The organism is uncultured Pigmentiphaga sp. (assembly GCF_937950555.1).
Lineage (GTDB): Bacteria > Pseudomonadota > Gammaproteobacteria > Burkholderiales > Burkholderiaceae_B > Pigmentiphaga.
The window spans coordinates 55437-111795 of the sequence record NZ_CALFCW010000046.1 but is presented as its reverse complement, the minus strand read 5'-3'; the positions used below and the strand labels follow the sequence as shown (position 1 = coordinate 111795).

54 protein-coding genes and 1 riboswitch (2 of these 55 only partly in view) are annotated in these 56359 nt (G+C 64.7%); of the genes, 26 read left to right on the top strand and 28 right to left on the bottom strand.

Annotation, left to right across the window (positions count from 1 at the left end; genetic code table 11):
• On the top strand, nt 1-387 hold the 3' portion of the coding sequence (locus Q0319_RS12500) for an isochorismatase family cysteine hydrolase (protein ID WP_296469665.1). Its footprint begins 330 nt before the window's first position; the window shows 387 of its 717 coding nt (coding positions 331-717); its start codon lies beyond the left edge, outside the window; its stop codon occupies nt 385-387.
• Complete coding sequence (locus tag Q0319_RS12495; protein WP_296469667.1) at nt 384-731, top strand: cupin domain-containing protein; 348 nt, start codon at nt 384-386, stop codon at nt 729-731. The genes Q0319_RS12500 and Q0319_RS12495 overlap by 4 nt, the downstream gene beginning before the upstream one ends.
• 12 nt (nt 732-743) lie before the next feature.
• Here Q0319_RS12495 and Q0319_RS12490 read toward each other — a convergent pair whose 3' ends face one another.
• The 3 genes from Q0319_RS12490 to Q0319_RS12480 form a co-directional block, all read right to left on the bottom strand.
• Entirely contained in the window at nt 744-2084 is a 1341-nt protein-coding gene (locus tag Q0319_RS12490) for a phospholipase A (protein WP_296469670.1), read from the bottom strand.
• A 79-nt stretch (nt 2085-2163) separates the two neighbouring features.
• Nucleotides 2164-3855 carry a long-chain-fatty-acid--CoA ligase gene (locus Q0319_RS12485; RefSeq protein ID WP_299452947.1) on the bottom strand — a complete coding sequence of 564 codons (1692 nt, stop codon included), beginning with the start codon at nt 3853-3855 and terminating at the stop codon, nt 2164-2166.
• Nucleotides 3856-3896: 41 nt separating this feature from the next.
• Complete coding sequence (locus Q0319_RS12480; protein WP_296469673.1) at nt 3897-5072, bottom strand: aminopeptidase; 1176 nt, start codon at nt 5070-5072, stop codon at nt 3897-3899.
• A 253-nt stretch (nt 5073-5325) separates the two neighbouring features.
• On the opposite strand from Q0319_RS12480, the gene Q0319_RS12475 reads away from it, so the two are divergent.
• On the top strand, nt 5326-6534 hold the full coding sequence (locus Q0319_RS12475) for a M20 aminoacylase family protein (RefSeq protein WP_296469292.1): 1209 nt from the start codon (nt 5326-5328) through the stop codon (nt 6532-6534).
• On the opposite strand, the gene Q0319_RS12470 is transcribed toward Q0319_RS12475, so the two are convergent.
• Entirely contained in the window at nt 6500-7783 is a 1284-nt protein-coding gene (locus tag Q0319_RS12470; RefSeq protein WP_296469294.1) for a glycerate kinase, read from the bottom strand. The genes Q0319_RS12475 and Q0319_RS12470 overlap by 35 nt on opposite strands.
• Before the next feature lie 127 nt (nt 7784-7910).
• Nucleotides 7911-8621, bottom strand: coding sequence for a glutathione binding-like protein (locus tag Q0319_RS12465; protein WP_296469296.1), 711 nt, complete (start codon nt 8619-8621; stop codon nt 7911-7913).
• A 110-nt stretch (nt 8622-8731) separates the two neighbouring features.
• Between Q0319_RS12465 and Q0319_RS12460 the strand changes: the two genes are divergently transcribed.
• Nucleotides 8732-10015 carry a citrate synthase family protein gene (locus Q0319_RS12460; RefSeq protein ID WP_296469298.1) on the top strand — a complete coding sequence of 428 codons (1284 nt, stop codon included), beginning with the start codon at nt 8732-8734 and terminating at the stop codon, nt 10013-10015.
• Between the two features lie 3 nt (nt 10016-10018).
• On the opposite strand, the gene Q0319_RS12455 is transcribed toward Q0319_RS12460, so the two are convergent.
• Complete coding sequence (locus Q0319_RS12455; RefSeq protein ID WP_296469300.1) at nt 10019-10915, bottom strand: alpha/beta hydrolase; 897 nt, start codon at nt 10913-10915, stop codon at nt 10019-10021.
• A gap of 18 nt (nt 10916-10933) precedes the next feature.
• Nucleotides 10934-12001: a tartrate dehydrogenase gene (locus Q0319_RS12450; protein WP_296469302.1), complete on the bottom strand. Its 1068-nt coding sequence runs from the start codon at nt 11999-12001 to the stop codon at nt 10934-10936.
• A 129-nt stretch (nt 12002-12130) separates the two neighbouring features.
• Between Q0319_RS12450 and Q0319_RS12445 the strand changes: the two genes are divergently transcribed.
• Nucleotides 12131-13051 (top strand): LysR family transcriptional regulator, encoded by a 921-nt coding sequence (locus Q0319_RS12445; protein WP_296469305.1) that lies wholly within the window; start codon nt 12131-12133, stop codon nt 13049-13051.
• A 144-nt stretch (nt 13052-13195) separates the two neighbouring features.
• Here Q0319_RS12445 and Q0319_RS12440 read toward each other — a convergent pair whose 3' ends face one another.
• From Q0319_RS12440 to Q0319_RS12415, 6 genes are all read right to left on the bottom strand, one after another.
• A complete protein-coding gene (locus tag Q0319_RS12440; protein ID WP_296469413.1) occupies nt 13196-13930 on the bottom strand; it encodes an amino acid ABC transporter ATP-binding protein in 735 nt (244 codons plus the stop codon).
• A gap of 43 nt (nt 13931-13973) precedes the next feature.
• Nucleotides 13974-14666, bottom strand: a complete 693-nt coding sequence (locus tag Q0319_RS12435) for an ABC transporter permease subunit (RefSeq protein WP_296469410.1) — start codon at nt 14664-14666, stop codon at nt 13974-13976.
• A 12-nt stretch (nt 14667-14678) separates the two neighbouring features.
• Nucleotides 14679-15431: an amino acid ABC transporter permease gene (locus Q0319_RS12430; RefSeq protein ID WP_296469408.1), complete on the bottom strand. Its 753-nt coding sequence runs from the start codon at nt 15429-15431 to the stop codon at nt 14679-14681.
• Nucleotides 15432-15562: 131 nt separating this feature from the next.
• Nucleotides 15563-16468, bottom strand: a complete 906-nt coding sequence (locus Q0319_RS12425; protein WP_296469406.1) for an amino acid ABC transporter substrate-binding protein — start codon at nt 16466-16468, stop codon at nt 15563-15565.
• A 243-nt stretch (nt 16469-16711) separates the two neighbouring features.
• Entirely contained in the window at nt 16712-18151 is a 1440-nt protein-coding gene (gene aspA, locus Q0319_RS12420) for an aspartate ammonia-lyase (protein ID WP_299452935.1), read from the bottom strand.
• A gap of 151 nt (nt 18152-18302) precedes the next feature.
• Nucleotides 18303-19214 carry a LysR family transcriptional regulator gene (locus Q0319_RS12415; protein ID WP_296469402.1) on the bottom strand — a complete coding sequence of 304 codons (912 nt, stop codon included), beginning with the start codon at nt 19212-19214 and terminating at the stop codon, nt 18303-18305.
• Nucleotides 19215-19390: 176 nt separating this feature from the next.
• On the opposite strand from Q0319_RS12415, the gene Q0319_RS12410 reads away from it, so the two are divergent.
• Both Q0319_RS12410 and Q0319_RS12405 read left to right on the top strand, forming a co-directional pair.
• Nucleotides 19391-19762, top strand: a complete 372-nt coding sequence (locus tag Q0319_RS12410; RefSeq protein ID WP_296469414.1) for an acyl-CoA thioesterase — start codon at nt 19391-19393, stop codon at nt 19760-19762.
• A 183-nt stretch (nt 19763-19945) separates the two neighbouring features.
• Nucleotides 19946-20548, top strand: coding sequence for a carbon monoxide dehydrogenase subunit G (locus Q0319_RS12405; RefSeq protein WP_296469400.1), 603 nt, complete (start codon nt 19946-19948; stop codon nt 20546-20548).
• Between the two features lie 13 nt (nt 20549-20561).
• Here Q0319_RS12405 and Q0319_RS12400 read toward each other — a convergent pair whose 3' ends face one another.
• Nucleotides 20562-21902, bottom strand: a complete 1341-nt coding sequence (locus Q0319_RS12400; protein WP_299453053.1) for an MFS transporter — start codon at nt 21900-21902, stop codon at nt 20562-20564.
• Nucleotides 21903-22126: 224 nt separating this feature from the next.
• Here Q0319_RS12400 and Q0319_RS12395 point away from each other — a divergent pair, with 224 nt between their 5' ends.
• From Q0319_RS12395 to Q0319_RS12370, 6 genes are all read left to right on the top strand, one after another.
• On the top strand, nt 22127-22705 hold the full coding sequence (locus Q0319_RS12395; RefSeq protein WP_296465135.1) for a type 1 glutamine amidotransferase domain-containing protein: 579 nt from the start codon (nt 22127-22129) through the stop codon (nt 22703-22705).
• Nucleotides 22706-22797: 92 nt separating this feature from the next.
• Nucleotides 22798-23151, top strand: coding sequence for a YciI family protein (locus tag Q0319_RS12390; RefSeq protein ID WP_296465137.1), 354 nt, complete (start codon nt 22798-22800; stop codon nt 23149-23151).
• 130 nt (nt 23152-23281) lie between these two features.
• On the top strand, nt 23282-23695 hold the full coding sequence (locus Q0319_RS12385; protein WP_299452930.1) for a YciI family protein: 414 nt from the start codon (nt 23282-23284) through the stop codon (nt 23693-23695).
• Between the two features lie 39 nt (nt 23696-23734).
• Nucleotides 23735-24142 carry a VOC family protein gene (locus Q0319_RS12380; RefSeq protein WP_296465141.1) on the top strand — a complete coding sequence of 136 codons (408 nt, stop codon included), beginning with the start codon at nt 23735-23737 and terminating at the stop codon, nt 24140-24142.
• A 2-nt stretch (nt 24143-24144) separates the two neighbouring features.
• Nucleotides 24145-25449 carry an RNA polymerase sigma factor gene (locus tag Q0319_RS12375; protein ID WP_299452927.1) on the top strand — a complete coding sequence of 435 codons (1305 nt, stop codon included), beginning with the start codon at nt 24145-24147 and terminating at the stop codon, nt 25447-25449.
• 44 nt (nt 25450-25493) lie between these two features.
• The gene (locus Q0319_RS12370; protein WP_299452925.1) at nt 25494-27038 is read left to right on the top strand and encodes an MFS transporter; all 1545 of its coding nucleotides are present in this window, start codon (nt 25494-25496) and stop codon (nt 27036-27038) included.
• Between the two features lie 3 nt (nt 27039-27041).
• Here the strand turns inward: Q0319_RS12370 and Q0319_RS12365 are convergent, their stop codons facing one another.
• Nucleotides 27042-28355 carry a DUF445 domain-containing protein gene (locus tag Q0319_RS12365; protein WP_299452923.1) on the bottom strand — a complete coding sequence of 438 codons (1314 nt, stop codon included), beginning with the start codon at nt 28353-28355 and terminating at the stop codon, nt 27042-27044.
• Nucleotides 28356-28519: 164 nt separating this feature from the next.
• Here Q0319_RS12365 and Q0319_RS12360 point away from each other — a divergent pair, with 164 nt between their 5' ends.
• Nucleotides 28520-29209 (top strand): substrate-binding domain-containing protein, encoded by a 690-nt coding sequence (locus Q0319_RS12360; RefSeq protein ID WP_296465152.1) that lies wholly within the window; start codon nt 28520-28522, stop codon nt 29207-29209.
• A gap of 70 nt (nt 29210-29279) precedes the next feature.
• Here the strand turns inward: Q0319_RS12360 and Q0319_RS12355 are convergent, their stop codons facing one another.
• The 3 genes from Q0319_RS12355 to Q0319_RS12345 all read right to left on the bottom strand — a co-directional run bounded on the left by Q0319_RS12355 (nt 29280) and on the right by Q0319_RS12345 (nt 33773).
• Entirely contained in the window at nt 29280-30479 is a 1200-nt protein-coding gene (locus Q0319_RS12355; RefSeq protein ID WP_296465154.1) for an acetyl-CoA C-acyltransferase, read from the bottom strand.
• A 136-nt stretch (nt 30480-30615) separates the two neighbouring features.
• Nucleotides 30616-33021, bottom strand: coding sequence for a 3-hydroxyacyl-CoA dehydrogenase NAD-binding domain-containing protein (locus Q0319_RS12350; protein ID WP_296465159.1), 2406 nt, complete (start codon nt 33019-33021; stop codon nt 30616-30618).
• Nucleotides 33022-33212: 191 nt separating this feature from the next.
• Nucleotides 33213-33773, bottom strand: a complete 561-nt coding sequence (locus Q0319_RS12345) for a TMEM165/GDT1 family protein (RefSeq protein WP_296465162.1) — start codon at nt 33771-33773, stop codon at nt 33213-33215.
• Nucleotides 33774-33819: 46 nt separating this feature from the next.
• Nucleotides 33820-33955, bottom strand: a riboswitch (yybP-ykoY riboswitch).
• A gap of 79 nt (nt 33956-34034) precedes the next feature.
• Here Q0319_RS12345 and Q0319_RS12340 point away from each other — a divergent pair.
• Entirely contained in the window at nt 34035-34826 is a 792-nt protein-coding gene (locus Q0319_RS12340; RefSeq protein WP_296465165.1) for a M15 family metallopeptidase, read from the top strand.
• Between the two features lie 46 nt (nt 34827-34872).
• On the top strand, nt 34873-36225 hold the full coding sequence (locus Q0319_RS12335; protein WP_296465171.1) for an MFS transporter: 1353 nt from the start codon (nt 34873-34875) through the stop codon (nt 36223-36225).
• Here the strand turns inward: Q0319_RS12335 and Q0319_RS12330 are convergent.
• The gene (locus tag Q0319_RS12330; RefSeq protein ID WP_296465174.1) at nt 36217-37089 is read right to left on the bottom strand and encodes an endonuclease/exonuclease/phosphatase family protein; all 873 of its coding nucleotides are present in this window, start codon (nt 37087-37089) and stop codon (nt 36217-36219) included. The two genes, Q0319_RS12335 and Q0319_RS12330, sit on opposite strands and share 9 nt — an antisense overlap.
• A 199-nt stretch (nt 37090-37288) precedes the next feature.
• On the opposite strand from Q0319_RS12330, the gene Q0319_RS12325 reads away from it, so the two are divergent.
• Entirely contained in the window at nt 37289-37852 is a 564-nt protein-coding gene (locus tag Q0319_RS12325) for an NADPH-dependent FMN reductase (RefSeq protein WP_296465177.1), read from the top strand.
• Between the two features lie 67 nt (nt 37853-37919).
• Here the strand turns inward: Q0319_RS12325 and Q0319_RS12320 are convergent, their stop codons facing one another.
• A complete protein-coding gene (locus Q0319_RS12320; protein WP_296465180.1) occupies nt 37920-38288 on the bottom strand; it encodes a DUF423 domain-containing protein in 369 nt (122 codons plus the stop codon).
• 50 nt (nt 38289-38338) lie between these two features.
• Complete coding sequence (locus tag Q0319_RS12315; protein ID WP_296465183.1) at nt 38339-38761, bottom strand: VOC family protein; 423 nt, start codon at nt 38759-38761, stop codon at nt 38339-38341.
• A 235-nt stretch (nt 38762-38996) separates the two neighbouring features.
• On the opposite strand from Q0319_RS12315, the gene Q0319_RS12310 reads away from it, so the two are divergent.
• A complete protein-coding gene (locus Q0319_RS12310; protein WP_296465186.1) occupies nt 38997-39425 on the top strand; it encodes a VOC family protein in 429 nt (142 codons plus the stop codon).
• 86 nt (nt 39426-39511) lie between these two features.
• Here Q0319_RS12310 and Q0319_RS12305 read toward each other — a convergent pair whose 3' ends face one another.
• The gene (locus Q0319_RS12305) at nt 39512-40588 is read right to left on the bottom strand and encodes a LysR family transcriptional regulator (RefSeq protein WP_299452915.1); all 1077 of its coding nucleotides are present in this window, start codon (nt 40586-40588) and stop codon (nt 39512-39514) included.
• A gap of 35 nt (nt 40589-40623) precedes the next feature.
• Here Q0319_RS12305 and Q0319_RS12300 point away from each other — a divergent pair, with 35 nt between their 5' ends.
• From Q0319_RS12300 to Q0319_RS12285, 4 genes are all read left to right on the top strand, one after another.
• Nucleotides 40624-41646: a tripartite tricarboxylate transporter substrate binding protein gene (locus Q0319_RS12300; RefSeq protein ID WP_299452912.1), complete on the top strand. Its 1023-nt coding sequence runs from the start codon at nt 40624-40626 to the stop codon at nt 41644-41646.
• A gap of 33 nt (nt 41647-41679) precedes the next feature.
• Nucleotides 41680-42909 carry an FAD-dependent monooxygenase gene (locus Q0319_RS12295; RefSeq protein ID WP_299452909.1) on the top strand — a complete coding sequence of 410 codons (1230 nt, stop codon included), beginning with the start codon at nt 41680-41682 and terminating at the stop codon, nt 42907-42909.
• 67 nt (nt 42910-42976) lie between these two features.
• A complete protein-coding gene (locus tag Q0319_RS12290) occupies nt 42977-44035 on the top strand; it encodes a 2,5-dihydroxypyridine 5,6-dioxygenase (protein WP_299452906.1) in 1059 nt (352 codons plus the stop codon).
• Nucleotides 44032-45042, top strand: coding sequence for an alpha/beta fold hydrolase (locus Q0319_RS12285; RefSeq protein ID WP_299452903.1), 1011 nt, complete (start codon nt 44032-44034; stop codon nt 45040-45042). The genes Q0319_RS12290 and Q0319_RS12285 overlap by 4 nt, the downstream gene beginning before the upstream one ends.
• A gap of 52 nt (nt 45043-45094) precedes the next feature.
• Here Q0319_RS12285 and aspS read toward each other — a convergent pair whose 3' ends face one another.
• The 4 genes from aspS to Q0319_RS12265 all read right to left on the bottom strand — a co-directional run bounded on the left by aspS (nt 45095) and on the right by Q0319_RS12265 (nt 49386).
• Nucleotides 45095-46891 (bottom strand): aspartate--tRNA ligase, encoded by a 1797-nt coding sequence (aspS, locus tag Q0319_RS12280; protein WP_299452899.1) that lies wholly within the window; start codon nt 46889-46891, stop codon nt 45095-45097.
• Between the two features lie 71 nt (nt 46892-46962).
• Nucleotides 46963-47562, bottom strand: a complete 600-nt coding sequence (locus Q0319_RS12275) for a DUF502 domain-containing protein (protein WP_296465193.1) — start codon at nt 47560-47562, stop codon at nt 46963-46965.
• A 50-nt stretch (nt 47563-47612) separates the two neighbouring features.
• Nucleotides 47613-47903, bottom strand: a complete 291-nt coding sequence (locus Q0319_RS12270; RefSeq protein ID WP_296465198.1) for an FmdB family zinc ribbon protein — start codon at nt 47901-47903, stop codon at nt 47613-47615.
• A gap of 211 nt (nt 47904-48114) precedes the next feature.
• Nucleotides 48115-49386 carry a putative Na+/H+ antiporter gene (locus Q0319_RS12265; protein WP_296465201.1) on the bottom strand — a complete coding sequence of 424 codons (1272 nt, stop codon included), beginning with the start codon at nt 49384-49386 and terminating at the stop codon, nt 48115-48117.
• A gap of 177 nt (nt 49387-49563) precedes the next feature.
• On the opposite strand from Q0319_RS12265, the gene Q0319_RS12260 reads away from it, so the two are divergent.
• Nucleotides 49564-50331: a hypothetical protein gene (locus Q0319_RS12260; protein ID WP_299452894.1), complete on the top strand. Its 768-nt coding sequence runs from the start codon at nt 49564-49566 to the stop codon at nt 50329-50331.
• A gap of 81 nt (nt 50332-50412) precedes the next feature.
• On the opposite strand, the gene Q0319_RS12255 is transcribed toward Q0319_RS12260, so the two are convergent.
• Together Q0319_RS12255 and Q0319_RS12250 are read right to left on the bottom strand one after the other, a co-directional pair.
• Nucleotides 50413-51537: a helix-turn-helix transcriptional regulator gene (locus Q0319_RS12255; protein WP_299452891.1), complete on the bottom strand. Its 1125-nt coding sequence runs from the start codon at nt 51535-51537 to the stop codon at nt 50413-50415.
• A gap of 128 nt (nt 51538-51665) precedes the next feature.
• Nucleotides 51666-53699, bottom strand: a complete 2034-nt coding sequence (locus Q0319_RS12250; RefSeq protein WP_299452888.1) for a methyl-accepting chemotaxis protein — start codon at nt 53697-53699, stop codon at nt 51666-51668.
• A 244-nt stretch (nt 53700-53943) separates the two neighbouring features.
• Between Q0319_RS12250 and Q0319_RS12245 the strand changes: the two genes are divergently transcribed.
• The 3 genes from Q0319_RS12245 to Q0319_RS12235 all read left to right on the top strand — a co-directional run.
• On the top strand, nt 53944-54822 hold the full coding sequence (locus Q0319_RS12245) for a manganese catalase family protein (protein ID WP_299452885.1): 879 nt from the start codon (nt 53944-53946) through the stop codon (nt 54820-54822).
• A 108-nt stretch (nt 54823-54930) separates the two neighbouring features.
• Nucleotides 54931-55968: a glycosyltransferase gene (locus Q0319_RS12240; protein ID WP_363322273.1), complete on the top strand. Its 1038-nt coding sequence runs from the start codon at nt 54931-54933 to the stop codon at nt 55966-55968.
• 18 nt (nt 55969-55986) lie between these two features.
• Nucleotides 55987-56359, top strand: the 5' portion of a protein-coding gene (locus Q0319_RS12235; RefSeq protein ID WP_296467232.1) for an SDR family oxidoreductase. It continues 359 nt past the right edge of the window; the window shows 373 of its 732 coding nt (coding positions 1-373); its start codon is at nt 55987-55989; its stop codon lies beyond the right edge, outside the window.

The following is a 56359-nucleotide window of genomic DNA, read 5'->3' as shown; positions in this document are numbered from 1 at the left end:
ATCCTGGTGCGCGGCGAACCGGGCTGGGAAATCATTCCCGAACTGGCTCCGCTGCCGGGTGAGCCCATCATCGACAAGCCGGGCAAAGGCTCCTTCTGCGCCACGGACCTCGACCTGATCCTACGCACGCGCGGCATCCGCAACCTGGTACTGACGGGCATCACCACCGACGTATGCGTCCACACCACCATGCGCGAGGCCAATGACCGCGGCTACGAATGCCTGCTGCTCGAAGACTGCTGCGGCGCGACGGACCGCGGCAATCACGAGGCCGCCATCAACATGATCAAGATGCAGGGTGGCGTGTTCGGCGCCGTGGCCGACTCCCGCACGTTGCTGGCGGCCCTGGGCGCCAAGCTACCCGAGGCAGCGGAGGCGGCGCAATGAACGAACCGCTGGTCTTCGCAAGCGCGCTCAGCCGCGTACCTGGGCAGCTGGAATGGGGCGTGCTGCGACCGGGCGTCGCGGTGGCCTGGCTTTACCGCGAACCGAACGGCGGCCCGGCGGCCGCCTACCTGCGCTACGAGCCGGGAGCGTCCGTGCCACTGCACCGCCACCCCGGACTCGAGCACATCCTGGTGCTGGAAGGTGAACAGCAGGACGAGCGCGGCGTCTATCCGGCCGGGACGCTGGTGGTCAACCCGCCCGGCACGCAACACAGCGTCCAGAGCTCCAAGGGGTGCCTGGCACTGTTGGTCTGGAACCGGCCCGTGGAGATGCTCGAAGCCTGACGCCCGCCGGGCTCAGCGTACGACCATCAGGCCAATGCGCACCTGCGACTTGGCCCGCACGTTGTAGTCCAGCAGCGTTTCGCCATAGCCGTTGAAGTACTGGACGTGCAGGAAGCCGTTCAGTTTGCCCAGGCCGAGCTTGCGCAGCGGATAGGCCATGTCGACTTGCAGCGAGCCCTTCTCGTGCCCTTTGCGCGCCAGGGCCGACACCATGAGGCCATCGTCCCTGGCCCAGCGGAGCTGGTAATCGACGTGGCCGCGGTAGTCCGCAATGTCGGGGTTGCCCTTGCGCGTGACGTAGTACTTGATCTTGGGGCCGAAACTCAGGGTGCTGCCATCCTCGAAGCGGTAGCGCAGCGTCGGGCGCGCGTACAAGGAGTTGATGGCCCGCGAGTCGTCGTCGCCGCGGCCGTTGGACTCATGCTCGAATCCTCCGTCGAATCCGAGAGACTTGCGGCGGTCCGGCGACTCCCAGACGCGCTCGGACAGCCAAAACACCGACGGGCGATAGCTGCTGTCGCGGAAGGGTGCGGAGTTCTCGCCGATGTCCCAAAGCGAGGTTTGCGTGTAGCCGAGGTAGAGGTTGTTCAAGAAACCGCTCTCCCGCTCGTCGTCGGGTTGGAACAACCGGAACTTCAGGCTGATCTGGAAACGCGCGTTCAGGTGTGGCCGGGCGCCGAGGCTGAAGTAAACAGGCTCGTAGGGCGAAAGCGCGCTGCGGAAGCGATCGAGCACAGAGCGATCGTCGCTCGCGGCGGGCGGCGGCCCTTGCTGCGCCGTGCTGCGCGCCGCACCGTCGTCCACTAGGTCGCCCGTGCCTGCCAGCACGCCCGCATCCGGAACCCGGGCCCCACCGGGCGCGGCCGGATCGACGATGGGACCGACCGCCGGCGCTGCGACGATCTCGCCCCTCTCGGCCGATGTGGCGTCGAGGGCCAGCAGCACAGGCTCGCCTTCGATTGCAATGGCCTGCAATCCGCGGGCCTGTGCGGGAACGGTCACCGACCAGCTGGCCCGCGAGAATTGCCCCACCGGGACCTGGAGCACGGCGCGTCCGCCGTCCAGGCGCGCGGGCGTGCGAACGACGTTGCCCTGGGCGTCCCGCCACTGCAGGATGAGCTCCTGGGGGGCGTCCCAGGTTGCCGTGGCATTGCCTTCGTTGAAGAACATGGCTTCGACGCGCACGGTTTCGCCCGGCCCGGCCTGCAGCCGGTCCAGCCGGAACGTCACGCCCGCCTCTGCGCCCTGCAGGGGCACCAGCGCCGCTGCGACACAAGCGCCGAGGGGCACCAGCGCGCGATGCAAGTGGCCGCGCCCGCTACCGCGGAGGCGGCCTGCTGTCTTACTCAGCATCAACTCTCCCGAACGACGCCCCGCTGGGGCAGATGACGCAATTGTAGGGGCAGCGCCAGCCTTCGCGGACACGCCTGGCCTATGCGCCCTGCCCGCCCGCGCGCAATTCACGGCGCAAAATCTTGCCAACGTTGCTCTTGGGCAATTCCTCGCGGAACTCGACGTGGCGCGGACGCTTGTACCCCGTCAACCGGTCGCGGCAGAAGTCCTTGATGTCTTGTTCGGTCAGTGCCGGGTCGCGCTTGACCACGACGACCTTCACCACCTCTCCCGAATGCTCGTCGGGCACGCCTATGGCTGCACATTCGAGCACGCCGGGATGCTGCGAGACCACGGCTTCGACATCGTTGGGATAGACGTTGAACCCGGACACCAGGATCATGTCCTTCTTGCGGTCCACGATGCGGATGTAGCCGCGTTCGTCCATGATGCCGATGTCGCCCGTCTTGAAGAAACCGTCCGGCGTGAGTACGCGCGCGGTCTCTTCGGGCATGTTCCAGTAGCCCGCCATGACCTGCGGCCCGCGCAGGGCGATCTCCCCCTGCTCCCCATGCGGCACGGGCTTGCCGTCGTCATCGAGGATCGCGGCTTCCGTCGACGGCAGCGGGATGCCGATGGTGCCCGAGTACGCCTTGATGTTGATGGGCGTGCAGCAAGCCACCGGCGAGGTTTCGGACAAGCCATAACCCTCGCACAACGGAGACCCGGTCACGGCCACCCAGCGGTCGGCCACGGCCTTCTGCACGGCCATGCCGCCGCCCACGCTCACGCGTAGCCCCGAGAAATCAAGCGAGGCGAATTCCGCGTTGTGCAGCAGGGCGTTGAATAGCGTGTTGACGCCGGGAAACAGCGTGAAGCGATAACCCGACAGCGTCTTCACCATCTCCGGAATGTTGCGAGGGTTGGTGATCATCACGTTCAACCCGCCTGCGTGCATGCCCAACAGCGCGCATACCGTCAGTCCGAAGATGTGATAGAGCGGCAGCGCGCAGACAAAAATCTCCTGCGCCCGCAATCCGTCCGCGGCCGCAGGCCTGTCGCCGGTCAACAGCCAGGCGTCGGACTGCAAGACGTTGGCGGCCACGTTCCGGTGCAGCAGGATCGCTCCCTTGGCCACGCCGGTGGTGCCGCCCGTGTATTGCAGGAAAGCGATGTCGTCGGGGCCGACCTCCACGGGCTCGAGCGGCAGGCGGGCGCCCCAGGCCAAGGCCTGCCTGAAGGTGACGGCACCCGGCAGGTGAAAAGGCGGCACCAGCTTCTTGACCCGGCGCACGGCGAAATCGACCACCCTGCCCTTGATGGCCCCCAGCAAGTCGCCCATGGCGGCAACGACCACGTGCCGCACGGCGGTGGCCGACATGACCTTCTGCAAAGTGTGGGCAAAGTTCTCCAGGATGATGATGGCCTGGGCGCCACTGTCCTTCAATTGGTGTTCGAGTTCCGGCGCGCTATAGAGCGGATTGACGTTGACGACCGTGTAACCGGCGCGCAGCACGGCCGCGATGGCGACCGGATACTGCAGGATGTTCGGCATCATCAGGGCCACGCGCGCGCCGCGCTCCAGGCCCAGCGACTGCAGCCATGCCGCCAACTGGCGCGACAGGCGGTCGACGTCGCGGAAGGCAAGGGTCTTACCCATGCAGACGAAGGCCGGGCGCGCCGCGAACTTTTCGAACGCCTCCTCCAGCAACTGGACCAGGGATCGATATCTATCCGGATCGATCTCGGCGGGAACGCCTGGCGGGTAATGCGCCAACCACGGTTTGTCCATTGATTGTCTCCTGCATGGGTCCATGCCGCATCGTCGCACGGCTACCGGGCGGATGATAGCGGAGCCGCCTGGAGCCGTTCGGTCTCCCGTTCCAGCACGCGCCGCCGCTCCGCATATGGCATCCGCGCCAGCGTGCGCGCCTGGGCAAGGAAAGGCGCCAGGCTGCCGTCATGGCAGGGCCCACAGCGATCCGCCATGGCACGCAAGGCCGGCACCCACTGCTGGTACGTGCCGATCGCGGCGAAATGCGCGTTGTTGAGCGGCTGCCCCATCCATGCGTCATAGCCGGAAAAGCCGTCCCATTTCTCGCGCTTGATGCGCTCGTAGCGTTCGCGCAGGCCCGCGATGATCTCGGCCTTGCGCGCGCGCAGCCTGGCGGCTTCCTCCGGTTCCAGGCCGGCGGGCCCGGGAGACACGGGCGGCGGGCCGTGGCGCCCGCCCGCCTCGCCATAGGCCTGCGCCAACTGCCGGCGCGTTTCCATCAGCAACTCGATGAAATCGCGCCGGCGCCGGTCGAAAGCCTCGTAGGCCGGCCGCAGGCTCCGGTTCTCCGGCAGGTCCAGCCAACGCTCGACGCCTATCCGCTCCACCACCGTCGCCAGGGATTCGTTGAAGCTCGTATCGTTCTTCGCATAGACGGCCTGGTGCGTCAACTCATGGAAAACCAGGCGCGCCACTTCGCCCGGCGGCAGGCGGATGAAGGTATTGACCAGGGGATCGGCATACCAGCCCAGCGTCGAATAGGCCGGAACGCCGCCCACGTAGACGTCCCACCCCTGCGCGCGGAGGGCATCGGCAGCCTTTTTCGCCTCTGCCTCGCTGTAGTAGCCCCGGTAGTCGAGACAGCCGACGATGAGGAAACACGAGGGCTTGAGGCGCAGCGACAGCTCGGGCGCCGCGAATACGTTCCAGACGACGTAAGGACGCTTGACGTCGGCATAGCGGGTATAGCTGTCGTTGTCCGGCAGCCCGAGCACCTCGCTCGCATAACGCCGGGCAGACTGCGCATAACGCAAACGGGTGCGCAGGTCCTCGGGCGTGGACGGATCGGCCAGGACCTGCTCCAGCGGGCGCGCGGCCTGCAGCAGCGCCGAGTGACCGGCGATGGACTGCATGTAGTACTCCAGGTTGGCGCAACCGGCCAGCGCCACCGCCAGAACCAGCGCGCAAAGCCCCCTCCACCGGGGCGGGCGCGCCCGTCTCGTTACACTCGCCATATACAAGCTCATTGGTGATAATGAGTATGGTAACCGTCGCGCTCGGGCACCCGAAGCCCCACCCCCCGGCGCTCCTTCGCCGCTCCCATTGCCGCCATGGCCCGCCCTGTCGCGGCGCACCCCGGCAGGGCGGCCACTCATTCAGGAGGTACGAAATGGAACGATCCCCCCATTCCCTGCGTTCGCGGATTCGCGCAGAGGCAAGCCGGACCTGCGGGGAAGCGGCCTCCCGACGACCTGGCGGAGCCGGCCTATGACGAATCTCTACGAACCCATCGTTGCATTCCAAGGAGAGCTCAAGGCGATACGCCGCGACCTGCATGCCCATCCGGAACTGTGCTTCGAGGAGCATCGCACTTCGGACACCATTGCCCGCCTGCTCGAAAGCTGGGGCATACCCGTCGTGCGGGGCCTGGGCAAGACAGGGCTGGTAGGCGTGCTGGAGGGCAAGGACACGAACGGCCCCGCCATCGGCCTGCGCGCCGACATGGACGCCCTCCCGCTGCAGGAACTCAATAGTTTCGCCCACGCCAGCGTGCACCCGGGCAAGATGCACGCCTGTGGCCACGACGGCCACTGCGCGATGCTGCTGGGCGCGGCCCGCTACCTTGCTGCCCACCGCGATTTTTCGGGCACGGTCTACCTCATCTTCCAGCCCGCCGAAGAAGGCGAAGGCGGCGGCCGGGCCATGATCGAAGACGGCCTGTTCACGCGATTCCCCATGGAGGCCGTGTTCGGGATGCACAACTGGCCGGGCATCCCGGTCGGGCATTTCGCCGTGACGCCCGGCCCCATGATGGCCTCCAGCAACGACTTCCGCATTACGGTCAAGGGCAAGGGCTCGCACGCCGCCCTGCCTCACTTGGGCACCGATCCGGTCATGATCGCCGTCCAGATCGCCCAGGGCCTGCAAACCATCCTGACTCGCAACAAGAAGCCGATCGACACTGCGGTCCTGAGCATCACCCAGATTCATGCGGGCACGACCACCAACATCGTTCCCGACGAGGCCGTGATGGTGGGCACGGTACGCACGTTCACCATCGAGGTGCTCGACTTGATCGAATCGCGCATGCGGGACATCGCCCAAGGCGCGGCCCTTGCCTACGGCGCCCAGGTCGAGGTCGATTTCCAGCGGAAGTACCCGCCGCTGGTCAATCACCCCGGGCCCACGAAGTTCGTGACGGGCGTGCTGCAATCGCTGGTCGGCGCCGAGCGCGTCGACGCGCAGACCGAGCCGACCATGGGTGCCGAAGACTTTGCCTTCATGCTGCAGGAAAAGCCGGGCTGCTACGTATTCATTGGCAACGGCGACGGCGCGCACCGCGAGGCGGGCCACGGCCTCGGCCCGTGCACGCTGCACAACGGCAGCTACGACTTCAACGACGAGCTGCTGCCCTTGGGCGCCAGCTTCTGGGTAAAGCTGGTCAACGACTGGTTCGCGCAGCCTCGATCAGGATGACGCGATAGTCGTTGACGTTGGTGAGCGTGGGGCCGGTCATCACCAAGGTATCGAGCTCGCGGAAGTATCCCCACGCATCGTTGGCGTCGAGCCAGCGCGCTGGCGCGAGCCCGCGAGCCATCGCCTGCCGCAGGCGTTCGCTGTCCCACCATGCGCCCGCGTTGTCCTCGCTGCCGTCTATGCCGTCGGTATCGCAGGCCAACGCGGAGATCCCGTGCTCGTTGCCGAGCTCCGCCGCGAGCGACAACAGGAACTCCGTGCAGCGCCCGCCACGGCCGCTGCCGCGGACGGTCACGGTGCATTCTCCCCCTGACACCAGGGCCACCGGCGCATCGAACGGTTCGCCGTGGCGCCGTATCTGCCGCGCCAGCGCCGCGTAGACTTTCGCGACTTCGCGGGCTTCTCCCGTCACGGTGTCGCCCAGCACCACCGCCTGGATGCCCGCGCGCCGCAGCACGCGCGCGCCCGCCTGCAGGCTTTGCTGGGCGGTGGCGATGACCCGGTTCTCCACGCGCGCAAAGACCGGGTCGTTCTCCTTGGGCGTTTCGGGGTGGCGCCCGGCCGCGCCGCCTTCCAGCCATTCGCGCACCGGTGGCGGCGCCTGCACGCCATGCCGCCGCAAGACATCGAGGGCATCGGCATAGGTACTGGGATCGGGCACCGTGGGCCCGGAGGCAATGGCCGAGGGATCATCGCCCGCCACATCCGATATGATCAACCCCAAGACCCTGGCGCGGGTCGCTGCGGCCAGCCGTCCGCCCTGCAGCTGCGACAAGTGCTTGCGCACCACGTTCATGGACTCGATCGGCGCGCCGCTGCGCAACAGCGCTTGGGTGACCTCCCTCAATGCCGCCATGGGCACCTGCGGCACTGGCAGCGAAAGCAGGCTGGACCCACCGCCCGAGATGAGCGCGATAAGCAAGTCGTCCTCTCCGAGCCCGGAGGCGAGCCGGAGAATGTCGCTCGCTGCCTGTTCGCCCGCCGCGTCGGGAACCGGATGGCCGGCCTCGACGCACGCGATGCGGCCGAGCGGCAAGCCGTGCCCGTAGCGCGTCACGACCAGGCCCGACAACGGCGCCTCGGCGGGCCACGCCGCTTCGACCGCGCGCGCCATGCTCGCCGCTGCCTTCCCGGCGCCGACCACCACGGTGCGTCCGCGTGGCGGCGAAGGAAGGTGAGGTGCGATGATTTGCAAGGGGTCGGCCGCGGCAACCGCTGCCTGGAATGATTCCAATAAAAGCTGATGCATAACGCTCGAGGCGGGTGAGTCGGGTGTCATGCCATTATGGTGGGCGACGGTGGCTTGGCTAGCTGGATGAAATCCCTATTCCCTTCGTCGAAGCCGGGCACACTCCGCGCCCACCCTTCGACACCCCTCAAGCCGCGGGCGCTGCCGGTATCAGCAAGCCGCGCTGCACGGCAGGCCGCGCCAGGAAAGCGTCGAGCACGCGCGTCACATTGGGGAAATCGGCAATTCCCACCAACTCGCCGGCCCCGTAAAAGCCCACGAGCGTACGCACCCACGGGAAGATGGCGATGTCGGCGATGCCGTATTCATCGCCCATTATCCAAGCCTTGTCCTTCAACTGCCCGTCGAGCACGCCCAGCAAGCGGCGCGATTCGGCAACGTAGCGATCGCGCGGCCGCTTGTCTTCGTAATCCTTGCCGGCGAATTTGTAGAAGAAGCCGACCTGACCGAACATCGGCCCGATGCCGCCCATCTGGAACATGACCCACTGCAGGGCCTGGAAGCGGCCGGCGGGGTCCTCGGGAATGAAACGCCCCGTCTTTTGTGCGAGGTAGTACAGAATCGCGCCTGATTCGAACAAAGGCAGCGGCTTGCCGCCGGGGCCGTCGGGATCGATGATGGCCGGGATCTTGTTGTTCGGATTGAGCGACAAGAACTCGGGCGACAGCTGCTCCTGCTTATCGAAGGCGACCCGATGCGGTTCGTAAGGCAGGCCGGTTTCCTCCAGCATGATCGAGGCCTTGACGCCATTGGGCGTCGGCAGCGAATAAAGCTGGATGCGGTCAGGATGCCGGGCCGGCCATTTGCGGGTAATGGGGAAAGCAGAGAGGTCGGTCATGAAACGCCCTTCCTGAAGTCAAAGCCAACACCGTACACTATTTGCCCCGCGACACGCGATATCTCCATACCTGTTCAATATGCGCGGCCCGGTTGCCGCGCGCCTACCCCATGAACCGCACCCAGGAAGAAGCAGCGCCGCGCAAGGACTACCTCAGCGCCCAGGAGGCGGTCGCATTGCTCGGCATCCGCATGCAGACCTTGTATGCCTACGTCAGCAAGGGCTGGATACGCAGCGTCAAGCAGGCCGACACGAGAAAGCGCCTGTACCTGCACGAAGACATCCTGCGCGTCAAGGCGCGGTCCACTGCCCGCTCCGGGCACGGCGTCGTCGCGGCGTCGGCCATGAACTGGGGCGAACCCATCATTCCGACGTCCATCACGGAAATCCGGCCGGACGGCCCGTATTACCGCGGGCATTCGGCGGTGCGGCTCGCGCGCGCCCACGCCAGCTACGAAGCGGTCAGCGAGTTGTTGTGGACGGGCGTCTGGGACGATACCCCGCGAAGCTGGGAAACGGGCATGACGCCTGCACAGCGCGCCATGCTGCTGGACTCGCTCGCGCCGCCGAAGTCCAACAGCGGCCTGCTCGAAATCATGGCGATCGTGACGCTGCGCCTGGGCATGTCGCGCGGTTCAGTGGAAGACCGGGTACGGGGCGGGCACATGCATGAAGCCGCACGACAGCTCATCAAGACCCTGGCGGGTTGCTTCGGGCTGGTCTCGCGCAAGCGCCGCTTCCATCCGATACCCGACGAGGCCTCGATGGCCGAAGGCCTGCTCACCGCGCTCGACATCCCGGCCACTCCCGCCAACCTCGAAGCAATGGAGGCCTTTCTCGTCCTGTTCGCCGACCACGAGCTCTCGCCCAGCACCTTCGCGGCGCGGGTCGCCGCCTCGGGCGGCTCGAGCCTGCATAGCTGCGTCGCCTCGGCCATATGCAGCTCGGCGGGCATCCACCTGGGCCGCATGTACGACCGCATCGAAGATTTCCTCGGCAGCGCGGATACGAGCGCCGGCCTCCTGCAACGGGCGCGCGAACATCACAGCCGCGGATCGAGCATTCCGGGCTTTGGCCACCCGCTCTATCCCAAAGGGGACGAGCGCGCGGCCATGTTGATCGAGCTGGCGCGCAAGCGTCCCCGGCAAAAGGCCGCGCTCGAGCGCATCTACCCTTTCATCGAGTCCGTCGAGCGCGAGTTCGGGCTCCATCCACGCCACGAGCTCGGCGCCATCGTGCTTGCCATCGCCATGGGCGTGCCGCGCCAATCGGTAGGCACGCTATTCACGCTGGCCCGCATGGCCGGCTGGGTAGCGCACGTGCAGGAACAGCGCCTGAGCGGCATGCTGCTGCGGCCGCGGGCCAAGTTCGTCGGTTCGGCCAGCGAACCCTGACCCTCAGGAGGCCGGCCAGAACGCCTGCACCTCGGTCCACAACGCGTCCGGCGCCTCCTCGGCGATGTAATGGCCGCAGTCGAGTGCGCGGCCGTCCACGGCGGACGCCTGTGCGCGCCACAACGCCAGCACGTCGAAATAGCGCCCCACCACGCCGCGGCCGCCCCATAGCACCCGCAGCGGGCATTCGATGCGCCGGCCCGCCTGGCGGTCGGCCTGGTCGTGCTCGAGGTCGATCGCCGCCGCAGCCCGGTAATCCTCGCATATCGCATGCGGCCAATGCGCATGGCGCGCACAGCGTTCATATTCTGCGAGCGCCCGGGGATCGAACGGCTTCAATCCGGCGTGGCGCCCGCCCATGATGGACCGCACGAAAAACGCCGGGTCGGCCTCGATCAGCCGTTCCGGGAACGGTGCCGGCTGAATGAGCCAGAACCAGTGGTAGTAAGCCTGTGCGAACCCGCGCGTCGTGCCTTCGTACATATCCAGCGTGGGCGCGATGTCGAGCAGCATCATGCGCTCGACGCGCCCGGGGTGGTCGAGCGCCAGCCGATGCGCGACGCGCGCCCCGCGGTCGTGCGCCAAGATGCTGAAACGCTCGTATCCGATCGCGCGCATGACCTCCACGGCATCGAGCGCCATGGCGCGCTTGGAGAATGCGACGTGGCCGGCGGGCTCCTCGGCGGGCATGCCGCTGTCCCCGTAGCCGCGCAGGTCGATTGCCACGCAGGTGAAGCGCGCAGTCAACCGCGACCACAGCTTGTGCCACATGGCCTGGGTTTGCGGATGGCCGTGCATGAGCAGCAGCGCCGGACCGGCGCCACCCACCCGCGCGGCAATCTCAACGCCGTTCACATGCAAGCGCTGGAGCCGGGTTTCGAACATCGAGATTTCGGACATGACGCCTCCGACTGAGGGTTACGCGCGCGCCACGATCTCGGCCACGGCCTTGCCCACGTCCGCCGTGACTGCCTTGCCGCCCATGTCGGGCGTGCGCGGGCCTTCGGCCAGCACTGTTTCGATGGCCGAGAGGATGGCATCGTGCGCCTGCTTGTAGCCCAGGAACTCCAGCATCAAGGCGCCAGACCAGATTTGCGCGATGGGGTTCGCAATGCCCTTGCCGGCTATGTCGGGCGCAGAGCCGTGGACGGGCTCGAACAGGGACGGGAAGCGGCGATCGGGATTGAGGTTGGCCGACGGCGCAATGCCTATGGTCCCGGTGCAGGCAGGACCGAGGTCGGAGAGGATGTCGCCGAACAGGTTGGAGGCCACGACCACGTCGAACCAGTCCGGATGCAACACGAAGTTGGCCGTGAGGATATCGATGTGGAATTTGTCCACGCGCACGTCGGGATAATTGCCCGCCATGGCCTGGACCCGTTCGTCCCAATACGGCATGGTGATGGCAATGCCATTGGACTTGGTGGCGGAGGTCAGGTGCTTGGCGGGACGCGAAGCGGCGAGCTCGAACGCGAACTTCAAGACGCGATCCACCCCCGTGCGGGTCATGACCGTTTCTTGCAGCACGACTTCGCGCTCGGTGCCCTCGAACATGCGGCCTCCCACGCTGGAATACTCACCTTCGGTGTTCTCGCGCACCACGTAGAAATCGATTTCGCCCGGCTTGCGGTTGGCCAGCGGCGAAGGCACGCCCGGCATCAGGCGCACGGGCCGCAAATTCACGTATTGGTCGAATTCACGCCGGAACTTCAGCAAGGAGCCCCAGAGCGAGACGTGATCGGGCACCGTCGCAGGCCAGCCGACTGCGCCGAAGAAAATCGCGTCGTGCCCGCCGATGCGCTCTTTCCAGTCGGCCGGCAGCATGTCGCCGTGCTTGACGTAGTAGTCGCACGAAGCGAAATCGAATTCATCGAATGTGAGGCCGATGCCGAACCGCGTCGCGGCCGCTTCGAGCACGCGCAGACCCTCGGGAACCACTTCCGTACCGATACCGTCGCCCGGTATCACGGCAATGCGATGGACCATGGATGGATTTTCCTCGTCGTAGTCGGTTCAGCGCCGAGGCGCTGGGTGGATGGGATGGGAAACAGTGTATCGCTTGCTTGCCCTTAATAATTGAACCGGATAAAAACTATTATTGAACTGGATTCAACAATGGACCCCATCTCGGATCTTGGCTTTTTCTCGCTGCTCGTGCGCCAAGGCAGCCTGTCCGCGGCGGCGCGGGAGCTCGGGCTTTCCACGCCGGCCGTCAGCAAGCGACTGCAACGGCTGGAGCGGCGCCTGGGCGTGCGGCTGCTCCACCGCACCACCCGCCGCATCGCGCTCACGGACGAAGGCGAGGTGTACCTGCGCGACGGCACGCGCATCCTGGGCGAAGTCGAAGAGCTCGAACATACGGTCGGACGCAGCCGCGACGAGCCGCGCGGACTGCTGCGCATCAATGCGACGCTCGGGTTCGGACGCCACCACATCGCACCCGCCGTTTCCGACTTCGTCAAGCGCTTTCCTTCAGTCCAGGCACAGCTCCACCTGACCGATCGCCCCGCGAACCTGCTGGATGAGTCCTTCGACGTATACATCCGCATCGGCGACCTGCCCGATGCCCGCCTCATCGCCCGCAAGATCGCGTCGAACCGCAGGCTGCTTTGCGCTTCGCCGATTTATCTCAAGCATCACCCGGCGCCCAAGTCTCCCCGCGACCTGGCGCATCACCCGTGCATCGTCATCCGCGAAAACGATCACCCCTACGGCACCTGGCATTTGCATTCGGGCCACCGCAAGGAAACGGTGAAAGTGCGCGGGCCGCTGAGTGCGAACGACGGCGAGAGCGCACTGCTCTGGGCGCTCGAGGGCCACGGGATCATCATGCGTTCGGAGTGGGAGGTCGGTGCGTACCTGCGGTCGGGCAGGCTGGTGGCGGTGCTGGAGGATTGGCATACGCCGTCGGCGGATATTTTTGCGCTGTACCCGGAGAGGCAGCATTTGTCGGCGAAGACGACGGCGTTCGTGGAGTTCTTGGCCGAGCGATTCGCGCATCGCAGGCGGGAGCGGGACGGGGGACTCTCGTGGTGAGGGGTTCGGCGTCTCTTTGGCGTGCTTGGGACGGGGGTTCGCTGGGGCGGGCGAGCGAAGCCGGGCCCGGCTTCGCCGGCGGCGCATGATTTCCGGGCGCCGCACGGCTCTCCTGAGGCCGCCCGCGCCCGGAAGCCAGGAGCTTCAATGCGGCAATATCTTGGAGAGGAACTGGCGCGCGCGCTCGGAGCGCTCGCCCCGGGGATCGAAGAATTCGTCCTTGCCCGTGTCTTCGACGATGCGGCCGCCGTCCATGAAGATGACGCGATCGGCGACCTTGCGGGCAAAGCCCATTTCGTGGGTGACGACCATCATGGTCATGCCTTCTTTGGCGAGGTCGACCATGACGTCGAGGACTTCATTGACCATTTCCGGGTCGAGCGCGGAGGTGGGCTCGTCGAACAGCATGGCGATGGGGTCCATCGAGAGCGCGCGGGCAATCGCGACCCGCTGCTGCTGGCCTCCGGAGAGCTGGCCGGGATACTTGGATTGATGGGCCTTGAGGCCGACCCGGTCGAGCAATTTGAGCGCGCGGTCGGCGGCTTCGTCTTTGCCCCGCCCCAGCACTTTCGTCTGCGCCAAGGTCAAGTTGTCCAATACGGAGAGATGCGGGAACAGTTCGAAATGCTGGAACACCATGCCGACTTTGGCGCGCAGCTTGGGCAGGTCGGTCTTGGGATCGCCCACGGAGATGCCGTTGACGATGATTTCGCCCTGCTGGAAAGGCTCGAGCGCATTGACGGTCTTGATCAGCGTTGATTTTCCCGACCCAGACGGGCCGCATACCACGACCACCTCGCCTGCGCCAATGGAGGTCGTGCAGTCGGTGAGGACCTGGAACGATCCATACCATTTACTGACGTGTTTGATCTCGATCATGCGAGACTCCTGTATGACGATTCATTCCGGCGCGCACGCGCTGCTAGCGGACGATGGCGACGCGCTGCTGGAGAACGCGTACCAGCCTCGAGGCCGTGAAGCAGATGATGAAATAGACCAGCGCAGCGAAGACGTACATCTCGACCAACCGGCCATCGCGCTGTGCCACCTTGGAGGCGGCGCCGAGAAAGTCAGTGATCGATAGCACGTACACCAGGGACGTATCCTGGAACAGCACGATGGTCTGCGTGAGCAGGACGGGGATCATGTTCCGGAAGGCCTGCGGCAGGATGACCGACCCCATGGTCTGCCAGTAGTTCAGCCCCAGCGCATAGGCGGCGTAGGTCTGCCCGCGCGAGACGGACTGTATGCCGGCGCGCATGATCTCGCAGAAAAAGGCCGCCTCGAACATGGTGAAGGTAATGACCGACGACCAAAAGGCACCGACCTGGATGGGGGTGGGAGACCCGATGACCCAAGCGCCGATGTACGGCACGAGAAAGTAGAACCAGAAGATCACCAGCAGCAGCGGCAGCGAGCGCATCAGGTTCACGTACGTCCCCGCCACCGCCGACAGCCAACGGAAGCGCGACAGGCGCATCATCGCGAGCAGGGTGCCGAAAATAATGCCCCCGACGGTTGCCATGGCCGTCAAGGTCAGCGTGAACGTCATGCCCTCCTTGAACAGATAAGGCAGCGAACGCCAGATGACGTCGAAGTCGAAATCGCTGAACATCGCGGCCTCCCCTCAGTGCGATCCGCCGCGCATGGGGCCGATGAATCCCGGCACGGCCACGCGGCGCTCGACCCAGCGCATGAATGTCACGACGATGAGGCTGAGGATGAGATACAGCACCGTGGCAGCCGCGAACGCCTCGAACACCTGGAAGCTGAACTCCTGCATGGAGCGCGCCCGGCCCGTCAGCTCGAGCAGCCCTATGGTCATCGCCACCGACGAGTTCTTGATGATGTTCATGAACTCGGACGTGAGCGGTGGCAGGATCACACGGTAGGCAATGGGCAGCAACACGTAGCGATAGACCTGCGCCTCGCGCAGGCCCAATGCAGTGGCCGCCATGCGCTGCCCTCGCGGCAATGATTGGATGCCGGCCCGTATCTGTTCCGCCACGCGCGCCGAGGTGAAGAATCCCAGGCAAAGCACGGCCGGCCAGTACGCGCCCCACGGCGGCGCGATCTGCTTGATGGCGGTTCCCCACGCTTCCGGCAAGGCCTCTGGCATGACGTAATACCAGAGGAAGAGCTGCACTAGCAGGGGAATGTTGCGGAACAGTTCGACGTAGGCTTCGGCCAGGCGCGCCGCCCATTTCACCGGCGTGGTGCGGATGACGCCAATGATCGAGCCCATCACGAAGGCAAGCACCCAGGCCGCCAGCGCCGTGGCGACAGTCCATTGCAGCCCCGACAGCATCGTGTCCAGGTAGGTCCCCTGCCCGTCGGGGGACAGCTCCCAGAAGATCTTCCAGTTCCAGTTGTAATTCATCACCGCTCCGGCGAGATTGCATCGTCCAGCCGCCGGGCCGGACCGATAAAACCAGGGGACCGCGTAGGTCCCCTGGAGTCTTGCTCAGTCATGCGCATGCATGGCGGATTGCCTGGCCGGCCGCTCACGCATCAACGGTAGGCCGCCGGATCGCCCGAGTCGGTCGGGTTCGCGATGGCTTTCTTGAGCGAATCGCTCATGGGCACCTTCAAGTTGACGTTGCGCGGCGGAATCGGAGAGTTGAACCATTTCTGGTAGAGCTTCTCCAGCTCGCCGGACTTCATCAGCGCCACCACGGCGTCGTCCACGACCTTCTTGAACGCCGGATCGTTCTTCGGTTCGATGACGCCGTAAGGCTCGACGGTGTAAGCCTTGCTGCTGACCATCCATTGATCCGGATTCTTGGAGCTCGCCACCAGTCCGTACAACAGGATGTCGTCCATGAAGAACGCCGCGGCACGGCCGCTGTCGACCATCAGGAACGCATCGGCATGGTCCTTGGCAGGAATGATCTGCATGCCCAGGTTTTCCTTGCCGTTGGTTTCGGTCAGCCACTTCAGGTTGCTGGTCCCGGCGGTGGAGACCACCGTCTTGCCCTTGAAGTCGGGAAGGTCGTTCAGGTTGGCGCTTTTCTTGGCAACGAAGCGCGTCGCGGTGACGAAGGTGGTCGGCGCGAACGAGACCTGCTGCTGGCGTTCCACGTTATTGGTGGTGGAGCCGCATTCGAGGTCGACGGTGCCGTTGGCGATGAGGGGGATGCGCGTGGCCGAGGTGACGGGCGAAAGCGCGATGTTGAGCTTGGGCAGATTCAGGTGGGCCTTGATTGCATCGGCGATCTTGTAGCAGATGTCCATCGAGTAGCCGATGGGTTGCTGCTTGTCGTCCAGGTAAGAGAAGGGGATGGACGAGTCGCGGTAACCGAGCGTCAGCGTTCCGGTGTCTTTGATTTTCTTGAGCCGGCCGGTGAGGTCCTGGGCCGAGACAGACGATGCGGCGACCAGAGCGAGCGCGGCGGAGAACAGCACGAACTTCTTCATGGAATCTCCTTCCTGGATGGGACGGCCCGAGTGTAGCAACAAGCGGGCGGCACGGACATGGCTTTTTACCCTGCCGTGCGAGGAGCGAAGGGTGTTCGCGCGCGCCCCGGGAAGGTGCGCGGCGCGCCGCATTTTCGTGCAGGAGGGGGAGAGAAACCCGAAAAGTCCGCGTCCGGCGACGCAGGCACCGATAGGCGCGGCGGGGCGCAGGCCCGTATCGGGCGCATCGAAGCCGCCGACGACTCAAGCCGCGACCTTGTCCTTCCTGTATCGATAAGGCTTGGTCAATACCTCGGGCTTGAGCACCTGGGCGAGTGTCTCCGCATCCAACAGGCCAGCCTCCAGCACCAGCTCCGCCACCGGGCGGCCCGTCCGCATCGCCTCGCGCGCGATGCGCGTGGCGGCTTCGTAGCCGATGACCGGGTTGAGCGCCGTCGCCAGTCCCGCGGACCGCTTCACGGTGTCCATCAGTCGCTCGCGATTGGCCGTAATGCCCTTGACGCAGTTGTGCGTCAGGGTGGCGCACGCCGCTTCCAGGTGGGAAATACTCTTGGCCAGGCTCCACGCGATGATGGGCTCGAACGCGTTGAGCTGCAGCTGTCCGGCCTCCGACGCCATGGTGATCGTCATGTCGTTGCCGATCACCTCATAGGCGACTTGGTTCACCACTTCCGGAATGATCGGATTGACCTTGCCCGGCATGATCGAACTGCCCGCGGCGCGTTCGGGAAGATTGATCTCGTTGAGGCCGGCTTGCGGCCCGGACGAAAGCAGGCGCAAGTCGTTGCAGGTCTTGGAAAGCTTGCAGGCCACGCGTTTGAGCACGCCCGACAGCTGCACGAATGCGCCGGTGTCCTGCGTCGCCTCGATCATGTTGGCGGCCCGCACTAGCGGCAGGCCGGTGATCTCGGCCAGGTATTTCACGGCGAGCGGGCTGTAGTCTGGGTCCGTGTTGATGCCGGTGCCGATGGCGGTGGCGCCGAGGTTCACTTCCAGCATCAGGGCACGCGCCTCGGCGAGCCGCGCCTCATCCTCGCCCAGCATGACTGCATAGGTCAGGAACTCTTGGCCCAGCGTCATCGGCACGGCGTCCTGGAGCTGCGTGCGGCCCATTTTCAGGACGTCGTCGAACTCCAGCGACTTCGCCTCGAACGCTGCGCGCAGCTCCGCCATGGCAGACATCAATCTCTGCAGCGCAAAGCACATGGCGATGCGCAAGGCCGTGGGGTAAACATCGTTGGTGCTCTGCGAGGCGTTGACGTCCTGGATGGGGTGCAGCAGGTCGTAGCGTCCCTTCTCCGCACCCATGAGCTCCAGCGCACGGTTGGCGATGACCTCGTTGGCATTCATGTTGGTGGACGTGCCTGCGCCACCTTGGATCACATCGACGATGAATTGATCGTGCAACGCGCCGTCGATGATCTCCTGGCAGGCCTGCACGATGAAGCCTGCGCGGTCGGGAGGCAGGATGCCCAGGTCGCGGTTGGCGCGCGCCGCGGCCAGCTTGACGCACGCCAGCGCGCGCACTAGGTCGGGCTGGCCACCGATGGTCGAGCCGGAAATGGGAAAATTCTCGCGCGCCCGCAGCGTGTGGATGCCCCAATAGGCATCGGCGGGAATCTCCCGCTCGCCGAGAAGATCGTGTTCGATGCGATAAGCACCCGAGGTAGCGGTACTGCTCATAGGTCGTTCCATTGCGATTTCGCCGCACGGTGCGGCGCTGGGAAACACTCACTATATGCAGGCGCTTCTCGGGAGGGCCAATGCCATGTTCGCATTGGCCGATGTTTTTTTTGCATTCCCAGGGAGCCACCCAGGGCATGCGCGCGGCGACTCAGCGCGAGTGCGACAAATAGCGCCAGAGCGCGTCGACCAGTGGCTTGGCGGAACCGCCCGCAGGTGGCCTTTCGCGATACAGGCGGATCTCCATGGTTTCGGTGTAGGCCGCGCCGGCGCAGGCCAGGCGCCGGGACGCGACCTCCCGGGTGACGGCGCTCTCGGGCAGGAAGGCAACGCCGTGCCCTTCGAGTGCCATGGCCTTCAGGCCTTCGGCCATGTCGGTCTCATACTGTTCGTCGAGCGCAGGCCGGGGCTGGGCCGCCGAAAGAATGAGCTCGGCAATGCGACCCAGGTAGGCGTTGGGCGCGTAGGCGAGGTAAGGCGCCGGCTGCGTCTCGCCCAGCACGTATTGGGGCGTGCCGTCGGGATTGCTGCGCGCATAGGGATAGACTGCCTCGGTGCCAAGCACCAGGACGTCATAGTGGCGCGGATCCAGTTGCACCGGCAGGCTCGGGTGGTAATAGACCATGGCCAGGTCGCTGCCGCCCTGCACCAGGCTCATGGCTGCGTCGTGCACGTTCAGCGCCATCAAGCGCGCGGTGAAGCGGGGCAGCCCTGCTTCGGCGCGAATGCGGCTCAGCCATTGCGGGAAAAAGGTCAGCGACAGGGTATGCGGCACGGCAAAGTCCAGCACCGCCTGGGAAGCCGGCCGCATGCCGCGCAGCATGGCGCGGGTTTCTTCCAGCTTGGCGAGCATGGCGATGGCCTCGGCCCGGAAGGTCTCTCCCGCCGGGGTCAGGCGCGTGGGATACACGGTGCGGTCGACCAGGTCGGTACCCACCCAGGCCTCGAGCGCCTGGATTCGGCGCGAGAAGGCGGGCTGCGTGATGTGCCGGAGTTCCGCGGCCCGCGAAAACGACCGTGTTTCAGCGAGCGCGATGAAGTCCTCGAGCCATTTGGCTTCCATGCTTGCAACCGTGGAGGAACAGAGAAAAATTGTACCGTGGGCCGGATCGCGGCCGACTACACTTGCCCGTTTTGCGGGGCGGCCACGAGCCCAACCGCGTTTTTTCTCCGGAGTCCGACGTGACCACTTCTCTTCCGTATCCTCCCCCTGCCCCCGGTTCCCTGCCTGAAGGCCAGATGCCCGTGCTGCGCGTCATCCCGATGCCGGCCGACGCCAACCCCTCGGGTGACGTATTCGGCGGGTGGATCATGGCCCAGGTGGACCTGGCCGGGTCCGTGCCCGCGCAGGGCCGCGCGAACGGCCGGGTCGCCACCGTCGCGGTGACCTCCTTCGTCTTCAAACAACCCGTCTTCGTCGGCGATCTGCTGAGTTTTTACGCCCACATCGTCAAGACCGGGCGCACGTCCATCACGGTCGCGGTAGAGGTCTATGCCGAGCGCATACGCCTGAACTCAGAGGTCGTGAAGGTGACGGAAGCGACGCTCGTGTACGTGGCAACCGACGCGCAGCGGCGCCCCAGGCCCCTGCCGGACCTGCGGGCCGGGTGATTGCGCGTCGCGCCGCCGGCGGCGGGCGGCCATGCGTCGCCCCTGTGCGGGCAAGGGGCAGGCTGGACAACTCTGGGCGTTCGGTGGCACATTGACCACAGGGCGCCTCGCCCAGGCCAAGCCGGCTCAGACCGGCCTGCTCACCCGGCGGCATGCCCGCCCATACGGCGAAGGAGACACATCATGGAACTATCTGGTTCGCGCCTGATTCCTGCGTCTCAAGAGCGCACCTGGCAAAAGCTCATCGCCCCCGAGACCCTCAAGGTCTGCATCAGCGGATGCGAGAAGGTCGAGCGGATTTCCGAGCATGAATACCGCGTGAACCTGCGTGCCGACGTCGGCCCCGTCTCTGCCCGCTTCGAAGCCTTCCTGGAGCTCTCTGACATCCGTCCCCCGCACGCCTATCACTTGCGCTTCGAAGGAACGGGCGGCGCGGCCGGTTCGGCCAAGGGCTACGCCGACATCCGGCTTGCGCCGGAGGCTGGCGGCACGCGGCTTTCCTATGCTGCGCACGCCGACCTGGAAGGCGGGCTGAGCCAGCTGCGGCCCGACCAAGCGGAGAAAATCGCGCGCAAGATGATGGACAACTTCTTCGCGCTGTTCTCCGTATGCGCCTCGCCGGCGCTCGATCGCCCGGCCCCCCGGCGGCCGCGCAACGCCCGCCCGGCCGCCGCGGCCCCAAGCCATGCCTTGCACATGCCCGCGCAATGGCTCAACCGGCTATCGTGGCTGCTCGTGCTTTGCGTGATCGGCGGGCTGGTGGCTTACCACACCTTCATGCGCTGAAGCGTGGCGGCGCTCAGCGCCGCACGTTCTTCATCTTGATGCGCAGCGAAAGCGCCATCATGGCGGCGCAGAGGACGACCGCCGTGACCAGGCCCGCCTTGATGCCGGTGACCACGGAAGTGCGCGCGATGACGATGCCCACGAGCGCCGTTCCCACGGCGCTGCCGAGCATGCGCGTCGTCTGGATCAACGCAGAGGCGACGCCGACGTCGCGGCGCTCGGCGATCATCTGCATGAACAGCGTCAGGTTGGGGATGATGAACCCCAGCCCGACACCTGAAATACAGAAGGCCGAAACGGCAAAGGCCATCGAGGCGCCGCGCTCGAGCAACGTGACCCCCACGCATCCCACCGCGAGTAGCACTGCGCCGAACACCATCAGGCGCTGGGGCTGGGTCTGGGTGGGAAACATCCTGCCGTTGATGACGCTACCCACCGGGATGCCGGCCACGAGCGGCGCGAGGATCATCCCGGCCTCGGTCGGCGACAGGCCGATCTCGGTCTGCAGCAGCAGGGGCCCGTAATAGATCAGGACGAACATCACGGCGCCCGTCATCACGCCGACGACATTCAAGAGCTGTGACTCCCGCGGCTCGAGCACGCGCAGCGGAAACATGGGCTGCTCGGGCTTGCGTTCGTACCACACCAGCAACGCGACCGACAGGGCCGCCAACCCCATGAATGCCAGGCCCAGCACGGGACGCGCGGGCGCCGAAAAGCCGAGCTCCAGCGCCGCCATGGGCATGCCCACGGCCAATGCCAGCAAGACACCGCCGAGCCAGTCTATGCGCGGCGCACGCAGGAGCTTGGGCTTGAGCAGGGGGAAATACAAGAACAGCATCACGAAGGCGACGACGCCCATCAGCGGGCTGACGAAGAAAGCCGCCCGCCAGCCTAGGTGCTCCGTGACTACGCCGCCCAGCATCGGTCCGACGCCGCTGGCGATGGCGAATGCCGTCGAAAGCACGGCCTGCCAACGGACCCGGCTCAAGGCATCCGGAAACAGGTCCGCCGGCGCCGCGAAGGCGGTAGCGATCATCATGCCGCCGCCTATGCCCTGCAGCGTGCGGGCGGCGATGAGATGCGGCATCGACATGCTCAGGCCGCATAGCGCCGAACCGAGGACCACGAGGGCGATGGAGACGAGGATGAAATACTTGCGGCCGAACAGGTCGCCGAGCCTGCCGAAAATCGGAATCACCACGGCCGAAGCCAGCAAATAGCCCGTGCCTACCCAGGCATAAAGCGACATGCCGCCGAGCTCGCCCACCACGCGCGGAAGAATCGTGCCAACGATGGTGGAGTCGAGCGCCACCAGCATGACGACCGCGCACAGCCCTGCCAGGGCCAGCATCAACTGGCGCCGGTCCTTGACCGGCGACTCCAATTCTGGCGGCCGCGACAGAACCTCGCCGCCCGCTTCGGGGGGGCTAGGGAAGGAAGTAGATGGGTCTGACATTGTGTCCAATGATACGCGTTTAGGGTAATCCCGAACACCCTCGACCGCCCCGTTTCCGGGCACGGAGGTTGCTGCCCGTCCGGTTCGAGCACGTGCTCTATCCCCACCGGAGACGATTCATGGAAAAGGCGTTGCGAGGATTGAGCGTCGCCATCTTGGCGACCGACAACTTCGAACAAGTGGAGCTGACGAGCCCCAAGGAGGCCCTGGAGCAAGCCGGCGCGACGGTGCGCATCCTGTCGGCCGAGGCGGGCCGCATACGCGGCATGAAACACGACGAAAAGGCGGATAGCTTCAAGGTGGACCTCAGCTGGAACGACGCCGAGCCGGGGGATTTCGCCGGCGCCGTGGTACCCGGCGGGGTATTCAATGCCGACGTCATCCGGATGGAAGAAGGCGCCCGCCGTTTCGTGCAGGCCATCCACAACCAGGGCAAGCCGGTAGCGGTCATCTGCCACGGCGCATGGCTGCTGATCTCGGCCGGCCTGGTCGACGGCAGGCAGTTGACGAGCTGGCCTTCTTTGCAGGACGACATCCGCAACGCAGGTGGCGAATGGGTGGACGAGGAAGTGGTGCTCGACGGCAACCTGATCACCAGCCGCAAGCCGGCGGACCTGCCCGCATTCAATGAAAAGCTGATCGCGGCCCTTGCCACGGTGGAGAAATCGGACGCCCCCGCCGGCGCCCAGCCGACCTAGCCTGCCCCGGGCCGTGAAAAACCCGCGGAAATCTGCAAGAATCGGCGCTCCACCATCGTGGCCGCCGCGCCGCCCTTGCCCTAGCGAGCTCCATGGCCTACATGCTCCTCGTCGTCGAACCCATCGGCCAGCGTGCCGAACGCACCGAACAGGCAGGCCGCGATCTCTACGATCGCATGCTTGCATTCCGGGACGATCTCCAAGCCCGTGGGCAGCTGATCGCCGCGGAGTCCCTGGCCTCGCAGGCCCATGCCGTCCGCGTCCGGAAGCAGGACGGCCGCGTGCGCCTGGTCGATGGCCCGTTTGCCGAGGCCAAGGAGATGATAGGGGGCTTCTTCCTGCTGAACTGCGCGACCCGCGAGGAGGCCCTGGCGATCGCCCAAGCCTGCCCGGCGGCGGAATGGTGCACGATCGAAGTCCGGGAAGTCGCCCCCTGCTACCGCTAGCCCCGTCGCGACAGGATCCCGGCTAGGTATTTTCCCGGAAGAACGCCCATGCGGTGTCGATCCGCCCCACGCTCGATCGTCGTCCGGACGAGAGCCTGGGAAAGGCTTGCACCCCACCGGAGATACCGCCATGCGATTCATGATCATCGTCCGGGCCACGCCCGGCACCGAAGCGGGCGTCATGCCCGAAGAATCCCTGCTGAACGCGATGACGACCTACCACGAGGAGTTGGCACGCGCCGGCGTGCTCCTGGACGCCAGCGGCCTGAAGCCGTCCTCCCACGGTTGGCGCATCCAATACCGGAACGGCAAGCGCACGGTCATCGACGGCCCGTTTGCCGAAACCAAGGAGCTGATCGCAGGATACACACTGATCGAGGTACGTTCCCGCGAAGAGGCCAGGGAATGGGCCAGCCGCTTTCCGGCCCCCATGGGCGAAACCGCCGACGGCGAGATCGAAGTGCGCGAACTCTACGAGCTCGAGGATTTCGAGCATAGCGAGGCGATCGACCGTTTCCGCCGCATCGAAACCGGGCGCCGCTGAGCGGACGCCCTCGCCACGAACGAGAAAAGGAGAGTACCCATGCGCAATCAAATTTTCGTGAACCTGCCGGTGGCGGACCTGCCCCGCTCCATGGATTTTTTCGGCAAGCTGGGCTTTACCTTCAATCCCCAGTTCACCAACGACAAGGCGGCATGCATGATCATCTGCGAAAACATTTACGCCATGCTGCTGACGAAAGATTTTTTCCAGTCCTTCATCGACAAGGAAATTAGCGACGCTACGCGCAGCACGGAGGTGCTGCTCGCGCTCAGTTGCGACAACCGGGAGGAAGTCGACGAGCTGGTCGCCAAGGCGGTGTCGGCCGGGGGCAAGGCGACGCGCCCGGCCCAGGACCATGGGTTCATGTATTCGCGCAGCTTCGACGATCCCGATGGCCACATCTGGGAGGTCTTCTACATGGACCCTGACACCGTCCAGCAAGGGTGAACGTGACGAACGCGGCGACCCACCAAGCCATCGAGGCCGTATGGCGCATCGAGTCGGCCAAGATCATCGCCGGCGTCGCACGCATGGTGCGCGACGTGGGCCTGGCCGAGGAACTGGCTCACGATGCCCTGGTCACCGCGCTCGAACGCTGGCCGGTCGATGGCATCCCCGACAATCCCGGAGCCTGGCTCATGACAACGGCGAAAAACCGGGCGCTCGACCGGTTGCGGCAGGCGAGCCTGCATGCGCGCCGGCAGGAGGAGTTCGGCCATGAGGCAGCCGTGCTGCGCGAGCAATACGCGCCGGATCCGGCCGACCGCCTGGAAGCCGCCCGGGAAGACGACGTAGGCGACGATTTGCTGCGCCTCATCTTCACGGCCTGCCATCCCGTGCTGTCCGCCGACGCGCGGGTCGCGCTCACGCTGCGCCTGCTGGGCGGATTGACTACCCAGGAAATCGCCCGCGCCTATCTCGTTTCGGAGCCGACCATCGCGCAGCGCATCGTGCGCGCCAAACGCACGCTGGCCGCGGCCAAAGTCCCGTTCGAAGTTCCCCGCGGACCAGACCGCGCGGCCCGGCTCACATCCGTGCTCGAAGTGATTTACCTCATCTTCAACGAAGGGTATTCCGCCACCGCAGGCGACGACTGGATGCGCCCTGCGCTGTGCCACGAAGCGCTGCGGCTGGCGCGCATACTCGCCGAACTGTCGCCCGATGACAGCGAAGTCCACGGCTTGTGCGCGCTGCTGGAGCTGCAGGCCTCGCGCATCCCCGCTCGCATCGGAGCCGACGGCCGTCCCGTGCTGCTGCTGGAGCAGGACCGCACGCGCTGGGATCCGCTGCTGATACGGCGCGGACTCACCGCCCTCGCCCGCTCGGAGGCGCTGGGTGGCGCGTGTGGCCCCTACGCGCTGCAAGCAGCGCTGGCGGCCTGCCATGCCCGCGCACGCCGTCCCGAGGAGACAGATTGGGAAGAGATCGTCGCGCTCTACGACGCTTTGGCCGAAGTGGCGCCCTCGCCGGTGGTGGAACTGAACCGGGCAGTGGCCCTCGGCATGGCCTTCGGTCCGCAAGCGGGCCTCGAACGCGTGGACGCGCTGCGCAACGATCCGGCCCTGGCGAACTATCATTGGCTACCGAGCGTACGCGGCGACCTGCTGTTCAAGCTCGGCCGCCGCGAAGAAGCCCGCGAGGAGTTCCTTCGCGCGGCAGCCATGACGCGCAACGCCAAGGAACAGGAACTCCTCTTGGCGCGCGCAGCCGAAGCCCTGGTGCCAGGCGGAAAGCTGGATGGCGGCTCCGCATGAAGCCTGCCGCGCCCCCTGGCATCGCTCACCCGCATCTTTGATTCATGACCTCTGTTTCCCCCGCAAAAGCGACTCGCAAAGAATGGATAGGCCTCGCGGTCATCGCCTTGCCCTGCCTGGTGTATGCCATGGACCTGACCGTGCTGAACCTCGCAGTGCCGGCCATCAGCGCGCAGCTGCATCCCACCAGCTCTCAATTGCTGTGGATCATCGATATCTATGGTTTCCTCGTGGCGGGCCTGCTGATCACCATGGGCACGCTGGGCGACCGGATCGGGCGCCGCAAGCTCTTGCTGCTCGGCGCGGCGGCCTTCGGCGTTGCTTCCACGATCGCGGCTTTCTCCGACAGCGCCGGGATGCTGATCGTCATGCGAGCACTGCTTGGCCTGGCCGGCGCCACGCTGGCCCCGTCCACGCTGTCCTTGATCCGCAACATGTTCCACGACGAGCATGAAAGGCAATTCGCCATCGGCGTCTGGATGGCCAGCTTCTCGGTCGGCGGCGCGATCGGGCCGCTGGTGGGCGGGGTGCTGCTGGAGTTTTTCTGGTGGGGATCGGTCTTCCTGGTCGCCGTGCCGGTGATGCTGCTCCTGCTGGCGCTGGGCCCGATATTGCTGCCCGAGTATCGCGACCCGCAGGCCGGCCGCGTCGATGCGCTGAGCGTCGCGTGCTCGCTCGCTTCAGTGCTGGCCACGATCTACGGGCTCAAGCAAATCGCGCAACACGGCTGGAACTGGACCGCGGCGGCAGCCATTGCGGCGGGCCTGGCGATAGGCACGGCCTTCGTCCGCCGGCAGCGCCACCTGGCCTATCCGCTGCTCGATACCAGCCTGTTCCGGCGGCCTGCCTTTTGCGCGGCCATCGCCAGCTATTCCTTGTCCGGCCTGGCGATGTTCGGGGTTTACATCTTCATCACCCAATACCTGCAATTGGTGCTGGGCCTCGACCCTTTGCGCGCCGGACTGGCCACCGTTCCCTGGGCGATCGGGTTCGTGGCTGGATCGCTGCTCGGGCCGCGCCTGGCAAGACACATGTCGCCGCTGCGCATCGTGATGGGTGGGCTGTCGATGGCGACAGTGGGCTTCGTATTGCTCCTGGGCGCGGACGGTGCCTATGGGCTCGAAGCGATCATTGCCGGCATGGTCGTCATAAGCCTGGGCATGGCGCCCGTCTTCACCATCGGCAATGAGATCATTCTCTCCTCCGCGCCGCCCGAGCGCGCCGGTGCCGCCTCGGCGATTTCGGAGACCGGCGCCGAATTCAGCGGCGCGCTCGGCATCGCCCTGCTCGGCAGCCTCGGCACCGTGATTTACCGGCATGGCTTGGCAAAGGCCATGCCAGCCGAGCTGCCGACGGACCTGGCCACCGCGGCGGCATCGACCCTGGGGGGTGCGGTGGCCGTGGCCAGCTCCCTGTCCGGCCCCAACGCGGACGCCGTGCTGGCGGCCGCCCGCGCCGCGTTCACGGACGCACTGCAGTTCACCGCAGCCATCGGCGCCGTGCTCATGGCATGCACGACGGTCGTCGCGGCGCGCCTGCTGCGCGATGCGCCGCCCCGCCGCCCGCTGGTGCCGGACGATGCGGCGTGAAGTTCATCCGCCCAGGGCCACGACCAGCGCATGCAGCGCCACGCCAATCAGGCCTCCGACCAAGGTGCCGTTATAGCGGATGTACTGCAGATCGCGGCCTACGCTCAGCTCCAGCTCGTCGACCAATCGCCGTTCATCCCAGTCCTTGACGGTCTGGGCGATGTGTTCCGTGACACCTGCGCGCAACCGGTCCGCAAGGCTGCGCGCGCCGGCCATGACGTGCTCATTGATCGCCGCGCGCAAGCCGGGATTGGCCGCCAGGTGGCCACCCAATTTGAGCAGGCTATGCTCCAGGTGCCGCGCGAGCGGCGAATCCTCGCTCTCGAGGTTGCGGCGCAAGGACGCGTGGATCTCGTCCCATAAGCCTTGCACGTAATCACGCACGGTCGGCTGGTCGATCAGTCGCGACTTGATCTGGTCGATCTGCGCGCGCAGGGCTTGGTCATCCCGCAAGCGGGCGATGTATGCCTCGACCCAGGCTTCGTAGTCCCGGCGCATCGGGTGGTCCGGACGCGACAGGACCTCATGCAATTCGTCCATCATGGCGCGCGCGAGCTTGTCGGCCAGGCTGTCGGCGATGCCATCCACCGGCTTGACCAGGTCCAGGGTTCGCACGATGCGGGGCCACTCCTTGCGCGCATACTTCACCATGAGCGCAGAAACCCGCGCCTTGACCCCTTCTTCGTCCAGGTATCCGGCCAGGCGGCGCAGCGCTTCGTCCAATAGCTGGTGATGCCGTCCGTCGCGCGTCAGCAACCCCATCACTTCGCCCGCGGTGGCACCGGCGTCCCAAGCACGCAGCCGGGCCACCACGAACTCCTGCATCGCCGTCCGCACGGCGCGCTCGTCGAGCAGGTCGAGGGCCTGCGCCAACCAAGTGCGCGCCATGCCCGCCACTGCGCGCGCCTGGGCGGGCTCGCCCAGCCACGCTGCGAGCCGGCTCGCCGGGTCAAAGACCTGCAGCCTTTGGAGGAGCGCATCGGGATCGAGGAAGTGGTCCCGCACGAAAACGGCCAGGTTGTCGGCCAGGCGAGCCTTGTTGCTGGGAATGATGGCCGTGTGCGGAATGGGCAGGCCAAGCGGCCGCTTGAAGAGTGCGACCACTGCAAACCAGTCCGCCAATGCGCCAACGACCGCCGCCTCGCAGAACGCGCGCACCCAGGCCCACGGGCCCTGGCCGCCCATTGCATGGCTGAGCGCGAACCCAGCCAGCGCCGCGGCAAGCAGGCCGAGCGCGCCGAGTTTCATGCGACGCAATCGAATCAGGCGGGGGTCAGGCAAAGTGCGCGGACTCAAGACGACCGAAAACCGGTACATCGTAAAGGATTGTCTGCACTATACCCGTGCGGCATCTCCCGTCGGGTGCCGGCCCGGATCCGGCTCGCGCCGGTGGCAGGGGGCGGATTCCCGTATGTTTTAATTTGGCGCAGGCGCGGGCCTCTCGTCTCATGTCGCCGGCCCATCTATAGGAAGCGAACCGCATGGCCTCCCAGATCCGCATCATTTGCTCGATCGCAACCAAACAGTTGCTTGCCGACCTCGTCTCCAAGTACCGGCAATCGCATGACCAGGAAATCATCGTCGAAGCTGTCGGCGGCGTGGACGCTGCCAAGCGCGTGCGCGAAGGCGAAGCGTTCGACGCCGTCGTGCTGGCCGCCAATGTCATCGACCAGCTGACCGAGGCCGGCCGGATCCTTGCCGGCAGCCGGACCGACCTGGTGCAATCCGGCGTCTATGTGGCCGTGCGGGCCGGCGCGCCGCGGGTGGACATCAGCTCGGAAGCGGCAGTCCGGCAGGCGGTGCTCGATGCTGCATCCGTCGGCTACTCCACGGGCCCGAGCGGCGTTTACCTGACCAAGTTGTTCGAACGCTGGGGAATCGCCGATCAAATCAAAGATCGCGCGATCCAGTCCAAGCCCGGCATTCCCGTCGGCACGCTCATCGCAAAAGGCGAGGTGGCGCTCGGCTTCCAGCAGCGAAGCGAACTCCTGAACATCCCCGGCATCGAGATCCTCGGCCCGCTGCCGCCCGAGCTCCAGATCCTGACCACGTTCTCGGCCGGCATCACCACGGCGTCAGAACAGCCCGACGCCGTCCGCGCCCTGCTCGACTTCATGACCAGCCCGGATACCGCCGAAATCAAGCGCCAGAACGGCATGGAGCCGATCTGACACTCGCCGCAAGCCGCCACGCGATGCGGCGCGGCCACGTGCGGCAATCGCCTGCCGCCTCCGGCCGCCGCTAGACGCGCTCGAAGATGCCGGCAGCGCCCATGCCCGTCCCGACGCACATCGTGACCATGCCGTACTTCAAGTTGCGGCGTCGCAATGCATGGACCACGGTGGCCGCACGTATGGCGCCCGTTGCACCCAGCGGGTGCCCCAATGCAATGGCGCCGCCCATGGGGTTGACCTTGGCCGGGTCCAGGCCGAGGTCCCGGATCACCGCCAACGACTGCGCGGCAAAAGCTTCGTTGAGCTCGATCCAGTCGATGTCGCCCAGCGACAGCCCGGCCTGCTTGAGCGCAGCCGGCACCGCCTCTTTGGGGCCGATGCCCATGATCTCCGGCGGCACGCCGCGCACCGCCGACGTGACGAAGCGCGCCAGCGGCGTGAGGTTGAATTCTTCCAGGATACGCTCGGACACCAGTACCAACGCGCCGGCGCCGTCCGAGGTCTGCGAACTGTTGCCCGCCGTCACGCTTCCCCGAGCCGCGAACACGGGCTTTAGCCGGGCGAGCGCCTCGGCGCTGGTGTCGGCGCGCGGGCCTTCGTCGAGCGATACGGTGCGCTTGCGGGTGACGACCTGCTGCGCGTCGAGATCGGGACTATGCGTCTCGACCGCGATCGGCGCGATCTCGTCCTTGAACTCCCCGGCCTGCTGCGCAGCCAGCGCCTTCTGATGCGATGCCAGGGCGAAGGCGTCCTGGTCCTCGCGCGAGACCCTCCACTGGGCGGCGACTCTCTCGGCCGTCAGGCCCATGCCGTAGGCAATGCCGATGTTTTCATCGCCCTCGAACACGCGCGGATTGACCGAGGGGTTGAACCCCATCATGGGCACCATGCTCATGGACTCCGTGCCGCCGGCGATCATCACGTCCGCCTCGCCCACGCGTATGCGGTCTGCGGCCATGGCAACGGCGGTCAGCCCCGAGGCGCAGAACCGGTTCACCGTCACGCCGCCCACGCTTTGCGGAAGCCCCGCCAGCAAGGAAGCAATCCGCGCGACGTTCAAGCCTTGCGCGCCCTCGGGCATGGCGCAGCCGACGATGACGTCCTGGATGCGCTGCGGGTCCAGCCCCGGCACCTGCGCCAGCGCCGCCCGGATCGCGTGCACCAGCAAGTCGTCGGGCCGCACCGTCCTGAGCGCGCCGCGCGGCGCCTTGCCGATCGGCGTGCGCGCGGCGGCGACGACGTAAGCATCCTGCAATTGTCGAGACATCCCATTCTCCTTCGGTCTGTTCTTCATTGGCGCCGGGACGCGGCGCGGCGCCTCAACCTATCTCGCGATGGCCCGCGGCCGCCGCGGTAACGAGCCAAGGACGGCGTCGAGACCGCGCGCCGGGGCACGGGCGCGGTCAATTCCTGACGGGCTTGCCGGTCTGCATCATGCCGGTGATGCGCTCTTGCGTCTTGGGTTCGTTCAGCAGCGCCATGAAGGTCCGGCGCTCGAGCGCCATGATCCACTGTTCATCTACCAGCGAACCCGCCTCGATATCGCCGCCGCACAGGATCTCGGCAATGGCGCGGCCCAGGTGATAGTCGTACTCGGAAATGAATCCGCCGTCGCGCATGTTGACGAGCTGCGAAGCCAGCGTCGCGATGCCCTCGCTGCCTGCCACCGCAAACGGCTCTTTCCAGGGCGCCCGCCAACCGGCTTCGTGCAAGGCCTGCGCCTGCCGGATTGCCACGTACAGCACCTCATGCACGTTGAAGACGATAGGATCATCTTCCAGCAGATACCCCATGCGCCGGGCTTCGATGGCGGACTTGGATACCTGCGCCGTGGCAGCCTGGATCGCGTATTTCTTCAGGAAATGCAACAGCGATGTGTCGGGCGCCGACGCGTGCTCCTGGGCCGCACGCCGCGCAAGATACGTCAGGCCGCCTCCGCCGGGAATGAGCCCCACGCCCACCTCGACCAGGCCGAGATAGGTCTCGAAATGGGCGACGCGGCGCGCGCAATAAACCGACAGTTCGCAACCGCCGCCCAAGGCCATGCCTGCCAGCCCGGCCACGGTGGGGACCTGTGCGTAGCGCAGGCGGAGCATCAATTGCTGCAACCGCTCCTGTTCGGGAGCGATGGCCTGCACGCCGCCGCTCATGAACAAGGGCATCATGGCCTGCAGGTCGGCACCCGCCGAGAACGGCTCGCCCGGATTCCAGATCACCAGGCCGCGGTAGCTTTCCTCGGCCAGGTCGACGGCACGCAGCAAGCCCAGGGTGACCGCCGAGCTGATGGTGTGCATCTTGGTCTTGAACGAGGCGATGAGCACATCGTCGAGTCCGGCGCGATCCAGCGTCCACAACCGAATGGCCTCGTCCTCGAAAACGGTGCGGCCGGACGCGAGCGGCTGGATGCCCTCGCCCGCGAGGGCGGCACGGAACACCTGGCGCTGGTAGACGGGCAGGCCCGAACGCGCCTCGAAGCGGCGCGCCGCCGGGTTCCACGACCCCTCCGGCACGTGCACGCCGCCGCGCTCGACCACCGGTCCGCTCGTGACCCAGGCGGGCAGCGGCGCGCTCGACAGCGACTTGCCGGCGGCGACGTCGGCCGCAACCCATTCCGCAACCTGCAGCCAGCCTGCCTGCTGCCACAGTTCGAACGGCCCGATGCCATGGCCGAAGCCCCATCGCATCGCGAAGTCCACGTCGCGCGCCGTGTCGGCGATGTCGGCCAGGTGCACGGCGATGTAGTGGAAGGTGTCGCGCAGGAGCGCCCATACGAACTGGGCCTGGGGATGATCGCTCTCGCGCAGCGCGCGCAGCCGCTGCGCGGCGTCGGGATTCTTGAGGATGCGCGCAACGGCGTCATCGGTCTTGCCGTCGGCCGGGACGTATTGGCCGGCGGCAGGATCCAGGCGCAGAATGGCCTTGCCTTCCTTGCGGAAGAACCCCGCGCCGGTCTTCTGCCCGAGCGCGCCTTCCTTGATCAGCCTTGCCAGCACTGGCGGCGTGCCGTAATGGGCGGCGAAAGGATCGCCAGGAAGATAGTCTTCCATGGTCTTGATGACGTGCGCCAGCGTGTCGAGGCCAACCACGTCACCGGTGCGGAAGGTACCCGACTTGGCGCGTCCAAGCTTGGCGCCCGTCAAATCGTCCACGACATCGTAGGTCAGGCCGAATTTCTCTGCCTCGATCATCGCGGCGAGCAGGCCGAACACGCCGACCCGGTTGCCGATGAAGTTGGGCGTATCCTTGGCGCGCACCACGCCCTTGCCGAGCACCGTGGTCAGGAAAGCCTCGAGCCGGTCGAGGATGGAGGGGTCGGTAAGCGGCGTCGGGATCAGCTCCACCAAGTGCATGTACCGCGGCGGATTAAAGAAATGCACGCCGCAGAAACGCGATCGCAAGCCCTCGTCCATTCCCTCGGAGAGCGCTGAAATCGACAGGCCGGAGGTATTGGTGGCGAAGATGGCGTCCGGCCCGATGGCGGGCGCAACCTTGGCGTACAGATCGTGCTTCCAATCCATGCGCTCGGCGATGGCCTCGATCACCAGGTCGCATTCCCGGAGCTTGGAGAGATCCTCCTCATAGTTGGCGGGCTCGATGAGCGTGGCGAGATCGGGCGCGCCCAGCGGCGCCGGGCTGAGCTTGCGCAAGTTTTCGATCGCCTTGAGTACGATGCCGTTCTTGGGACCTTCCTTGGCAGGCAGATCGAACAAGACCACTGGCACCTTGGCATTGACGCAGTGGGCCGCAATCTGCGCGCCCATGACGCCGGCTCCGAGCACGGCGACTTTGCGAACGATGAAATTCGACATGGTTTTCCTGGCGGTAAGGCGGGTCGGCCTGGCCGACCCATCTCGGTCAATGGAGGCATGCGCCGCCTGGGGGCGCACGGGCAAAGTCGGAACGACGCGGCTCGCACAGCCGCCCGACGAGCGGCTGCTCACAACGGATAGTCTACCGTCCCGTCCCCGCTTCGTCAGGCCGGCCAAGGCCTCGCCCGACGCTAGAACATGCCGAGCAAAGCCGCGATGCCCAAACAGGCGAATATCAGGGCAGCTACGCCATGCACGAGCTTGACCGGCAGGCGATGCGCCAGCTTGTCGCCCAGCACGACGGCGGGCACATTGGCAATCATCATGCCCAGGGTCGTGCCGGCAACCACGGCCGAGTACGCCTGGAACTGCGCCACCAGCGCAACGGTGGCGAATTGCGTCTTGTCGCCCATCTCGGCCAAGAAGAAGGCCACGACCGTAGTGCCGAACACCCCGAGCCGCAAGCGACCGGCGTCCGCTTCATCGAGCTTGTCCGGTATCAGCATCCAGACTGCCATGCCGAGGAATGACACCCCAAGAATCCAACGCAGCGCTTCCGGCCCGACGATGCGCGTGAGCCAGGCTCCGACGGCGCCTGCCAGGGCGTGGTTGACGATGGTCGCCGTGAAGATGCCTAGGATGATGGGCCAGGGCCGCCGCCAGCGGGCGGCCAGGCAGAGGGCGAGAAGTTGGGTTTTGTCACCGATCTCGGCCAGGGCCACGATGCCGGTCGAGACGAGGAAGGCTTCCATGTTGCAATGCGCTCCGGGCCGGCGGTTGACCGCATGACCGCGCAACAGCCCCGGCCCCCCGGTCGATGCGCGATCAAAGGTCTTGCCAAGTCCAGGACCGTCTGCGCCATGCCGTGAGGCAAGCATGTTGACGCAGACCCTTGCACGCACGCGCAAGGCGGCTACTCCCCAATGACGGGCGGCAGTATACCGCATGTGACGTATCGCCCGCGGCGATGCCCGCGCCGCATAATATGCGCTGCGTGATCCCATGGAATTTGCATGAAAAACCGGCCCCATGCACAGGAACCCCGCCAGCAAGCCCGCGAAGGCGGCCACGCGCTGGCCCAGGCCACGGGCGCCTGCCTTGCCGCCGCGGCCCTGCTGGCACCGGCCGCGCAGGCCGCCGACGAACCGGCCGCCATGCCCGTCGGGTTCGTGCACCTGACCGACGTGGCACAGACCGTACGACTAGACATCCGCTATCACGGCAGCGCGAATTTCCTCGGCCGCCCGGTGGCGGGCTACGACGCTCCCACCTGCATCCTGACCGAACCTGCCGCGCGCAAGCTGCTTGGCGTCCAGCGCGAACTGCTTGCGCAGGGCCTGACGCTCAAGGTGTTCGACTGCTATCGGCCACAACGCGCCGTCAATGATTTCGTGGCCTGGACACGCGATGGCTCGCACCAGCCTACCAAGGCCGAGTATTTCCCCCACGTGGCCAAGGAGTCGCTGCTAGACCTCGGCTACATCGCCGAACGTTCCGGCCACAGCCGTGGCAGCACCGTCGACCTGACCCTCGCCGCCATCGATCCGTCGCGCGCGGACGCCTTGCCCACGAAAGGCCCGCTGCTGCCCAATGGAGAGGTGGACATGGGCACTCCGTTCGATCTTTTTGATGTAAAGTCGCATACTGACCATCCGGATTTACCCGAGGTTGTCCGACACAATCGCCAGTTCCTCAAGGACTTGATGGCCAAACACGGCTTCCGCAATCTGCCTGAGGAGTGGTGGCACTACACCCTGGACGACGAACCGTATCCGGACACCTATTTCAACTTCCCCGTGCGCTGACCTGCCGCTCGCCCGGCTGCGCGGTGGGCGTACGCATAAGAAGAACATGCACTTCCTGGACGGACTTCCCCCGCCGCGCAAGTATTGGGCCTTGGCAGCGACGATGCTGGCCATGACGATGACGGTCCTGGAGACCACCATCACCAACGTCGCGCTGCCTTCCATTGCCCGGGACCTCGGCATTTCCCCGGCGCAGGCGGTGTGGATCGTCAATACCTATCAGCTGGCCATCGTCGTTGCGCTGCTGCCGTTTTCATCGCTCGGAGAAATCCTCGGCTATCGCCGGATATTCACCGCGGGCCTGGCCGCGTTCACCGTCGCCTCGGCGGGCTGTGCGATGTCTGGCTCGTTCGGCGTGTTGATCTCGTTCCGGGTGCTGCAGGGCCTGGGCGCGGCCGCGGTCATGAGCGTCACTCCCGCACTGCTGCGTTTCATCTACTCCCAGAAACAGTTCGGGCGCGCGATCGGCTACAACGCGCTGGTCGTGGCGACCTCATCGGCTGCAGGCCCCATGCTGGGCTCGCTGATCCTCTCGATCGCCTCATGGCCCTGGCTGTTCGCGGTCAGCATCCCCATCGGCCTGTTCATCCTCTCGATAGGCAGCCGCATGCTGCCCGAGACCGAACTGGCCAAGCGGCCTTTCGACGCGCTCAGCGCCGTGTTGAGCGGCTCGACCTTCGGGCTGCTGGTAGTGGGCATCGACCGCCTGCTGGCGGACATCAAGACTGCAGCGGTCCTGCTCTGCCTCGCCGCCCTGGCGGGCGTGGCCCTGGTGCGCCGCGAACTCACGCAAGCCACGCCGCTGCTGCCGCTCGACCTGCTGCGCATCCGCCAATTCGCGTTCTCGATCGGCGCTTCGGTGTGCGCCTTTTCCGGGCAGACCATCTCGTATATCTCGCTGCCCTTCTACTTCCACCAGGCATTGGGGCGCAGCCAGATCGAAATCGGCATGTTGATGGTCCCATGGCCCCTGGCCGTCGCCATTGCCGCGCCGATCGCGGGACGCATGGCCGAAAGCATTGCGCCGGCCATCCTGTGCTCGGTCGGCGCCGGCCTGGTGGCTTTCGGATTGCTCGTCATCGCCCTGCTTCCGGCCGGCACGCCCAATGGCTGGGTCATGGCCTTCATGGCGCTTTCCGGGGTCGGTTTCGGCATGTTCCAGACGCCCAACAACCGGGCCATGCTGACCGCCGCACCGCGACACCGCAGCGGGGGTGCAGGCGGCCTGCAGGCAACTGCCCGGCAGTTCGGCATGGCACTGGGGGCAGCGCTGGCCGCCCTGGCCTTCACGGCGATCCCGTCGCACGGCCCCACCTCGGGCCTTATCCTGGCTGCGGTGTTCCTGGCAGCCGCCTCCGGCGTCAGCGCCGCCCGGCCAGGGACGCGCGTCTCAGGGTAATTCCAGCTCCGCGAGCAACGGCGCGTGGTCCGACAGCCGTGACCACGGGCGCCCGTACAGCACGCTCGCCTGCCGCACGGAAAAACCGCGCTGGTATATCCGGTCCAGCCTCAGCCACGGGAAAAAAGCCGGGAAAGTACGCGGCGGGCGAGGCGTGATCAGTTCGTTGCCCATGCCGAGCCGAGGCGGGGAAGCCATGCCGGCGCGCCATTGCCAAGGCGAGACCTCGCCGCCGCGCAGCAATTGCCCAAGCATGCGCACGGAGTCCCGTAGCCTGGGCAACTCGACATTGTTGCCGCGTGGCGCCGTCGCGAATACCTCATGCACCTCCAGGCGCCGCACCAGGAAGTCCGATAGCGTGTTGGTCCAATCGTTGAAATCGCCGGCGATCAAAATGGGCGCGCCCGAAGGCACCGCTTCTTCGATGCGGGAAACCAGCGCGCCAACCTGCCGCGTGCGGCTGCCGGCGAACAGCCCCAGGTGCACGACAAAGCAATGCACCTCGTGCCGGCCGATCGCCACGCGTGCGTGCAGCAGCCCCCGCTGCTCCAGCCGGTGATCGGAAATGTCCTGGTTCTGGTGCGAAAGAATGGGGAACCGCGACAACAGCGCATTGCCATGGTCGGTGTGGCGGTACACCGCGTTTCGTCCATAGGCAGCTTCCAAGCGCAGCGCCGCGGCCAGCATCTGATGCTGTTCGTGCAGCGTCCCGGATCGCTCGTTGCGCCCCTGGACCTCCTGTAGAAAGGCCAGGTCGGCGCGCAAGCCGTGCAGGCCGAGGCGCAGCTCCTGCACGGACTCGCGCTTGCCCAGGGCCGAAAGCCCTTTGTGGATGTTATAGCTGACGACACGGACGACGGACATCGTGCTTGAGGAAAACCGGAAGAGGCCTTAAATATGCGGCCATGGATGAGCAGATACAAGATGCCATCTTCCCGCCCCGGCGCCGCCGCTGCGTTATCATGGGCCGGCAAAGCTCGCGCCGGAGCCCGGCCGCGCCCTGCACGGGGAGGCCTTGGCTTGGTCGCGCCCTCTATTTCGACATCCAGATCCGGGAATCTCCATGAGTACCATCAAGATCGGCATGATCGTAGGCAGCCTGCGCAAAGACTCCATCAACCGCCAGCTGGCCAAGGCCGTCGCCAAGCGCCTGCCCGCACACATGCAGACCGAAGACATCCCCATCGGCGAGCTGCCCCTGTACAACCAAGACCTCGACGCCGCCATGCCGGCGCCCGTGCTCGCGTTCAAGCAGCGGGTCGAGTCCGTCCAGGCCCTGCTGTTCTTCACGCCGGAATACAACCGCTCCTACTCCGGCGTACTGAAGAACGCCATCGACTGGGCCTCGCGCCCCTCCGGCAAGAACTCCTGGGCGCGCAAGCCTGCCGGCATCCTGGGCACCTCGCCCAGCCAGATCGGCACCGCGCTCGCCCAGGAACACTTGCGCATGGTGCTGTCCGCGCTGGACGTTGCCGTGCTGCCCCAGCCGAGCATCTTCGTCCAGTACACCGAAGGATTGATCGACGCTGAAGGCCGCATCACGAACGAGATCACGGCCAAGTTCATCCAAGGGTTCGTGGATCGCTACGTGGCGTGGGTGGAGAAACTCGCGCCTGCGGCCAGCTAAAGCCCCCCACCCGGCGGGCCTTGCCGCGGCGCAGGCCCGCTTGCGCCGCGCCCGCTCGCCAGCGCGATCAGCGTTCGGGAACGAGTGCGGCTACAGCCACCCCGAGCCATCCTACGATCATCGCCCCGCCTCCGAAAGGGGCCGTGCCCCAGAGCAATTTCATTCCCGCCAGCTGGCGCAATGCCAAATCGACGGAGAACAGCAGCGTGCCGGCGATGATGAGTCCGGTGGCACCGACCAGCACGGCACGCCCGCGCTGGAACTGCGGCACCATGGCCGCCAGCCCGGCGACCGCTGCGGCATGCAACAGCAGGAACAAGGCGGCGGTCGACAACAACGCTCCGCCCGCGAGATGGGTGGCCATGGCGGCCAGCATCACGCCCGCCGCGCCCATCGGTGCGGCACAGCCCAGCAAGACCCGAGAAGATAACAACATGCAGCGCTTCCTTGAAAAACGCCTGCCCGGTTGCGCGCTGCCCGGACGGGCTATTTCGCGAACACCTGGTTGAGGTCGGCAAAAGCCTTGAACTCGAGCGCGTTGCCCGACGGATCGAGGAAGAACATCGTCGCTTGTTCGCCGACTTCGCCCTTGAACCGGACGTGAGGCTCGATCACGAACTTGACGCCGGCCCGCCGCAGCTTCTCGGCCAGCGCCTCCCATTCAGGCATGGGGAGAATCGCGCCGAAATGCCTGACCGGTACGTCGTCTCCATCCACGGCACTCGTGTTGCGGTGTCCCGCCTCGCCGGGCGACAAGTGAGCGACGATCTGGTGGCCGTAGAAATTGAAGTCCACCCAGCTATCGGAGCTGCGACCTTCCGGGCAACCCAGCAGGCCGCCATAGAAAGCGCGCGCCTCGGCCAGGTCGTCGACGGGAAAAGCCAAATGAAAGAGGGGAATGCCAGCCATGAGCGTGCTCCGGAACCAGCCCGCGAGCGCGGGCCAAACTTCGATTGTATTCAAGGCACGCCCATATTCAACGAACCATCCCCCCGCGCGCGCTCCCGGCAGGGCCGGGCGGGCCGGTCCGCGCGCGGGTCCATGCCTGGCAACACCCCGCCAAGACGTAACGATTGCGCGGTTGTTCCCCCCTGGCGAGGCATGCTACGGTCTTGGCGAGACCCTTCTTCGCGCGGAGGCCCCCATGGGGAAATCGACGATCATTCCGTGCCTGGTATACCGCGATGCCCCGGCTGCGATCGAATGGTTGTGCCGGGCATTCGGCTTTGCCAAACACCTGGTGGTGCCCGATGCCTCCGGCGCAATCGCCCATGCCGAACTGACTTTCGGCAACGGCATGGTCATGCTCGGCTCGGGCAAGGGCGAGCTCATGCGCAAGATCACCGCCCAGCCCTCGGAGATCGGAGGCCGCCAGACCCAGACGCCTTACGTCATCGTGGCCGACCCCGACGCCCATTACGCAACCGCCGTCAACGCCGGCGCCATGGTGGTCCGGCCCATCCAGGAGGAAAGCTACGGCGGCAAAGGGTACACCCTGCAGGACCCAGAAGGCTACGTCTGGCACTTCGGTAGCTACGACCCATGGCAGGAGTCGGAGTTGAACCCGCCGTAGACGGTTGGCACTACTATGCTCTTACCTAGCGCGGAAGCCCATTCTTAGAGGCCCACAGCGAATCCCCTTGGGGAAGCAAATCTGCATTAATAATGCAGGAGTCGTTTGAGATTTGTGACGAGCACCTTGCAAAACTCGTCCCGCACCTCGTGTGTCTTACGACCCTTCCTGACAATGCGGTAGAAATCAATATCGACTGCCGGCTCCAGCTCAAATAGGGAAAGGCAATAATGGCGACATGCGGGAAGAGCAAACGCAGGCACAACCGCCCATCCAAGCCCTAACTCCACCATGGCGATCTGGGTTTCAATGTGGTTGACGATTACCCCTTCCGCCGCACCTTTTCCCTCCTGCCAAATCAACGATCCATTCACACCTACACGCCTCTCTGTAGAGGGCACCCGGGCTGCATGCCATAGGGACGGGGTCTCACGCGGCAGGTAGCGATCGATCAATTGTTGCATAGCATTGCCTGGGGGCAGACAAATCAATGGCTTACCCCGCAAACCTTCCCATGACATCGAGCCGAGAGGACGTAGCTGCCTGCGTCCGCGAGATGAAGCGACTCGCGAGCTATCCGGCCCGACACAGAACAACCTGGCGCTAAACAACCGCGATCGCTCAAGCCCAGCTATAGGGCGAGGAAATACGCCCAGCCCAAAATCCAATTCTCCAGCACTGACAGACTCCTCGATGATCTGAGGAGAAACCCCGAAAATCTCCAGTTTGACGTTGGGATAAGAGCGTCGAAACTCGACATATGCGGGCGGTAGCAAATCGTTGGCCACCAGCGGCGTCGCTCCAACCCGCAACGTATTACGCGTTTGGGCTTCCAATTCATTGACTTCCGCCATCACCCGCTGCAAGTCGGCAACTGCACGTTCTGCCACAGGCAACAACCGCTGTCCCGCCTCGGTCAGCGCAATCAAGCGGGTCGTGCGATGAAATAGTTGGCAATCCATCTGTAACTCCAACTCCCGAATGATCGCGCTCAAACCGGCCTGGGTCATGTGGAGTCGCTCCGCCGCACGAGTGAAGCTCCCAAGTTGGGCCGCATAGATGAATGCGCGCAACTGCTTGGTCGAGACGTTCATAAGAGTTTTTTGTGAATTCACTCCGTTCTGTAGCTTGTCCGATCCGCCTTCGCGACGCAAGATCTGCATCGCCCCTCCCTCTATCGATGGTCACGGAGAAAAACATGCTCGGTCTTACACCCGCTTCGCCGTCCGCACCGTCATCCAGGATCGCTGTATCGCACTGCATCCTTGCTGTAAGCGTGCTACTCGCCGCAACTGTAGAGCCCACCATTGCCCGCGCTCAGTCCTATCCGACCAAACCGATTACCCTGGTCGTTCCGTTTGCACCTGGCGGCCCCACAGACGCCAGTGCGAGAGCCATTGCTCAAGCTCTTGGCCCTCGCCTAGGGCAGCAGATCGTGGTTGAAAACCGCGCCGGGGGCGGAGGCACGGTTGGACCGATGGCCGTAGTACGTGCCGCACCAGACGGTTACACCCTATTGTGGGCTGGAACAAGCAGCCTAGCGATGGGTCCCGCGCTTTATCCCAACCTTGCTTACGACCCCATTAAGTCGTTCACCCCCATCAGCCAGGTGGTGCGTAGCCCACATGTTCTGGTTGGTCGAGGAGATCTTTCTGCTAAGACCCTTCCAGAACTAATCGCTCTCGCCAAAGCACAACCCGGTAAGCTGACCTACGGATCCGCTGGAAGCGGGTCTTCTACGCACTTAACAGGAGAGCTGTTCGAGTCGACATTCGGCGTTGACTTGCTACACGTCGGGTACAGCGGTGTTGCGCCGGCTCTGAACGATCTATTGGGTAAACAGATCGATCTGCTGTTCGACGCAGTATCAACTTTGCGACCCCACATTCGTAGCGGTGCACTCATCGGCTATGGAATTACGGGACAGAACCGAAGCCCGATGCTGCCTGAAATACCAACGATAGCCGAGCTATTGAATACACCTTTCGATGCCTACAGTTGGTTTGGGCTCGTAGCTCCCGCGGGCACACCAGATGAGATCGTCAAGAAATTAACACATGAGTTAAATGCAACATTAGCCGACGAAAACCTTCGCAATCAGCTGACAGCAACTGGATTTGAAGTACTTGGCACAACATCAGAAGAGTTCAAACGCAGTATCGCTTCCGAACTGGAGCGGTGGAGCGCCGTCGTCAAGCGAACTGGGATTAAAAATCAATAATCCGCAACGGTCCGCATAAGACATGGAGTACAAATGCATTTCTCTCAAGATAGCAAACTGCCCATACTCATCGCCGGTGCGGGCATTGGCGGCCTAGCAGCGGCCCTGGCTCTCCTCCGACGAGGTTTCGACGTAGAAATCTATGAGCAAGCAGAAGAACTGCGTGAAGTTGGAGCAGGGGTTCAAATCAGCCCGAACGGCTCTCGTGTACTTGCGAACTTGGGCGTTCTCGAGGAGGTCAGGGCGACCTCATGCGAAACGGAGGGGAAAGAAATACGACTCTGGAGCACCGGCCAGACGTGGAAGCTATTCGACCTGGGAGCTGAAGCCGTCCGACGTTTTGGCTACTCCTATTTCACTGCATATCGCGTAGACCTACATAACGCGCTGGTCGAAGGAGTCCGATCTATAAAACCCGATGCCATTCATTTGGCTTCCCGTTGCATCGGCTTCGAGCAAAACAAACACGGCGTAGTGCTTCACCTCGAGTCGGGCGAGTCCACTCGCGGAAAAGCGCTGATAGGTGCCGATGGCATTCATTCCACAATTCGTTCGCAACTCTTCGGTTCTGACCGGGCGACCTTCGCCGACATGATGGCTTGGCGCGCTGTGATTCCGATGGAAAAAGTCCCCCAGCATCTTCGCCGCCCAGTCGGTACCAACTGGGTGGGCCCTGGCGGACATGTCATCCACTACCCGTTGCGGCGCGGGGAACTGATGAATTTTGTTGGCTACCTTGAGCGTACCGGTTGGGTAGCCGAGTCATGGAATATTCGTGGAACCACTGCGGATTGCGCAGCCGATTTCATCGGTTGGCACGATGACGTACAAGAACTCATTCAAGCCATTGACGCACCGTTCAAATGGGGCATCGTCCGCCGTCCGCCTCTTAGCAAATGGACTGTTAAACGTGTAACGCTACTAGGCGACGCTTGCCACGCCATGTTCCCGCTACTGGCACAAGGAGCGAATGTCGCATTGGAAGACGGAGTAGTGCTCGCCCGTTGCCTAGAGCACGATCGCGACGTTGAGACCGCACTCCAACGCTATGAACTAGCGAGGAGAGAGCGAGCGTACCGCATAGTAGACGGTTCAGCGGAAAACATCTGGCGGTTTCACAATCGCGCATTAGCCGATCCCATCGAAGGACCTGCGTTCATTTCTCGAGAATGGGCCACCAATAGAGTGCAAGCACGTTACGACTGGATCTTCGAATATGACGCAGCGACGGCACCGTTGCCGGCCGTCAAACAGACTTCATGATGCGTAAGCGCGTCGCACTGGACTTGCGACAATACGCTACACCACATTTAAACGGAGAGTGTCACTAATGTCCGTCAGTGACGATCACCGCCTAGCCATGTGGCTACAAGTGCTGAAACTATGTCGACTTCAACCCGAAGAAAAAGTTGTAGTCTTGTCCAGTGAATCAAGCCACCCTTTCAACGTAGACGCCGCAACGCGTGCCGTCAACAGAGTCAGCCCCCACACCGTTCGAATCGAAATACCACCTATCCCACCCCATCGACCAGGTAGCGACAGAACGGCATTTCTCGGCACGACGCCCCTTTCCGGAAATACGCTAGCGGTCGAAATACTTAAACGATCGGACCTCATTATTGACTTGGTCGGACTACTGCATTCGCAAGAACAGTTAGATGTTCTCGCATCTGGGACTCGAATGCTAATGGTCGTGGAGCCGCCCGAAGTCTTGGCAAGATTAATGCCTAGCGAGGACGATAAACGACGCGTAATGGCCGCCGACGCGAGACTGAGGGTCGCTCGCTCAATGTACGTTACCTCGAAAGCGGGAACCGACCTCATTTTGCCGCTAGGTCAGTTCGGAACTCTGCCCGAGTACGGGTATGCAGACGAACCCGGCCACTGGGACCACTGGCCCAGTGGTTTCATATCGACCTGGCCTGTCGAACGAGCCGCCCAAGGAAAGGTCGTGATCGACATTGGGGACATGCTCTTTCCTATCAAGCGGTATGTCGAAACCTCTCCCATCATATTGGAAGTACAGGACGGGTACATCACTCAGATCGACGGCGGTTTCGAGGCCAAGTACTTACGTCGATACCTCGAGTCCTACAATGACCCAGAGGCCTATGCTGTCGCCCATGTGGGCTGGGGCCTGCAAGCCCAGGCTTCATGGACAGCACTAGGAACACGCGACAAACAACAATCGCTGGGCATGGATGCACGATCCTTCTACGGCAACTTCCTATTCTCCACTGGGCCCAATGCCGAGGCCGGAGGCAGGAATCATTCGGCGTGTCACATCGATATCCCTATGGCGGGATGTACCATCATGCTGGATGATGAACCCGTCGTCATCGAAGGTGTCGTGATCGACCCCGAACAACGCGTAGACTACACAAAATGATGAACGACGGTTACCATGAATTTGAAAACGTGGAGCTGCTAAGCGGAGTCGTTCTCCCTCGCGTGCGTCTTGCGTTTGCAACGTGCGGTAAGCTGAACGCGGAGCGCAGCAATGCTGTTCTGTTTCCCACCTGGTTCAGTTCCACACATCACAAGAATGCGTGGCTAATCGGCTTAAACAAACCGCTCAATCCCGAACATTATTTCATTATTTGCGTCGACCTGATCGGCAATGGTCTGTCAACATCTCCCAGTAATACCGATCCCCCGTTCGACGGCCCAAGATTTCCGGAAGTACACATTCTTGACAACGTTCGCTTGCAACGGCGACTATTAATAGAACGCTTTAAAATTGAGTCGCTGCAGCTAGTCATCGGCCGATCGATGGGCGCGCAGACTGCATTCCAATGGGCAGTCAGCTTTCCATCCCAGGTGCGCAGGATGTTTGCACTCTGCGGCTCCTCTCGAACCACGCCCCACAATTACGCATTCATTGACAGCTTAGAGGCAGCATTAAAGGCTGACTGCCGATGGAATGGGGGCGACTACATCAGCCCCCCGATAGACGGCCTAAGGGCGATTGGCAAAGCTTATGCGGCATGGGCCATGTCGCCCGAATTTTACCGATTGAATCTTCACCTTCGCAACGCCGCGACAATCGACGACTATCTCGAACGTCAATGGGCGAATAATTTCACTCATTGTGACGCCAATAACTTATTGGCCATGATGCGAACCTGGAAAACAGCGGACATCTCCACGGACCCTTCCTTCCAGGGTGACTGGCAAGCGGCATTGAAGGCTATTACTTGTCAAGCTATCGTCATGCCGAGCCGGACGGATCAATATTTTCCGCCAGAAGATAGCGCTGCAGCTGCAATGTTCATGCCGAACGCCGAATTGCGAGTCTTGGATTCGGCTTGGGGACATCGCGCGGGATCACCAGGCTCCGACCCGACAGACATTGCCACGGTCGAGGCCGCTATCGCTGATCTATTGAAACGATAATCGGGGAAACGCTGGATCCATCTTGTCGACCAAGCGCCTCCCCCATCAGTCACTAAACCGTCTTGGCCTCCGTCCCGCGCAAGCGGATGTGCAGCTCGCGCAGTTGCTTCTCGTCCACGTCCGACGGCGCGCCCGTCAGCAGGCACTGGGCCCGCTGGGTCTTGGGGAATGCGATCACGTCGCGAATCGATTCGGCGCCGGTCAGCATGGTCACGATGCGGTCCAGGCCGAAAGCGATGCCGCCATGGGGCGGCGCACCGTATTGCAGGGCATCCAACAGGAAGCCGAACTTGGCGCGGGCTTCTTCGGCGCCGATCTTGAGCGCACGGAATACTTTGCTCTGCACCTCTTCACGGTGGATACGCACCGAGCCACCCCCGATTTCCCAGCCGTTCAGCACCATATCGTAGGCCTTGGCCAGGCAGGCTGCGGGATCGGACTCGAGGAGATCTTCGTGGCCGTCCTTGGGCGACGTGAACGGATGATGGGCGGCCGTGTAACGCTGGGCTTCCTCGTCGTACTCGAACATGGGGAAATCGACCACCCACAGCGGCATCCATTCGCCCTCGACCAAGCCTTGCTTGCGGCCAAACTCGCTGTGGCCGATCTTGACGCGCAAAGCGCCCATGGCGTCATTGACGATGCGGGCCTTGTCCGCGCCGAAGAACAGGATGTCGCCGTTCTGCGCACCACTGCGGCGCAGCAGCTCCTGCAGCGCGGCGTCATGGATGTTCTTGACGATGGGCGACTGCAGGCCGTCGCGTCCCTTGGCCACGTCGTTGACCTTGATCCACGCCAGGCCGCGCGCGCCGTAAATGGCGACGAACTGGGTGTAGGCATCGATTTCGCTGCGGCTGAGCTCGCCGCCGCCCGGCACGCGCAGCGCGACCACACGGCCGCCCACGCTGTTGGCCGCACTCGAGAAGACCTTGAAGTCCACGTCCTTCATGACGTCGGTCAACTCGGTGAACTCGAGCTTGACGCGCAGGTCGGGCTTGTCGGAGCCGAAGCGCTCCATGGCTTCGCGCCAAGGCATCACGGGGAACGGGTTGGGCAGCTCGACGCCCTTGACCGCCTTGAACACGTGGCGGATCATGTTCTCGAAAATCTCGCGGATCTCGTGTTCATCGAGGAACGAGGTCTCGCAATCGATCTGGGTGAACTCGGGCTGGCGGTCGGCGCGCAAGTCCTCGTCGCGGAAGCACTTGACGATCTGGTAATAGCGATCGAACCCCGAGACCATCAGCAGCTGCTTGAACAACTGCGGCGACTGCGGCAGCGCGAAGAAGTGGCCGGGGTTGACCCGCGACGGAACGAGATAGTCGCGCGCGCCCTCCGGTGTGCTACGGGTGAGCATCGGCGTTTCGATGTCGATGAAGCCGAGCTGGTCGAGATACTTGCGCACCTCGATCGCCACGCGGTAGCGCAGCATCAGGTTCTGCTGCATCTGCGGGCGACGCAGGTCCAGCACGCGATGCGTGAGCCGCGTGGTTTCCGAGAGGTTCTCATCGTCGAGCTGGAACGGCGGCGTGACGGAGGCATTGAGGATCTCGATCTCGTGCGCCAGTACCTCGACCTCGCCCGACTTCAGCGCCGGATTGGTGGTGCCCTCGGGACGCTTGCGTACCAGGCCGGTCACGCGCACGCAAAATTCGTTGCGCAGGCGCTCGGCGATCTGGAAGGTATCGGCCCGGTCCGGATCGCAGACGACCTGGGCCAGGCCCTCGCGGTCGCGCAGGTCGATGAAAATGACGCCGCCGTGGTCGCGGCGACGGTGCACCCAGCCGAACAAGGTCACGATTTGTCCCAGGTGCTCCGTCGAGACCTGGCCGGTATAGCAGGTACGCATGAATTCTCCGTCTAAATTGGTGTGTATCGATGCAAGCGGGGCGCGCGTGCGCGCGTTGCCTCCACGGGCCGTCAATTGCCCCGCGCCGGAGTACCCGGCGCCACCACCCCCATCGATACGATGTATTTCAAGGCCGCATCCACCGTCATGCCGAGCTCGACAATGTCGGCGCGCCGCATCATCAAAAAGAAGCCGGACGTCGGGTTCGGCGTCGTCGGCACATATACGCTTACGCAGTCGGGAGGCAGGTGGTCGGCAACTTCACCGCCCGGCACTCCGGTCAGGAACGCGAGCGTCCATACGCCCTCGCGGGGATACTGCACCAACACCGCTTTGCGGAACGCCTGGCCGTTAGGCGCCAGGACCGTGTCGCTGACCTGCTTGACCGAGTTATAGATCGAGCGCACCAGCGGAATGCGCTGGAGCAGCCCTTCCCACATCTGCAGCAGTTTGCGGCCGATGAAATTGGCCGCACCCATGCCCGTGAGCAACACCACTACGATCACCACCGCGAGGCTGAAGCCCGGGATGTGCGTGCCGAACAGCGACTCGGAGCTCAGCACCGACGGCACCACGGCTTCGAGCGTGGACACGACCAGGCCCAGGACCCACAGCGTGATGACCAGCGGGACCCAAATCAGCAATCCAGTGACGAAGTAGCGTTTGAACACGAAGGTTCCAAATCAGAAACTGGCGGCGCCCCGCAGGCGCCGCATGAAACTCAGGCCGAAGCCGTCGCGCTCGAAGACTCCGAGGAGGACGAGCCAGGCGAACCGGAATCGGATCCGGCGCTCGACGACTTCGACGAACCGCCGGACTTGGACGAACCGTTGTTGCGGAAGTCGGTCACGTACCACCCGCTACCCTTGAGCTGGAATCCCGCAGCCGTCACTTGCTTGGAGAACGTGGGCTTCCCGCACTCGGGACAGTCGGTGAGGGGAGCGTCGGACATCTTCTGCAGGACGTCCTTCTCATGTCCGCAAGAACTGCATTTGTAGGCGTAAATAGGCATCGCCAAGACTCCTCAGGCATACCTCGGCACGAAAACCCGGCCTGGCATTGCCACAGGCGACCGGCGGCCGGATTTCCGGAAATTGATCAAAGCCTTGAATTTTAGCGACTTTTTGGGTACTTAGTACGTACGCTGCCAAAACTGCGCCGCCATGGCGCCCGGCGCGGCAGGGCGAGCCTACGAGCCGAGCGCAAGCGCCCCGCTACGTCCGCTACGCGGGCAGGAGGAAAAAGAACGCGGCAACGGCCGTCGGCAACGCTGCCCCCAAGAGCAGCGCCAAGGGCGTAATCGTTCCACCGGGGAAAGAACTCTTTAGCACCGCGAAACCGGCGGGGTTGGGCGCGTTGGCGATCACGGTGAGCCCGCCCCCCGTCACGGCACCGGCCACGAGCATATAGCGCCATGCCTCGGAAGTTCCCTCCACCAACGAACCAAGGTAGGTCAGCGCCGCGTTGTCCGTCACCGCCGTGAGCGCGGCTGCGCCCCAATACAGCACCAAGGGAGGCATATCCGCCAGCAGCTCCTGCAGCCACCATTTCTGCAGCCCACCCAGGACCACCAAGCCTGCGAGGAAGAACCCCACCATCAGGCCTTCCTTGATCAAGAGCGGACGCTGATGCTCTTTGTACGCTTCGGTATAGCCGATGAACAGCATCAGCAACCCCATGAAGACGGCAGGATGGTGGGCAAAAAGCACCACTCCGGCTAGGAAGGCCACGTGCACTGCCGTCACGCTGAGCGGCACCTCGCGGCGAGCGCGCGCCTGCGGCGCGCCGGCGCTCGCCCGGATCAGCAGGCGCCGGAAGCACAGCGTCACGATCAAGGCGTTCAACACCACGGCGCACGCGGCGCGCCAGCCGAAATGGGCCAGCATGTACGCCGTATCCCAACCGAAGGCCGATGCCACCATCAACACCGGCGGCGCAGCGTAAGAGGTCAACACGCCGCCTATCGAGACGTTGACGAACAGGACGCCCAGGGTGAAGTACTTGAAGCGCGCGCTCTCGATCTGCCGGAAGCACGTGTCGCGCAGCATCACCGCCGCCAAGGTCATGGCCGCCGGCTCGGTAATGAAGGAGCCGAGCAGCGGCACCAGGGCAAGGGTCACGAAAAACACCGCCACCGAACGGTTGCCGGGAATCGCCGAAGCCAGCACGGCCACGAGGTAGGTAACGAGATCCAAGATGGGCCGGCTCGCCGCGATGACCATGATGGCGAACACGAACAGCGGCTCGGTAAAGTTGCGCGTGTCCATGTACTCGATGGCCGCGTGCGTGCCGGCAAGGGCAGCCATGGCCAGGAGCAGCACCGAGGCCCAGAACCCGAACACGGCCTCGACCTCCGACAACATGTGCCATAACCCTGCGTGCCTTCCGCCCTTGTGGGCGAGATTGGCAAAGACCGGCACGGAAAAGGTGTGGAGAATGGCGATCGCAAATAGGACCGTGGCGAGCAGCTCGACTGCGCTGAAAGATAGGCTCATAGGATCGTGCATACCGGTAATGGCGACTGGCCCCGGCGAGTTTACCGCCCCCGGCCCGCGCCGCGCACGCCGCCGCGGGGACTTCATAACCCAATTGGGATATGAAAAGCGCAGACCCACTCATTTAGTATCGGCGCAAAGCGCCAAGGGGGCGCATATAACCTAGGGGAATCTGTTTTGAAACTACATAAGCTTCTTTTGACGGCGCTTTGCGCAGTCGCCCTGGCGGCATGTGGCGGCGGTGGATCGGATGGCGGCAGCAGCGGTGGCGGCGGCAGTGGTGGTGGCGGTGGCAATGGCGGCGGTGGTAGTGGCGGCGGCGGTGGAGGCGGTGGCGGCACCCCCTCGGCCGAAGCGACCCATCCCTATTTCAGCGTCGACTTCGAAGACGCCCTGAAGACCCGCTCGGTCACGATCGACTACACGAAGAACACCGGCACCATCACGCTGGGCTCCGACACCATCAGCTACACCGCGAACGATGGCCAGGTCACGGCGCCCGGCTACACCATCATCGGTGAAATGGAAGGCCCGCAAAACGGTGCCATGGTGTGCAAGAACTACAGCAGCACGGGCAAGGCATCCCGCCACTTCATCCTGCCGGCCAACGCCCAGCGCGTGACGGACCTCAACGTGCTCAAGGGCATGGAATTCGAGCGCTTCGAAGACTGCGACCAAGTCGGCGCCTACAGCTTCGACAGCGAGCTGTCGGTGACGTGGACGGACTACTACGGTGACGGCGACGAGTCCGGCACGGAAAACCAGGACACCGTCCTGAAGTGGTTCTCGGATGACGGCCTGGCCTGGGAAGACGAGGACGGATCCGGCCACGACTACGCACGGCTCTACTACGACGAGCTGAGCGAAACCTTCTACATCGTCGAACTGATGAAGACCGATTCGGGTACGGCTTTGGCCGTCGCGGTCTCGGTCGGAGAAGACTGATCAGCGATCCTCACGGCGGCCGGCCCTCGCCCTGCGGGCGCCGGCGCGCCGTTCCCGTTTCCTGCTTTACCGGGCCCGGCCTTACAGCCGGGCCAACTTTCCTACAAGCTCGGCCTGCCTGCGCACGCCGAGCTTGCTCATCGCGGCCTTGAGCTGCATCCGGACGGTGCCGAGCGCCGATTGGCGAGCCTCGGCAATTTCGGTGGGCGTCTCGCCCAAGGAAATACGGACGGCCACGTCCGCTTCCGCTTCCGTCAGCCCATAAGCCTTGCGCGCTACCCTGGCAAGGCGTCCCGATCCATTGTCGTCCAGCCCGCGCGCCACGACCAGCACCCGCGGATCGAAAGAAAATTCGTGCTCGGCGTTCACCACGCGGATCACCTCCAGCACCATGGCCGAGCCCGCCGAGGCGTCTTTCAGGACGATAGTAGACATGGCGGGCGTGCCGAGGCCGGAAACACTCCGGGCGGCCGCGGCGATGGCATCGGAAAGCACCCTGCCGCCGTCTCCCCGGCTCGCATACAGTACGAGTACGCCATCCCGCAATCCGAGCAGGCCGCCCGGCCTCACCAGGGTTTCCGCCGCCGGGGTCATCGTCCGGACGCGGCCGTGGCGGTCGCAGACGAACACGCCCATGGAAAGCCCGTCGAAGGCAGCTTTCAGGATGCTCTCGCCGTTGTTCTCGAGCGCGATCTGGGTCTGGACCGCCGCGCGCACGTGGGGCGCCACGGCGGCAAACACGGCGCGCTGCTCAGGCGTCACCGGCCCTTCCCGCCGGTTGCGAACGACGGCCAGCCCGATCACCATGCCGGGCTGCCGTGCGACTGTACACAGGCAAGCGTGGGGAACGTCGCGCTTCAGCGCGAACTCCTGGTACCAGGTGTTGCGCTTGTAATCGTCGGGGGTCATGCAGTCGTAGTCCGCCAGCACCTCCAGCACGGGCGCGGCCATGCCTGCACGAACGAAGGGATTCCGCGCCGGGTCGCCGCCCCCGCTCGCCACGAACTCGTCTTTGAAATCGGCATCCACGTTGGTCATGATATTGAACGGCACGGCCGCATCCGACCCGACGCCGATCAATTCACCGCTTTGCGATCCCGTGGCCTGCGCCAGGGCATCCAGCGCGGCATACCAGCCCTTTCCGACCAGGCCCGCCCCCTGGAAACCCTCGGCGATGGCCTGGACGCGTTCATCCGATACTCCCATTTTCCCCCCGCAACTATAGGCGCTCCGCCCCTTCGCGCCTGCCGGCATCTAGCGGAACGCCGCCGGGAATTGTATCGGCATGTTGCGCCGGACCGAAAAACGGGAGCTGCCCTTGCGCCTTCCCCCCCTTAGGTACGCAGGGTACGTATGGTTTCTTCCAGGATGCGCGCCTGGTTCTGCAAGGACTCTGCCGAGGCCAGCGACTGCTGGACCGCCGCCGCGGACTCTTCCGAGTACTGCGCGATCTGTTCGACGCGGCTGGCGATCTGTTCGGAGGCGGATTTCTGCTCCATCGCGGCGCTGGAAATGTCGGCAATGACCTCCGCGGTGCGGCCGGCCGCCTCGCGGATGCGCGCCAGCACGTCGCCTGCCTGGCGGGCGCCTTCGGCCGAACGCTGCATGTCGGCGTTGACCTGGCGCATGGCTTCGGCCGCCAGCGCAGTCTGCTTCTGCACCGCGGCGATGACTTCGGCGATCTGGGAAGTGGAGGCTTTCGTGCGCTCCGCCAGGCCCCGCACCTCGTCGGCCACCACCGAGAAGCCGCGCCCTTCTTCGCCGGCGCGGGCTGCCTCGATGGCCGCGTTCAGCGCCAGGAGGTTGGTCTGCTCGGCAATCTCTTGGATCGTCTTGACCACGGCAGAAATCTGGCGCGACGACGCCTCGAGCTCCTGCACCACCTCGGCCGAGCTGGCCACCTGCGAGGCCATCTTCTCGATTTCCGAGACGGTCTGCGTGACCACGGCGGCGCCTTCGTCTGCGGCCGAGCTCGACGCCTTGGAGAAGTTGTTGGCTTCGCGGGTATTGTCGGCGATCTGCGAGATGGAGACCGTCAGCTCCTCGACCGCAGCGGCCACACCGCTTGCCGCCTCGGACTGCACCTCGGTTGCCTTGCCGATCTGGTTCAGGGCCTGCACCGTCTGCGTGGTGGCGGCCGAGACTTCCGACCCGGCGGCGCTCATCTGCTGGGCGAGCTGGGCGATGCGGGCACGCGTCGCGTTAATGCGGTCGGCCGTGATGTGGACCTCGTTGCGGGAGCCCGGCGGGCCGGCAGGCACGTCGCGCGTGAGGTCGCCGTCCCCGAGCCGGACGATGCCGGCGACCATGTCGCGCACGGGACGAAGCGCGGCCGACATCTGGAAATAAATGAGCAAGCCGATGACCGCCCCGCCGAGCAAGAGTGCCCCGACCATGAGGAGTATCTGGCGATACTGCGCCGCCATGAAATCGGACTTGGGCCCGACCGCTACCAGGGTCCAGCCCCAGTTCGGCACGGTCTGGAACGCGACCATCATCTCGGACTCGTCGGTGGACCGCTTGACGTCCAGTACCCCCTGGCCCTCGTCCACCAGCTTGTAATAAAACGGGCGATCTTCCTCGGGCGTTTGCTCGACGGTTTCTCCCTTGTACAGCGGATGCACCAGGAATTCGGACGTGCCATTCACCTTGGGCGTCATCGCGAACATCCGGCCATGGCCGGCAACGCTGGTTTTTTCGATGAAGTCGAGGACGCCGGCCACGTCGTCGGTCAAATCGACCTGCAAGGTCAGGCCACCGAAGATTTTTCCGTTGTCGTCCTTGAGGGGACGGACGTGGAGCGCGTACCAGCGGCCGTTGCGATAAACGATGTCGGTGGCGGACTGCTCGGAATCCATGGTGGTGGCAACGAAATCGTTTGCCGGAACGGGATGGCCTGTGAGAGGAACGCCGTCCGGGTTGCGCTGCAGCGTGGCGGCGCGTATCCAGCGGTTGTTGTGGCGCACCACGAGCTCGGGCTCGGCACCGGTATAGCTGCGCATGCGCTGCAGGATGGCGGAATTGCCGTTGAGGACGGTTTCGCCGGCGCGCACGGTCATGATTTCGCCGGCCACGCCAGTCTCGGTAAGGGTGCCGTCGGGCGAGGGTAGTTCGCCGAGCATCCGCTGGAACACCAGCAACTGCCGTTCGACGCGGTCTCGCGACGAGGTAAAGGTGGAGACCAGGCTCGCGTTGATGGAGCCGAGGGCGTCGGTCATTTCGCGCTCGACCGCGAGCCGGCCGGCGCGCAGGCCTTGCCAGGCCACCACCGCGGAGACCAGCACCGACACCAAGGCGCTCACGGACAGCGCCAAGACCAAGACCTGCTTAGCCAGCGAACGCTGGCTCAAGCCCAAAGAAACTCCCATTCCTTTACCCCAAACCGTTGTTGCCGGCTGCGCGCCGGTCGTTTCGAGTGCACGCTCTCCCCCCACACAGGCAGGCGTGTATGGGTTTACGGCAGGGATGAACAGGAATTGAGCGTTTTTTTGGCGGGCGCTTCCCGGAACCGCCCCGCCCAGGCGCCAGCGGCCCTGCAAACGGCGCGGCGCGGGGCGGGGGGGCGGGCATGCTTCGTGCGGATGGGAGGACTCGTTCATCAAGGAGATCTCCATGTTCGCGCACAATAAACGCCTGCAATACACCGTCAGGGTGTCGGAATGCAATCCGGGCCTTGCCAACCTGATGCTGGAGCAGTTCGGCGGGCCCCAGGGAGAGCTGGCGGCCGCATGTCGGTACTTCACCCAAGCGCTGGCCGAAGATGACCCCGGCCGGAAAGACATGTTGATGGACATTGCCACGGAAGAGCTCAGCCACCTCGAGGTAATCGGCACCATCGTCGCCATGCTCAACAAAGGAGCCAAAGGCACCTTGGCAGAAGCTACCGAAGAAGCCGCCGAGCTCTACCGGTCCATCACGGGGGCGGGGAACGACTCGCACCTGACCCAGGTCCTCTACGGCGGCGGCCCCGCGCTGATCAACTCGGGCGGAGCACTATGGAATGCCGGATACATCGATTCCATCGGCGACCCGTCGGCCGACCTGCGATCCAATATTGCGGCAGAAGCACGCGCGAAAATCGTCTATGAGCGCCTCATCAATTTGACGGATGACCCCGGGGTCAAGAGCGCCTTGCAATTCCTGATGACACGGGAAATCGCGCACCAGCAGTCCTTCGAAAAAGCGCTGTACTCGATGACGCCCAACTTCCCCCCGGGCAAGCTGCCCGGCGACCCGCACTTCGCCAACGTTTATTTCAATATGTCCCAGGGCGAGGGCGACATGCGCGGGTCCTGGAACAGCGACGAGAATTTCACTTATGTGACGGATCGCGACGAGCAATGCGCGGTGGACGGCGGGGACGGCTACGCGGAAGTGGGCCTGACCGCCGAGGAGCAAGCCGCGGTAGAAGACCTGGCGGCCCGCACCGTGTCCGACCCGGACATCGATCCCACCACGGGAGTAGAACTCGGTTCGGGAGAAGTACGCTGACGTCCGCTGGACCAGAGCCGGCTATCGCAACTGGATCCCGGGCGTGCGGATAATCCACGTGCCGGCCGGCCCCCCCGCCCTATTCCCAAGGAAATGCTGCTTCCCTACATGAAGGCATTCGGCGAGTTCCTCACCGATTACTTCCGGAGCCATTGGCCCGGCTACGACGTGGTCCACGCCAACTTCTTCATGTCCGGCCTGGCCTGCCTGCCCGCAACGCGCGAATGCGGCATGCCGCTGGTCGTGACCTTTCATGCGCTGGATCGGGTGCGCCGCCAGCACCAGGGCGGGGCGGACCAATTTCCTGCGGCACGCTATGGCATCGAGCTGGGCCTGGTGCGACATGCCGACAGGCTCATCGCCGAATGCCCGCAAGACCTGGACGACCTGATCGGACACTATGGCGCCGATCCCGCCAAGATCGCCATCGTTCCTTGCGGCTTCGACGCGCGTGAACTCTCGCCCATGGACAAGTTCGCGGCGCGGCTGGCACTGAGATGGGAGCGCGGGCGCTTTTCCATCCTGCAGCTCGGCCGCATGGTGCCCCGCAAGGGCGTGGATAACGTCATCCGCGCACTGGGCCTGCTGCAGGCACGATACGGCGTACCCGCCAAGCTTTACGTGGTCGGCGGCGACGCACAGAATCCGGGGGACCTATCTACGCCCGAGCTTCTTCGCTTGCACGACGTGGCCGAAGCAGCCGGCGTGGCGGACGCCGTCGAGTTCTGCGGACGGCGCGATCGCGCCCAGCTCGCGCTGTTCTACGGTGCCTGCGACGTCTTCGTCACCACACCTTGGTACGAGCCCTTCGGCATCACGCCCGTCGAAGCCATGGCATGCGCCCGGCCCGTCGTCGGCTCCGCCGTGGGAGGCATCCGGTCCACGGTCGTGGATGGAAAAACCGGCTTTCTGGTTCCTCCCCGCGACCCCGAGGCCCTCGCCGGCCGCCTCGCATACCTGGCCGCGCATCCGTCCACGGCACAGCGGTTCGGACGCAACGGGCGGCGCCGTGCGCAACAAATGTTCACCTGGGGGCGCGTTGCCGCAGAGGTAGACCGGATTTACGCCGACGCCTGCCGAGCGAGAGATGCCGGCCGGACCGATGCAGTGGCGAACCCGGGCGACGAAGCACTGGTCGCGAAATAGCACACGAAGGAGAAACGCATGGCGGTCGACGCACCTACGAGCGTGGCGGGAAGGGCAATACTGGTCACAGGCGGCGGCAGGGGGCTGGGTGCCGCGATATGCGAGGCACTGGCGGCAGACGGTGCGCACGTGCTGGCAGGCGACATCGACGTGCAGGCTGCCCGTGCCACGGCGATGCGCCTAGGCGCAGAATGCGAGGCGGTGCGCCTGGACGTCGGCGACGAAAGCAGTGTGCGCGAGGCCGTGGCGCACGCCGTCTCGCGCTTCGGCTCGCTCGACGCAGTGATCAACAACGCAGCCATCGACCTGACCGTTCCCATCGAGGAATTGGACGCGGCCGACTGGGAACGCATTGTTCGAACCAACCTGACCGGCCCTTTCCTCGTCTCCA

Coding starts and splice junctions, on each gene's coding strand:
- Q0319_RS12325 (WP_296465177.1), top strand. CDS start 37,289: ATGAGTACCATCAAGATCGGCATGATCGTAGGCAGCCTGCGCAAAGAC.
- Q0319_RS12345 (WP_296465162.1), bottom strand. CDS start 33,773: ATGGAAGCCTTCCTCGTCTCGACCGGCATCGTGGCCCTGGCCGAGATC.
- Q0319_RS12390 (WP_296465137.1), top strand. CDS start 22,798: ATGGCCTACATGCTCCTCGTCGTCGAACCCATCGGCCAGCGTGCCGAA.
- Q0319_RS12310 (WP_296465186.1), top strand. CDS start 38,997: ATGGGGAAATCGACGATCATTCCGTGCCTGGTATACCGCGATGCCCCG.
- Q0319_RS12240 (WP_363322273.1), top strand. CDS start 54,931: ATGAAGGCATTCGGCGAGTTCCTCACCGATTACTTCCGGAGCCATTGG.
- Q0319_RS12315 (WP_296465183.1), bottom strand. CDS start 38,761: ATGGCTGGCATTCCCCTCTTTCATTTGGCTTTTCCCGTCGACGACCTG.
- Q0319_RS12245 (WP_299452885.1), top strand. CDS start 53,944: ATGTTCGCGCACAATAAACGCCTGCAATACACCGTCAGGGTGTCGGAA.
- Q0319_RS12460 (WP_296469298.1), top strand. CDS start 8,732: ATGAACCGCACCCAGGAAGAAGCAGCGCCGCGCAAGGACTACCTCAGC.
- Q0319_RS12330 (WP_296465174.1), bottom strand. CDS start 37,089: ATGTCCGTCGTCCGTGTCGTCAGCTATAACATCCACAAAGGGCTTTCG.
- Q0319_RS12295 (WP_299452909.1), top strand. CDS start 41,680: ATGCATTTCTCTCAAGATAGCAAACTGCCCATACTCATCGCCGGTGCG.
- aspA (WP_299452935.1), bottom strand. CDS start 18,151: ATGAGCAGTACCGCTACCTCGGGTGCTTATCGCATCGAACACGATCTT.
- Q0319_RS12415 (WP_296469402.1), bottom strand. CDS start 19,214: ATGGAAGCCAAATGGCTCGAGGACTTCATCGCGCTCGCTGAAACACGG.
- Q0319_RS12360 (WP_296465152.1), top strand. CDS start 28,520: ATGGCCTCCCAGATCCGCATCATTTGCTCGATCGCAACCAAACAGTTG.
- Q0319_RS12445 (WP_296469305.1), top strand. CDS start 12,131: ATGGACCCCATCTCGGATCTTGGCTTTTTCTCGCTGCTCGTGCGCCAA.
- Q0319_RS12250 (WP_299452888.1), bottom strand. CDS start 53,699: ATGGGAGTTTCTTTGGGCTTGAGCCAGCGTTCGCTGGCTAAGCAGGTC.
- Q0319_RS12470 (WP_296469294.1), bottom strand. CDS start 7,783: ATGCATCAGCTTTTATTGGAATCATTCCAGGCAGCGGTTGCCGCGGCC.
- Q0319_RS12340 (WP_296465165.1), top strand. CDS start 34,035: ATGAAAAACCGGCCCCATGCACAGGAACCCCGCCAGCAAGCCCGCGAA.
- Q0319_RS12350 (WP_296465159.1), bottom strand. CDS start 33,021: ATGTCGAATTTCATCGTTCGCAAAGTCGCCGTGCTCGGAGCCGGCGTC.
- Q0319_RS12385 (WP_299452930.1), top strand. CDS start 23,282: ATGCGATTCATGATCATCGTCCGGGCCACGCCCGGCACCGAAGCGGGC.
- Q0319_RS12380 (WP_296465141.1), top strand. CDS start 23,735: ATGCGCAATCAAATTTTCGTGAACCTGCCGGTGGCGGACCTGCCCCGC.
- Q0319_RS12410 (WP_296469414.1), top strand. CDS start 19,391: ATGCCCGTGCTGCGCGTCATCCCGATGCCGGCCGACGCCAACCCCTCG.
- Q0319_RS12475 (WP_296469292.1), top strand. CDS start 5,326: ATGACGAATCTCTACGAACCCATCGTTGCATTCCAAGGAGAGCTCAAG.
- Q0319_RS12255 (WP_299452891.1), bottom strand. CDS start 51,537: ATGGGAGTATCGGATGAACGCGTCCAGGCCATCGCCGAGGGTTTCCAG.
- Q0319_RS12465 (WP_296469296.1), bottom strand. CDS start 8,621: ATGACCGACCTCTCTGCTTTCCCCATTACCCGCAAATGGCCGGCCCGG.
- Q0319_RS12270 (WP_296465198.1), bottom strand. CDS start 47,903: ATGCCTATTTACGCCTACAAATGCAGTTCTTGCGGACATGAGAAGGAC.
- Q0319_RS12395 (WP_296465135.1), top strand. CDS start 22,127: ATGGAAAAGGCGTTGCGAGGATTGAGCGTCGCCATCTTGGCGACCGAC.
- Q0319_RS12400 (WP_299453053.1), bottom strand. CDS start 21,902: ATGCTGGCCCTGGCAGGGCTGTGCGCGGTCGTCATGCTGGTGGCGCTC.
- Q0319_RS12485 (WP_299452947.1), bottom strand. CDS start 3,855: ATGGACAAACCGTGGTTGGCGCATTACCCGCCAGGCGTTCCCGCCGAG.
- Q0319_RS12290 (WP_299452906.1), top strand. CDS start 42,977: ATGTCCGTCAGTGACGATCACCGCCTAGCCATGTGGCTACAAGTGCTG.
- Q0319_RS12305 (WP_299452915.1), bottom strand. CDS start 40,588: ATGCAGATCTTGCGTCGCGAAGGCGGATCGGACAAGCTACAGAACGGA.
- Q0319_RS12430 (WP_296469408.1), bottom strand. CDS start 15,431: ATGAATTACAACTGGAACTGGAAGATCTTCTGGGAGCTGTCCCCCGAC.
- Q0319_RS12450 (WP_296469302.1), bottom strand. CDS start 12,001: ATGGTCCATCGCATTGCCGTGATACCGGGCGACGGTATCGGTACGGAA.
- Q0319_RS12370 (WP_299452925.1), top strand. CDS start 25,494: ATGACCTCTGTTTCCCCCGCAAAAGCGACTCGCAAAGAATGGATAGGC.
- Q0319_RS12405 (WP_296469400.1), top strand. CDS start 19,946: ATGGAACTATCTGGTTCGCGCCTGATTCCTGCGTCTCAAGAGCGCACC.
- aspS (WP_299452899.1), bottom strand. CDS start 46,891: ATGCGTACCTGCTATACCGGCCAGGTCTCGACGGAGCACCTGGGACAA.
- Q0319_RS12365 (WP_299452923.1), bottom strand. CDS start 28,355: ATGTACCGGTTTTCGGTCGTCTTGAGTCCGCGCACTTTGCCTGACCCC.
- Q0319_RS12480 (WP_296469673.1), bottom strand. CDS start 5,072: ATGGCGAGTGTAACGAGACGGGCGCGCCCGCCCCGGTGGAGGGGGCTT.
- Q0319_RS12300 (WP_299452912.1), top strand. CDS start 40,624: ATGCTCGGTCTTACACCCGCTTCGCCGTCCGCACCGTCATCCAGGATC.
- Q0319_RS12425 (WP_296469406.1), bottom strand. CDS start 16,468: ATGAAGAAGTTCGTGCTGTTCTCCGCCGCGCTCGCTCTGGTCGCCGCA.
- Q0319_RS12335 (WP_296465171.1), top strand. CDS start 34,873: ATGCACTTCCTGGACGGACTTCCCCCGCCGCGCAAGTATTGGGCCTTG.
- Q0319_RS12320 (WP_296465180.1), bottom strand. CDS start 38,288: ATGTTGTTATCTTCTCGGGTCTTGCTGGGCTGTGCCGCACCGATGGGC.
- Q0319_RS12490 (WP_296469670.1), bottom strand. CDS start 2,084: ATGCTGAGTAAGACAGCAGGCCGCCTCCGCGGTAGCGGGCGCGGCCAC.
- Q0319_RS12285 (WP_299452903.1), top strand. CDS start 44,032: ATGATGAACGACGGTTACCATGAATTTGAAAACGTGGAGCTGCTAAGC.
- Q0319_RS12435 (WP_296469410.1), bottom strand. CDS start 14,666: ATGTTCAGCGATTTCGACTTCGACGTCATCTGGCGTTCGCTGCCTTAT.
- Q0319_RS12355 (WP_296465154.1), bottom strand. CDS start 30,479: ATGTCTCGACAATTGCAGGATGCTTACGTCGTCGCCGCCGCGCGCACG.
- Q0319_RS12265 (WP_296465201.1), bottom strand. CDS start 49,386: ATGAGCCTATCTTTCAGCGCAGTCGAGCTGCTCGCCACGGTCCTATTT.
- Q0319_RS12455 (WP_296469300.1), bottom strand. CDS start 10,915: ATGTCCGAAATCTCGATGTTCGAAACCCGGCTCCAGCGCTTGCATGTG.
- Q0319_RS12440 (WP_296469413.1), bottom strand. CDS start 13,930: ATGATCGAGATCAAACACGTCAGTAAATGGTATGGATCGTTCCAGGTC.
- Q0319_RS12495 (WP_296469667.1), top strand. CDS start 384: ATGAACGAACCGCTGGTCTTCGCAAGCGCGCTCAGCCGCGTACCTGGG.